Consider the following 57,671-nt stretch of genomic DNA (forward strand, 5'->3'; position numbering starts at 1 on the left):
CGAGGTCTCGGACAAAATCGTTTTCATGAATCAGGGGCGGATCGAAGAGCAGGGGCCACCCAAGGAACTGTTCGAACGCCCGCAATCACCGCGTCTGGCTGAATTTCTCAAGAACACGCGGTTCTGATTTTTTCAAAAGAAGTCTTTAACGTTTCAATCAGGAGAAACACTCATGAGCATTACTCGTTACGGCACTGGCAGTACTGCCGCTGGCGGTCAGCCTCGTCCTTTCGCCCGTGCCGTTGAAGCCGATGGCTGGCTGCACGTTTCCGGGCAGGTGCCGGCGATGGATGGTGAAATCATTGTCGGTGGCATCGTCGAGCAGACCCACCAGACCATGAAGAACCTGATCGCGATTCTCGAAGAGGCCGGTTATGGCCTGGAAGATGTGGTGCGTGCGGGTGTGTGGCTGGAGGACCCAAGGGATTTCACCAGTTTCAACAAGGTATTCTCCGAATACTTCAAACCCGAGCACGCCCCGGCCCGGGCCTGTGTGCAGGCGAACATGATGGTCGATTGCAAGGTCGAGATCGACTGCATCGCGTACAAGAAAAAGGCCTGAGATTTGCGGTGAGCTGAGGAGCGCCTTCACCCTAACCCTCTCCCGGAGGGCGAGGGGACTGATTTGTATCGATGCGGGTTGTGATGTCAGTCAGATATTCAAGCATCGATACGGTCAGGCTCCCTCTACCCCTTGGGGCGGTCCGACGTTTCGGGAGGGCGGGGGGTGAGGGGTGGTCCTGACTGACACCACCATCCCGGCCAGTTACTATCCCGGCGACTTTGTATGAGAACCACTGACATGACCGAAGACACCATCAAGCGCCGGGCTCGCGGTCTGGACCGGGCGTTCGATATCCTCGATTTCCTCAAGGAAGTCGGCAAGCCCCTGCGCCCGAACGAAATCGCCAGCGGCATCGGCAGCCCGAAATCCACGGTCTACGAGTTGGTTGCCTCCCTGCTGGAACGACGGATTCTGGAGGCCGTGGGCAAGGACGGTCACGTCTACCTCGGCCGTCAGCTGTATTTCCTCGGGCAGGCGCATTTACGCCATTTCGACCTGACCCGCGAGGCCGATCATGCCTTGCAGGAGATCGTCAGCCAGACCCGCGAAACCGCGCAGATGTGCCTGCTCAACGGGCGAAAATACACCGTGGCCTTGATGAAAGAGGGTGAGCGGCATTTCCGCATTTCCTCGGACATCGGCGAGAACGCGCCGATTCCCTGGACCGCTTCCGGGCGCCTGCTGCTGGCGCACTTGAGCGACCAGGAAATCGTCGACCTGATTGATCACGACGACTTCATCCTGCCCAACGGTGAACGCCTGCCGCTTGAACAGTTTCTCGGTGAAATCCGTCAGGCCGCTATCGACGGCTTCTTCTCTTTCGATAGCGTTGCCGACACCTTTACCCATTGCTTCGCCGCCCCGGTGAAAGACCCGAACGGCGTGGCCATTGCGACCCTGTGCATCGTCGCCCCACGGGCCGATGCCAAGAACAATTACAACGACTACCGCCGGGTGCTGATCGACAGTGCCAACAGCCTGGCCCGTCGCATCAACGAATAACCGCGGCTGCCCGCGGCCGCGAATGTGAGGAGTTCGACCATGTTTTCTGCCAAAAATACTGCCACCGTGGAAAAGGGCTTTGCCCACACAGGCGCCAATCTGGTGCGCGACGTCAGCCTGCCTGCGCTGGTGCTGCACCGCGAAGCGCTGGAACACAATATTCGCTGGATGCAGACCTTTGTCAGCAACAGCGGTGCCGAGCTCGCCCCCCACGGCAAAACCAGCATGACCCCGGCACTGTTTCGCCGCCAACTGGACGCCGGTGCCTGGGGCATCACCCTGGCCAGCGCCACGCAAACCCGCGCGGCTTACGCCCATGGCGTGCATCGGGTACTGATGGCCAACCAATTGGTCGGTACGCCAAACATGGCGCTGATCGCCGATCTGCTGGCCGATCCGGCCTTCGAATTCCATTGCATGGTCGATCACCCGGACAACGTCGCAGACCTTGGGGCGTATTTCGCCTCGCGTGGAGTGCGCTTGAACGTGATGATCGAGTACGGCGTGGTCGGCGGTCGTTGCGGTTGCCGCACGGAAGACGAAGTGGTCGCGCTGGCCAAAGCCATTGCTGCACAACCAGCCCTGGCGCTGACCGGGATCGAAGGTTACGAAGGGGTGATTCACGGCGATCACGCGGTGAGCGGCATCCGTGCGTTCGCTGATTCGTTGGTACGCCTGGCCGTGCAATTGCAGGACAGCGGCGCGTTCGCCATTCCCAAGCCGATCATCACGGCGTCGGGTTCGGCCTGGTATGACCTGATCGCTGAATCCTTCGAAGCGCAGAACGCCGGCGGGCGTTTCCTCAGCGTGCTGCGTCCCGGCAGCTACGTGGCCCACGATCACGGCATCTACAAAGAAGCACAATGTTGCGTGCTCGACCGCCGCAGCGACCTGCACGAAGGCCTGCGCCCGGCGCTGGAAGTCTGGGCTCACGTGCAGTCGTTGCCGGAACCAGGCTTTGCGGTGATCGCCCTGGGTAAACGCGACGTGGCCTACGATGCCGGGTTGCCGGTGCCACTGTTGCGTTACAAGGCGGGCGTGGTGCCGGCGACGGGCGACGACGTCAGCGCCTGCAAGGTGACGGCAGTGATGGACCAGCATGCGTTCATGACCGTGGCGCCGGGGGTTGAGTTACGGGTGGGGGACATTATTTCCTTCGGCACTTCGCACCCGTGCCTGACGTTCGACAAGTGGCGTATCGGGTGCTTGGTGGATGAGCAGCTGAATGTCATCGAGACCATGGAAACCTGTTTCTAAGGCTTGATTCGCGTCCGGCCGTTTTGCGACCGCTTCGCGCTCGAACGCAGGCTTCGCCAGCGGCTACATAAAGCGGGTTCGCCACGCACGTGTAGCAGTTGCCGCAGGCTACGTCCGGCTGCGCAGCAGTCGTGAGCGGGTCAACATGAGAATTCAACAATGAACACCATCAGCACCCTCGGCCCCAACACCCCGCGCATCGCCCTGATCGGCGAATGCATGATCGAGTTGCAGCAACGCGCCGACGGCAGCCTGCAACAGAGTTTCGGTGGCGATACCTTGAACACGGCGGTCTACCTGTCCCGGGAGTTGGGCGAGGGCGGCACGGTGGATTACGTCACTGCGCTGGGCGACGACAGTTTCAGCGATGCCATGTGCCAGAGTTGGGCCGACGAAAACATCGGGCTCGGAATGGTCCAGCGCTTGCCCGGCCGATTGCCCGGTTTGTATTGCATCCAGACTGACGCTGCCGGCGAGCGGCGTTTTCTTTACTGGCGCAATGAAGCGGCAGTCCGTGATTGTTTCACCACCCCGGCCGCCGCGCCGATCCTGGTGGCACTGCCGGATTACGATGTGCTGTATTTCAGTGGCATCACCTTGGCGGTACTGGGTGTGCAAGGTCGGGAGAAGTTACTGGAAACCCTGATCGAAGCCCGGCAGCGGGATGCGCGGATCGTGTTCGACAACAATTACCGGCCACGTTTGTGGGCGTCGATCGAAGACGCACGGGCGGCCTATCGCAGCGTTCTGCCCTATGTCGACCTCGCGTTGCTGACCGTCGATGACGAACAGGCACTGTTTGATTTTTCCGATTGCGAGGCGGTATTTGCTGCTTACGAACAGATTGGCACGCCTGAAGTGGTACTCAAGCGCGGCGCCGAGGCGTGTCTGATTCGTTGTGATGGAGAGTCGTTTGAAGTGCCGGCGCAGGTGGTCGAGCGGGTCGTGGACACCACGGCGGCGGGGGATTCATTTAGCGCGGCGTATTTGGCCAGTCGCCTGAAAGGAGGCAGCCCGGTCGAGGCTGCTGAAGCGGGGCATCGGTTGGCGAGTCGGGTGATTCAAGTGCCGGGGGCGCTGATCCCTAAAGATTAAAATGCAGATTTTGTGGCGAGGGAGCTTGCTCCCGCTTGAGTGCGCAGCGCTCACAAAAACTTGGGGCCGCTCCGCAGCCCAGCGGGAGCAAGCTCCCTCGCCACAGAGGCCCAAAGGCCCAAAGGCCAATCGATTAGTCCCGGTAAAACACCTGCACCAGGTGATAGCCGAACTTGCTCTTGATCGGTCCGTGCACAACCCTCAACGGTTTTTTGAAGATCACGGCATCGATCACCCCGACCATCTGCCCGGGCCGCACTTCACCCAGATCGCCGCCGCGCTTGCCGGACGGGCAGGTGGAATACTTCTTGGCCAGCACATCGAAGGCTTCGCCCTTGGCGATGCGTTGTTTGAGCTGCTCGGCTTCTTCCGAGGTTTTCACCAGAATATGGCGGGCTTGAGCTTTCATTGGGGCAGGTACCTTACAACGGTGGTGACAGCATGGCGCGCGATTATGCCTCAACTCACTCCGGTTGGCCGATCATCGCGCGAATCTTGTTGGCCAACAGGTCCATGGAAAAGGGCTTGGCCACCATGTCCATGCCTTCCTCCAGGAAACCCTGGCGCTCGGCGGCTTTTTCCGCGTAACCGGTCATGAACAGCACTTTGAGTTCGGGGCGATGCTGGCGCGCAATCTCCGCCAGTTGCCGACCGTTCATTCCCGGCAGCCCTACATCGGTGACCAGCAAATCGACCCGCAGGTCGGATTCCAGCAGGGGCAGGGCGGTCTTCGCGTCTTCGGCTTCATGGGCGTGATAACCCAGCTCGTTGAGCAGGTCAAGCACCAGCATGCGCACCGCCGGATCGTCCTCCACCAACACCACGGTTTCACCGGCAATCGCGGCCGGCGCTTCGCTGGTGACCGGCATCAGCACGTTTTCGGGTTCTGCGGCGTGCAGCCGCGGCAAGTACAGGCGAACGCTGGTGCCCTGGCCCGGCAAGCTGAACAGGCTGACATGCCCGCCCGACTGTTGAGCAAAACCATAGATCATCGACAGCCCAAGACCGGTGCCCTGGCCGATGGGTTTGGTGGTGAAGAACGGGTCGAAGGCCTTGGCCAGCACCGACGGTGTCATGCCGGTGCCGTTGTCGCTGACGGCAATCATCAGGTAATCCCCGGCCTTGACCGGTTCCAGGGTGTTGATGTCACTGCTGTCGAGGTAAACGTTGGCCGTTTCGATCCGCAACTCGCCGCCATCGGGCATGGCGTCCCGGGCATTGATCACCAGATTGAGCAGGGCATTTTCCAGCTGGCTGACGTCGGTGCTGACCGGCCAGACATCATCGGCCAATTGCAGTTTGAGCTCGATGTGGTCGCCCTTGGTCCGGCTGAGCAGATCTTCCAGGGAATGGATCAGATCATTGGCGTTCAGCGGTTTGCGGTCCAGTGACTGCCGCCGGGAAAACGCCAGCAGGCGATGGGTCAGGGCGGCGGCGCGGTTGGCCGAGGACACGGCCGCCTCGCTGAAACGGCCCACCTCGGCGGCGCGCCCGTCGGCGATGTAGCGCTGCATCAAGTCGAGGCTGCCGATGATCCCGGTGAGCATATTGTTGAAGTCATGGGCGATGCCACCGGTGAGCTGGCCGAGCGCTTCCATTTTCTGCGCATGCCGCAACGCCTCTTCGGCGCGCTCGCGTTCGAACATCTCGTTCTGCAGTCGCTGGTTGGCCTCAGCCAATTGTTGGGTGCGGGCGGCGACTCGTTCCTCGAGCGTTTCATTGAGATTGCGCAGGGCCTCTTCGGTCTGTTTGCGCTCGGTTTCGTCGATCACAAAGATGTAGAAACCATTCACCGCACCATCCGAACCGTGGCGCGGCAAGTAATTCATCAGGGCATGGCGGATGCTGCCATCACGGTGCGGGGTGCTGATGCTGAAACAACAAGGCTTGCCGGACAGTGCCTGGGCGATGTGTTCGGCACGCAAGGCATAGGCTTCTTCACCCAGTACTTCACGGATGGTTTTGCCAAAGAGCTCCTGAGGCGTCAGCCCGTACCAGTCGAGGTAGGCCGCATTGTTCAGGCGAAAGCGTTCTTCGCTGTCCACGTAGCTGATCAGGATGGGCATGGCGTTGATGATCAGTTGCAGCTCGGTCTGGCTTTGCCGCAAGGCTTGTTCTGTGTGTTTACGTTCGGTCAGGTCCAGGGCGGCGCCGAGGAAGCGGATCGGCCGGCCATGGTGGTCCTTGTAGCAACGACCCCGGGCAAACACCCAGCGCACCTGACCGTCGGCCTGCAACAGGCGATATTCCTCGGCATACTCGGTGCCATGGGTGATGGAGTACTTGATGCTGCGGGCGACCATGGCGCGGTCTTCCGGGTGCACGCCCTGAAGGTAGGCGCTGATGGGCAACTGGCTGGCGAGCAGCGGATCGATGCCGTGTAATTGGGCGAAGTGGGTGTCGGCAATGAAGCGGTCTTCGTTTATGTCCCAGTCCCAGGTACCGACGGCGTCGGTGGCCGCGAGGGCCAGTTGCAGACGCTCCTCGGTTTCGTGCTGGGCCTTGAGGCTGGCAGCCGAACGCTGTTCGAGTTCGAGGGCGATGCGTCGGCGTTCGTTGGTTTCGATGGCAGTGACCAGAATCCCGGCGACCTGGGCGCTTTCATCGCGGATGGGGCTGTAGGTCAGGTCCAGCCAGAAGTCGGAATCATGGCCATCACGCTGCAAGGTGAAGCGCTGTTCGCTGTAGGTCCGCACCTGTCCTTGTAGGACTGCGCTGTAAATGGGGTCGGTAAAGTCTTTTAACTCTGGCCAGATCAGGTGTGTCGGCTGTCCGAATGCGTGTGGATGCTTGCTGCCGGCCAGCAGGGCAAAGCCGTCGTTGTAGATCTGCGTGAGCTGCGGCCCCCACAGCAACAGCATGGGCATCGGCGAATGAATCACAATATCCACGGCGGTTCGCAGGCTTTGCGGCCAGGTACTGGCAGCGCCCAGCGGGCTGCGTCTCCAGTCCAGTCGGGCAATCAAGGCCTGGGCATCGCTGCCGGTCGGTGATGCGTTCATCAAAATGTCCTGCATTTAAGTCGGTGTAGCGGCGTCAACTATCCTTGTACCGCAGTAGACGCTGTATGACCCTTTTTGGGTCATTTTTATTCATTGAATGCTTCGCGGGTGCTTTTTGCCATGGAAATCGATGCACTGTTAAGGCTCCTGGCCAGCCAGAATGGCTCCGATCTTTATCTGTCTACCGGTGCGCCACCCAGCGCACGGTTCGAGGGTGTGCTCAAACCCTTGGCCGATCAGCCGTTCAAACCGGGAGAAGTCGCGGCCATTGCCGCGTCCATCATGGACGCCGAACAGCGTCTGGAGTTCGACCGGGAGCTGGAAATGAACCTGGCGATCTCTTTGACCGGTGTCGGGCGCTTTCGGGTCAACATCTTCAAACAACGCAACGATGTGTCAATCGTGGCACGCAATATCAAACTCGACATTCCGCGTTTCGAAGACCTCAAGCTGCCATCGGTGCTGCTCGAAACGGTGATGCTCAAACAAGGACTGATGCTGTTCGTCGGCGCCACCGACTCGGGCAAATCAACCTCGCTGGCGGCATTGATCGACTATCGCAATCGCCACAGCAGTGGCCACATCATCACCATCGAAGACCCGGTCGAGTACATCCATCGGCACAAGAAATCGATCATCAACCAGCGCGAGGTCGGCGTCGATACCCGCAGTTTTCATGCTGCACTGAAGAACACCCTGCGCCAGGCGCCGGATGTGGTGCTGATCGGCGAAATCCGTGACCGCGAAACCATGGAGCATGCACTGGCATTTGCCGATACCGGTCATCTGGTGATTTCCACCCTGCATGCCCACAACGCCCATCAGGCGCTGGACCGGATCATCAATTTCTTTCCCGAGGAGCGCCGCACGCAGCTGCTTCACGACCTGGGCAACAACCTCAAGGCGTTCGTGTCCCAGCGGTTGGTACACACCCGGGACGGTCAGCGACGGGCGGCGGTGGAAGTGATGATCGGCACGCCGACCATCGGCGACCTGATCCGGCGCAATGAGTTTTCAGAATTGAAAGGGATCATGGAGAAGTCTTCAGAGGCGGGGATGCAGACCTTCGATGGGGCGCTGTTCGAGCTGTTTGTCGAGGGTGCGATCGATGAAGCAGAGGCGTTGAAACATGCGGATTCATTGAACAACCTGCGCCTGCGGCTGAAAATGCACGCCGAAGCCACGCCCGGCCCCCATACACCACCGGGTGAATGGGGGCTGATGGACTGACCCCATAGGAGCTGTCTTCGGCAGCACCTATAACAAGTTAGTTGTCGCAGGTGTTGTCGGTGAAAAGAATTAAAGCATGCTGATTGTTGACTAATAATCTGAAGTTACATCTGGAACTTTAGGGGTGCCACTTTTGTAAGTTGCTTGACATTCGGAGCGCGTGATTTGATGGGCCGGTTTTTGGCTGGCTAGTTGTACTGTGGTTGGTCTGTTGGAAATGTTACTTAATAGATTTGCTCTGGATTGTTCGGTTTGAGTAAGTAAGATCGGCCAGGACTGAATAAGTCAGTCAGCTAATTTATTAAGGTTGGGCTATGTATTTTGAATTAAGTGATAAGTTCTATAAACCTCTGGGTGGTTTCGGCAGAGAAGAGGCATTGCGTCAAGACGCGGATGCCGCTGAGCGGAAATTGATTTTGGGTGAACTGAAAGCTTGTCTGGCAGATTATGAACAAAAATTGATTTTGGACAAACTGAACGGTTGTCTGACAGATTGCAGTAGCGACAAAACAATAGATTGGTTTGATTACGAGATGGAGTTAAAGCAGGGCTCGTCGTTGTATGAGATCTATGTGCCGGGAAGCGTTCTGTTCAACGAATTGCTCAATACGGTTGCAATAAGAAGCGCACTCACCCAGGAAAACATGGGTGACGCCGAACTTATTCGTGTTACCCATTCTGGCAAGCTGGAAGTGTATGACGGCCATGGTTGGAGAGACCTCGTCGCGCTGGGATATTTTGACCACCGTAAGGCTGTTCGAGCTTCAATGGAGATCTTGGCGGACATCGCCAAAGAGGCCGGAGGTTGCCTGTGGGCGGACAACATTGTGATTGTCGATCAGTGGCTTCAATTTTATGGCTTCCATGTGCCAAAGACCGTTGCGCAGCTCACAAACCTGATCGGTTACTTCGAGTTTGATTGTCCTGAAGTCGATCATTTTGGCAATTATTGGGGGCAGATCATCACCGATGATCAATCGTTGATCGTATTGTCTGCCGAGCAACTTAACGATATTCGTCAGGCCACTGCAAAACTTATAACTGCGGACAAAAAGCTGCTGGACACACTGTACCGCGAAACGGGTGGCACTGTTGCAACGCACGATAACGCCGCCGAATGTATCGTTCGGTTGGCCAAGTATCCGGCGGCCCAAGCCTGCGCCATGAAACTCCTGAAGGAACTGGACTGGTTCGGTGCAACATCCGGGCAAGACGTCTCTGCACAGGGTCTTGGGCAACTATTGATAACCGCTATTTTGCTGGAGGTGTATCCGCACATTGGTAACGCTCAAGCCAGAAAGAGTATCGGCGGGTTCGATTTGTATGCACCGACCCATGTCGAACGATCTTCGTCGGTCGTGCGCAAGGATCTGGAAACCTTTCTACACAGCAAAGGCTGGGTGAATCCTGTCGTGGCGCCATTGGCATCGCACCTGCTGCTGGCGGAAATCGCGCCAGAATTTCTGGTCAAGGGTGTCCCGTCGTCGCTGATGATGGGTTCGGTTGGCTGGGTGTCCTTCTGCGTTGGAGTTGCCCTGGTGGAAGCGGTCACCAAGGGCGCTTCGCGGGTTTTGACGTATACGCAGATTATGGCGTATGCCGAACTGGAGCCCGTCAGTGATCCGCTGGCACGCCTGCGGGATTTGGCAATGCTCGATCCAATCGTTGACTGGGCCTTGATGAATGACGTGGTGACGACAACGGAACTTAAGCAAGCGGAAAAGGAAACGACTGAGCGGGCAATGACAAAGTTCGAGGAGTACGTGGACCGCACGCACCTTGCCCGCGCCTATACCAGCGCCATTCCAAGCAGAAAAGACATCGCACGGGCGGCGATCAGGGGTGTCGAGCCAACGTGTGCCCTGGAAGATAAAACGCTCTATCAGCAACCCGGCCTACCTGGCTCACATACCGCCATGTCTATGGTCGACCTGCATATGTCCGGTGACCTGGTGGGTGGCGAGTGGGATCTGCTTGGGGTGTTCCCCGACGAACACGCTTACGGTGCGCCCGATTTGCTTTCAAGTATTACTAATCAAAAACATGAAGGTTACTATGATCCATCCATCGTCAGCATTCACAAAAGCTATCCGAGGCTGCAGCGGCTGGAGCCTAATGATCATAAGTATCACCGCCAACTGCGGGGTTACCTCGGCAGTTTGAACAATGCGGTGGTCAGAAATGTGAAGATGGCCCTTTCACACATGCCTCCCTTCGATCTGGAAACTTTTCTGAAAGGCAAGATCACCTTCTTTACCCTTCGCGGCCCGGCGATAGAGACCTCTTCCAGCCGTTTTGGGGGGCCGTTTACAATTAAAAAAAACTACGAAACCCAACAAGGCAAAGATGCTGTTACGGGGCGTTTTGGTATTGTCATGTGCGCGGCTCATGGAAACACTGTTACGTGCTATGAACTGTTTACCTTGCGTGGTGAACTACGTAGAAACAACACGCTTGGTGCGCTGATCGCCAACACCGGAAAACTGCAGGGCGTCGCCAGAGTGGATTTTAAAGGTGATCTGACAGCGCAACAGATACCGATGGATCCAGAACGATTGCCGATTATCCTCAGTGAATACACTGATGGTCTTGTAGAGGCCAGTTCAGCCAGCAGCAGCGTGGCGATAATTGACAAGTTGGGTGAACTTGCCGCGCCGGCTACGCCATCGGAGCGCAAGCAGAGCGTTTATCAGAATTTTGAAAATCCGCAGCTTGTTAGAATTGCCAAGTTCATCGTCAATCATCGTCCGATGATGACGTTTGACGAACTTGAAGCAGTAGCCACTGTGCCAACAGTGCTTGAAACCCAGCGCAAAAAAGGCGAAGAAACTGCGACGTATATTGTCGATCTGGTCGTTCCCTTTAAAAAGTGCATCGAGGATCTATCTTCCGGGGAGCACAATCGGATGGTCGATGGGATGTATGGCTGCGTTATGGATGTCATCGCAGTGGGTGGGGGGCTTGTGGGGGCTGGCGCCAAAGCACTCAGCATCTCGGCGAAGGCTATCTCCATGGCTTCCAAAGCCGTCCGCCTGACCAAGCTCGCTTTCGTCACATCTGTTTCCCTCTTCAACCCCGTGGATGGCGTGCCTACGGCATTGTTCGGAGTCGGGAAACTCGTCCATAAGGGGGCGCTACGCTTTAACAGGCAGGCTCAAGAGATGCTCGGACTGGCGCAGTCCCAGTTGCACAAACTCAATGGCCGTCATAAAACCTACGACCTGGTTCGCGCAGCCAATAGCGCCGATATCACCGGACAGGGTACCTGGCGACCCCATGGTGTAACCGGTAACGCGCTAACGGTGGTGGCCGGGCGGAAGGCCCACCAATGGTATGCCCTTGATCGACTGGGCAAACCCTGGGGGCCAAAACTGAAAAACTTCACCTTTCAGGCCCCTATCCGGTTGCCGCGATTCAATAAGACATTGCCCGTCAGCTATACCCGACGGTTCATTGAGCAAAGCTTGCCGCTGGCGCGTACAAAAATCGACAACGCGATCAACGTCTTGACCCGTCTTGACTTGACGAAGCAACGCAACGCAATCATCAAAGTAATGCTGGGAAGCAACTCGAGCGACGCATTCGAACGGTTGTTGAACTATCTGAGATTGGTCAGGGCAGACTTTGCAGGTCTTTCCATCAGTAATATTTTTCTCGATCCGCTCAAGAACACTAACAATATTGCTGCTTTCAACATGGACGATTACAAGCAATGGAAAGCTGCAAAAGACCAGGCCGACACGAAATTCATCGAAATCTATACGCCCAATATCAACAAGCACTTCATCGGTCTGGGCTTCAACCATGACGTCGTGGCAGACGACTTGATTCATGAGGTGTTCCACGGTGCTGCACAAACTGATGATGTCAGCTATGCCCGCGATGCAGGACGCAACGGTGAAAGAGGGCAATTGCTGGATGTGGCTGCACTGCTGAACCTGGCGTCGGGACATCTGCCGGTTTCAGATGAGGGCCGTGCCTGTCACGCCAGTTCCAAGGCCTTTGAAAATGCTGACTCACTGGCGGTGACCACCTCGCTGCTGAGCCAGCTGTTTACGGACAAGGGTAGTTATGAACTCAATATGTCCATCCTGCGCGGCGCGCTTGAAGCAAACCCCGGTAGCGCGATTGACGAGCCGGTTCTGATCACTCTAAACAACGCTATTGCGCCGAATCCTGACAGTGGAAGGCGCCCGCCTGGTTCGCACATGGATTAACACACACCCGCATGATTGTTTAAGTTCCGAGTTCCGGCCGATCCCGAAACTGCTCAAGCGCTTCGGGATTGGCCAAGGCATCGGTGTTTTTTACCTTCTCACCATGCACCACGTTGCGCACCGCCAGTTCCACGATTTTGCCGCTGATGGTGCGCGGTATATCGGTCACCGCGACAATCTTCGCCGGCACATGCCGCGGTGTGGTGTTGGCGCGGATCACCTGGCGAATCTGCTGCTGCAGTGCTTCGTCGAGTTTGACGCCCTCGCGCAATCGCACGAACAGCACCACCCGCACGTCATCCTGCCATTGCTGACCAATAGCCACGCTGTCCAACACTTGCGGGACTTTCTCCACCTGACGGTAGATTTCGGCGGTGCCGATGCGCACGCCGCCGGGATTGAGCACGGCGTCGGAGCGTCCGTGGATCATCATCGCGCCATGGGGCAATTGTTCCGCGTAATCACCTTGGGCCCACACTCCGGGGAACTGACTGAAATACGAGGCGCGAAGCTTTTCCTGCTGGGGGTCATTCCAGAATCCGATGGGGATTGCCGGGAAGTGCCGGGTGCACACCAGCTCACCTTTTTCGCCGATCACCGGCTGGCCGTTGTCGTTCCAGACTTCCACCGCCATGCCCAGGCTTTTGCCTTGTATCTCGCCACGGCGCACAGGTTGCAGCGGATTGCTGTTCACAAAACACGAAACGATGTCGGTGCCGCCAGACATCGAGGCCAGGCACAGGTCAGCTTTGACGTCGCGGTAAACGTAGTCGTAACTCTGCGGCGACAACGCGGAACCGGTGCAGAGCACGGTTTTGAGGCTACTCAGGTCATGGCTTTCGCGAGGTTTGATGCCGCTGCTTTCCAGGGTCGCGAGGTACTTGGGGCTGGTGCCGAAGACAGTGATGCATTCGTCGTCGATCAGATCGATCAGGCGCTCGGGGGCGGGATGAAACGGCGACCCGTCGTACAGCACCACCGCGCTGTCCACGGCCAGCGCCGAGACCAGCCAATTCCACATCATCCAGCCGCAGGTGGTGTAGTAGAACAACCGGTCGCCGGGGCCGAGGTCGCAATGCAGGCCATGTTCCTTGACGTGTTGCAGCAACACGCCGCCGGTACTGTGAATGATGCACTTCGGCACGCCAGTGGTGCCGCTGGAATAGAGGATGTACAGCGGATGCGCAAAGGGCACGGGGACGAAATCCGGCTCGCCGCCAGCGTCGTAGAAGTCATCCCAGAGCGTCACGTTGGCCCGGGTGTGGAAGTGTTCGATGTGCGCCTGCGGTCGGGCGTAAGGCACGACAATCAACTGCTGCAAGGACGGCAAGCGTTCAAGAATTTCATTGACCTTGGCGGTCTGGTCGATGTCCTTGCCGGCATAGCGGTAACCGGCGCAGGTGATCAGCACTTTGGGCTCGATCTGGCCGAAGCGATCGATGACGCCCTGGGTGCCGAAGTCCGGTGAGGAGCAGGACCAGATCGCTCCCAGACTGGTGGTGCCGAGCATCGCCACGAGGGTTTGCCAGGTATTGGGCATGCACGCCGCGACGCGGTCACCGAGGCTAACACCGGCGGCTTTCAGGCTGTTTTGGAAACCGGCGACATGCTCGGCCAGTTCGGCCCAGGTCAGGTGTTCACGCTGGCCGTTCTCGCCGATGGCAATGACCGCCACGGCATCGTCGCGACGGCGCATCAGGTGTTCGGCGAAGTTCAGGGTGGCGCCGGGAAACCATTGGGCGCTGGGCATTTGCGCGCCCTCGACCAGCACAGCGTCCGGTTGATCGTGGAAACGGATGTCGAAGAAATCGACGATGGCCTGCCAGAACGCTTCACGCTGATCGATGGACCATTGATGCAGGGCAGGGTAGTCGTCGACATGGAGGTTGTGTTGCTGATTGATGAAGCGCCGAAAGGCCTCCATGCGGGTTTTGCCGATGCGCTTGGCGCTGGGTTGCCAGAGGATGTCGGACATGGCTTGCCTCTTCTTTCTTATGTATACGCACACTGGCTTTTGTGGCGAGGGAGCTTGCTCCCTCGCCACAGGGATTGGTGGCGGGTTATTGCGCCAACCACCCACCATCGATATTCCACGCCGCGCCACGCACCTGGCTACCGGCCTCACTGCACAAAAACAGCACCAGTTCGCCCAATTGTGGCGGCGTCACAAACTCCAGGGAAGGCTGTTTCTCGGCCAGCAAATCATGCTGCGCCTGTTGCGGGTCGACCCCTTTGGCGATGCGATCATCAATCTGCTTCTGCACCAGTGGCGTCAACACCCAACCCGGGCAGATGGCGTTGCAGGTGACGTTGGTGGTCGCCGTTTCCAGGCCCACCACCTTGGTCAAACCGATGACCCCATGCTTGGCCGCGACGTAAGCCGCTTTGCCCACCGAGCCGACCTGGCCATGCACCGAAGCGATGTTGATGATCCGTCCCCAGCCCTTGGCGCGCATGCCTGGCAAACTCAAACGGGTGCTGTGGAATACCGACGACAGGTTGATCGCAATGATCGAGTCCCAGCGCTCTGCCGGGAAGTCTTCCACCGGCGCCACATGCTGAATACCGGCGTTGTTGACCAGGATGTCCACGCCGCCGAATTCACGCTCGGCGTAGGCGATCATGTCGGCGATCTGCTCAGGGTTGCTTACGTCAGCCGGGTGATGGCCGACCTTTCCACCGAATTGCTCAACCTCGGCAATCACCTTGGACGCATCACCGAAACCGTTGAGGATCAGGTTGGCGCCAGCCTTGGCCAGGCTGAGGGCGATGCCCAGGCCGATGCCGCTGGTGGAACCGGTGACCAGTGCAGTCTTGCCCGAAAGAGTCGTCATGAATACCTCACACAATGCCAGTGGCGTAGAAAGTACCGATCACCACAAAAACCGCCAGGGTCTTGATCAGCGTAATACAGAAAATGTCTTTGTAGGCTTCGCGGTGGGTCAGGCCGGTCACCGCCAGCAAGGTAATCACCGCGCCGTTGTGCGGCAGGGTGTCCATGCCGCCACTGGCCATTGCGGCCACCCGGTGCAGCACTTCCAGCGGAATGTTTGCCGCATGGGCCGCTGCGATGAAGTCATTGGCCATGGCCGCCAGCGCGATACTCATACCGCCCGACGCAGAACCGGTGATGCCGGCCAGCAAGGTTACGGTAATCGCTTCGTTGACCAGCGGATTGGGGATGCTCTTGAGCCAGTCGGCCAGCACCAGGAAGCCCGGCAAGGAGGCGATCACCGCACCAAAGCCGTACTCCGACGCGGTGTTCATCGCCGCCAGCAACGAACCGCTGACCGCACTTCGACTGCCTTCGGCCAACTTGCCGCGAATCGCCTGGAAGCCGAACACCAACACCATGATGATGCCGACCAGCAAGGCTGCCTGAACGGCCCAGATCGCGGTGAGCTTGGCGATGTCGGTGGTCACCGGCGCGGCCATGCCCGGCAGCGCGAGGCTGTGGGTCTTGCCGTACCACTGCGGAATCCACTGGGTGAACAACAGGTTCATGATGCCGACGGCCAACAGCGGCGACACGGCGATCCACGGGTTGGGCAGTTTGATGTCGGCAGCGGTTTCCGGCTCGTTGCGCAGTTCGGTGCCATAACCCTCACCGGCGCGCTGAGCCTTGTTGCGTTGGCGCTGCAGAAACAGCATGCCGGCGCAGACCACGAAGATCGCGCCGATCAGGCCCAGCCAAGGTGCGGCCCAGGCGGTGGTGTTGAAGAAGGTGCTGGGGATGATGTTCTGGATTTGCGGGGTGCCGGGCAGGGCGTCCATGGTGAACGAGAAGGCGCCGAGGGCGATGGTCGCCGGGATGAGTCGCTTGGGAATATTGCTCTGGCGGAACATTTCAGCGGCAAACGGGTAGACCGCGAACACCACCACGAACAGCGACACGCCGCCGTAAGTCAGCAGGGCGCAGACCAGTACGATCACCAGCATTGCCTGGCGGGTGCCGAGCAGGCGAATCGCCGCGGCGACGATGGAGCGCGAAAAGCCCGACAGCTCGATCAGCTTGCCGAACACTGCACCGAGCAGGAATACCGGAAAATACAGTTTGATGAAGCCGACCATTTTCTCCATGAACACCCCAGTGAAAGCGGGGGCGACGGCGGAAGGGTCGGTGAGCAGAACGGCGCCGAGGGCGGCGATCGGGGCAAAGAGGATAACGCTGTAGCCACGGTAGGCCGCGAGCATTAGCAGCGTGAGAGCTGCCAAGGCAATGATCACACTCATGGTGTGTCTCCTGGATTGTTATTTTTTTAGGGTGGATCTTGGTGGGAGAGGGCTATAGCGAGTTTCGTGCCAGACAGGCAAGCCGTTGAAATATAAGGAAATATGTAGATTGTTTGAGTGAGGTTTTGGTTGTTTGTCTCTATTTGGAGACTTGTGTCGGCAATGCCGGACTCATCGCGAGCAGGCTCGCTCCTACAGGTTGACCGAGTTGCGTGCACGAATGCGGTTAAATGTGGGGGCGAGCCTGCTCGCGAAGGTCTGTCTATCGATGGAGATTTGTGTCTCTTTATAGAGACTCCGCAATCCCCAATGCCACCATCTTCTTGTACAACGTCGACCGCCCCAGCCCCAATCGCGCTGCCGCTTCAATCACCTTCCCTCCGCATTGCGCGAGGGTGCTTTCAATCAACTGCCGATCAAACCGCTCACGAGCCTCACTAAACGTCTCATGCGCAACCGACTCAATCGTTACCGGCGCCGCACGCTCTACCGGTGTGAACGTCCCAATCGCCGCGCGGATATCCGTGGCATTCAGCATCAGGTCATCGCTGAGCAATGCCGCGCGCTCCAGCACATTGCGCAGCTCGCGAATATTCCCCGGCCAGGCATGTTGACCCAGCAGGTCCAGGGCTTCGCGGTTCAATTCGTGCTGACTGCGCAGCTCCTCCAGAATCGCTTCACTGAGGGCGGGCAGGTCATCGAGTCGATCACGCAGCGGCGGGACCTGGATCGGCAGCACGTTGAGGCGGTAATACAGGTCGGCGCGAAATTCACCGCGTTTGATTGCGGCTTCCAGATCCGTGGAGGTCGCGGCAATCACCCGCACATCGCTCTGGATCACTTCGTTGGAGCCCACCGGTTCGAATTCTTTCTCCTGCAGTACCCGCAGCAATTTGCTCTGCAGTGGCAACGGCATGTCGCCGATTTCATCGAGAAACAGGGTGCCGCCCTGGGCAATCTGTAACTTGCCGGCGCGGCCCTTGCGATCAGCACCGGTAAACGCGCCAGGCGCGGTGCCGAAGAATTCCGCTTCCAGCAACGATTCGGGAATCGCCGCGCTGTTGATGCTGACAAAGGCTTTGTGCGCGCGCGGCGAAGCGCCGTGGATCGCCTGGGCCAGCAGCTCTTTGCCGGTGCCGGTTTCACCAAGTAGCAATACCGGAGACTCGGCGCTCGCGCTGCGCCGGGCGCGGCGTTTGACTTCGAGGCTGGCGGCGCTGGTGCCGATGAAGTGCGCGAAGTTGTACTTGGTCTGCCGCGCTCGCAACAGCGAGCGGGTGGACGCCAGTTCTTCCTGCATGCTCATGTAGCGCTTGAGCATCGGCGAGAGGCTGCGCAATTCGTCAAACAGTGCAAACCCGATGGCACCGATCACCACGCCGGCGTCGTCATGAATCGGCAGGCGCATCACCACCAGCGGTTCTTTGGGGGTGTCCTGCATGTCGAGCAAAATCGGCCGACCGGTGCGCACCACCTCACGCAACAGACTGCCGGGGATCACGCTTTCGCAGGCCTTGCCGATCGCCACTTCCGCCGACTCCAGGCCAAAGCGTCGGGCATAGCGCTCGTTCATCCAGACGATGTTCGCGTCGCGGTCGACAATCACCGTGCCTTCGCTGGACTGCTCGATGATCTCGAACAACGAACGGATCGCCAGCAAGCGAACGCGCTGATAGTCCTTGAGGCTTTCGGTGGTGTTCATCGGACGGCCCCAGGATGCGCCGCCGCCAACAGCTCTTTGGTATAGGGATGCTGCGGTGAATCGAATACTTCGTGGCTGGCACCGCTTTCTACTACTTTGCCGTCCTTGATCACGATCATGTCGTGAGCCAAGGCACGGACCACCGCCAGGTCGTGGCTGATGAACAGGTAGGTCAGGCCATGTTTTTCCTGAAGTTGGCGGAGCAGGGCGACCACTTGTTTTTGCACGGTGCGATCCAGCGCAGAGGTCGGTTCGTCCAGCAGGATCAGCGCCGGTTTCAGCACCAGCGCCCGGGCGATGGCGATGCGTTGGCGTTGGCCGCCGGAAAACTCGTGCGGGTAGCGATGACGGCTTTGCGGGTCGAGGCCGACTTCTTCCAGCGCCCGAATCACTTCGGCCTTGCATTCGTCAGCCGTCAACTGGCTATGCACTTCAAGGCCTTCACTGATGATCTGCGCCACGGACATCCGCGGGCTGAGGCTGCCAAACGGGTCCTGGAACACCACCTGCATTTTCTTGCGCCACGGCCGCAGCTGTTTTTGCGACAGGCCGTCCAGCGCTGCACCCTGAAAGCGAATGCCGCCTTCGGAATCGAGCAAGCGCAGGATTGCTTGACCCAGCGTCGACTTGCCGGAGCCGGATTCGCCCACAATACCCAGCGTCTTGCCGCGCTGAATGTTCAGACTGATGCCGTCCACGGCCTTCAGGTAGGTCTTGCGCTGAAACAGCCCGCCACCGAGGGCAAACTGAACGCGCAGATTATCCACTTCCAGCACGTTCTCGCGCTCGTCCCGGGGCAGTGCTTCACCATCCGGTTCGGCGTTCAGCAAGACGCAGCTGTAAGGATGTTTCGGTTCGGTAAACAGTGTTTCGCAAGGTGCCTGCTCGACGATTTCCCCGGCCTTCATCACGCAGACTCGCTGGGCAATGCTGCGCACCAGATTGAGGTCGTGGCTGATCAGCAGCAGCGACATGCCGAGACGCTGTTGCAGGGATTTGAGCAGCAGCAAGATCTTGCGCTGCACCGTCACGTCCAGCGCTGTGGTCGGCTCGTCGGCGATCAGCAACTCTGGTTCGCAGGCCAAGGCCATGGCGATCATCACCCGTTGCCGCTGGCCGCCGGACAATTGATGGGGATAGGCCTTGAGCCGCTCTTTGGGTTTCTGAATGCCGACCAGATGCAGCAACTCGAGAATCCGCTCTTGCGCGGCTTTACCGGCCAGGCCCTTGTGCAGCAACAGGGTTTCGCCGATCTGCTTTTCGATGCTGTGCAGCGGGTTGAGCGAGGTCATGGGCTCCTGGAAGATCATCGCGATGCGGTTACCCCGCAGTTCTCGCAACACCTTGGCCGGAGCGCCGACCAGCTCCCGGCCACGGTAGCAAATACTGCCCGTGGTTTCGGTGCCGGTCTCGGGCAGCAGTTGCAGGATCGAGTGAGCGGTCACCGACTTGCCGCAGCCCGACTCGCCCACCAGCGCCAGGCATTCGCCGGGGCGGATGTCCAGGCACAGATTGCGCACCACGGTCTGGCCACTGAAGGCCACGCGCAGGTCACGAATCTCGATCAGGTTGTTACTCATATCAGCCGTCCGCATCACGATCGGGGATCAAAGGCGTCACGTAACGCCTCGCCAATAAACACCAGTAAAGAAAGAATCAGCGCCAGGGTGAAAAACGCCGTCAGCCCCAGCCACGGCGCTTGCAGGTTCTGCTTGCCCTGACCGATCAACTCGCCCAGCGATGCACTGCCGGCGGGCATGCCGAAACCGAGGAAATCCAGCGCTGTGAGGGTGGAAATCGCTCCGGTCAGAATGAACGGCAGATAACTCAGCGTCGCATTCATTGCGTTGGGCAGGATGTGCCGGACGATAACCTTGCGGTCGGTCAGGCCCAGCGCCCGCGCGGCTTTGACGTATTCCAGGTTGCGTCCGCGCAGGAACTCGGCGCGCACCACGTCCACCAGGGCCAGCCAGGAAAACAGCGCCATGATCCCCAGCAGCCACCAGAAATTGGGCTCGACGAAACCCGACAGGATGATCAGCAGGTACAGCACCGGCAGCCCCGACCAAACCTCCAGCAACCGTTGACCGATCAGGTCGACCCAGCCGCCGTAATAGCCTTGCAGGGCGCCGGCGGCGATGCCGATCAGTGCGCTGACAAACGTCAGCATCAAGGCAAACAGGATCGACACCCGCGCACCGAAAATCACTCGGGCCGCCACGTCCCGCGCCTGATCGTCGGTGCCCAGCCAGTTGACCTTCGTCGGAGGGCTGGGCGCGGGTTGGTTGAGGTCGTAGTTCGGCGTGTCGTCGCTGAAGGGGATTGGCGGGAACAGCATCCAGCCACCGTCCTTGTGAATCAGCTTCTGCACATAATCGCTGCGGTAGTCCGCCTGGAACGGCAGCTGCCCGCCAAATTCCTGCTCGGTATGACGCTTCAGGGCCGGGAAGTAGAGGGAGCCCTGATAGCTGACGATCAGCGGTTTGTCGTTGGCGATCAGCTCGCCACCGAGGGTCAGCAGGAACAGGCCGACAAACAGCCACAGCGACCACCAGCCGCGACGGTTTTTCTTGAAACGCTCAAAACGACGACGACCTAACGGCGAGAGCTTGAACATCAGGCGTTCCTCGCGGCGAAGTCGATACGCGGGTCCACGAGGGTGTAGCAGAGGTCGCCGACGATTTTTATCAAGAGACCGAACAGCGTGAAGATGAACAGCGAACCGAATACCACCGGATAGTCCCGTGAAACCGCGGCCTCGTAACTCATGCGACCCAGGCCGTCGAGGGAGAAGATCACTTCGATCAGCAAGGAACCGGCGAAAAATACGCTGATGAACGCCTGGGGAATCCCTGAGACCACCAGCAGCATGGCGTTGCGAAACACGTGACCGTAGAGCACTCGGCGTTCGCTCAGGCCCTTGGCGCGGGCGGTAACCACGTATTGGCGCGTGATTTCATTGAGGAAGGAGTTCTTGGTCAGAATGGTCAGCGTGGCGAACCCGCCAATCACCAGCGCCGTCACCGGCAATACCAGGTGCCAGAAGTAATCGGCGATTTTGCCCACGGTCGACAGCGATTCGAAGTTGTCCGAGACCAGCCCGCGCACCGGGAACCAGTTCAACGAGGTGCCGCCGGCGAAGACCACGATCAGGAACATCGCGAACAGGAACGCCGGCATGGCGTAGCCGATGACGATCGCGGTGCTGCTCCAGATATCGAAGTGGCTGCCGTGGTGCACGGCCTTGCGGATGCCCAAGGGAATCGACACCAGGTAGGTGATCAGCGTCGCCCAGAGCCCAAGGGAGATGGTCACCGGCATTTTTTCCAGGATCAGGTCGGTGACGGTCGCACCACGGAAAAAGCTCTTGCCGAAGTCCAGGCGCGCGTAACTGGTGAGCATCAGCCACAGGCGTTCGTGCGCCGGCTTATCGAAGCCGTACTGCTTTTCGATGTCCTTGATCAGTTGCGGGTCGAGGCCGCGACTGGATCGGGAGGTGCCGGACATGCGTTCGCTGGAACCGCCGCCGACACTCGCGCCGCCAATGCCTTGCAAGTGCGCGATGGCCTGTTCCACCGGGCCGCCCGGCGCGGCCTGGACGATGATGAAGTTGACCAGAAGAATGATCACCAACGTCGGAATGATCAGCAGCAAACGCCGCAGTATGTAAGCCCACATCAGTGCGGCCCTCCAGGTCTGCCACGGCTGATTTGCTCAGCGGTCATCTGTTGGTTGGTCAGCGGCGTGGTGCTGATTTCCCACCAGCTCTCGATGGCTTCGTCATTGCTCGCTTGCTCGTTGGGCCTGCCGAAACGATTCCACCATACGGTGGAGCTGCCCGGCGGGTAGTAGTTGGGAATCCAGTAGTAGTTCCATTGCAGCACCCGGTCCAGGGCGTGGGCGTAGTGCAGCATTTCGGGTTGGGTGGTGGCGCGAATCAGCCCGGCGATCAGTGTGTCGACCGCCGGATTTTTCAACACCATGTAGTTATTGGCGCCAGGGTCGTTGGCCGAGACCGAGCCGAAGTAATTGAGCAGTTCACCCCCGGGCGACGTCGTGACCGGGTAGCCGGTGACGATCATGTCGTAGTCGCGGCTCATCAGGCGATTCACGTATTGGGACGAGTCGATGCGACGGATGTTCATGTCGATGCCGATCTGTTTCAGGGTGCGCTTATAAGGCAGCAGCAATCGGTCCATGCCGTTCTGGCTGACCAGGAAAGTGAAACTCAATGACTTGCCTTCGGCATTGACCAGCTGATCGCCATCGGGTTTCCAGCCGGCCTGTTTGAGCAAATCGAGTGCCTGCAACTGTTTGTCGCGTATCACGCCACTGCCATCGGTTTTCGGTGCCTGGAAAACCTGGGTGAAAACCTCGTCGGGGATCTGCCCGCGCAGCGGTTCGAGAATCGCCAGTTCGCCGGCGTCCGGCAGTTGTCGAGCGGCGAGGTCGGTGTTGGAAAAGTAGCTCTGCTGGCGGATGTACATGTCGCGCATCATCTGCCGGTTGCTCCACTCGAAATCCCAGAGCATGGCCAGCGCCTGACGCACTCGGCGGTCCTGGAACAGCGGGTTTTGCAGGTTGAACACAAAGCCCTGAGCCGTTTGGGGCGCTTGTGTTGCCAGGTGCGCCTTTTGTAGGCGCCCGTCGCTCAGGGCCGGGCTGTCATAGCCGATGGAGTAAGCGGTGGCGGAGAATTCGCGGTTGTAGTCGTAGGCACCGCCGCGCAGCACCTGGCGGGCGACGTCGGTATCGCCGAAGTACTCGATGCTGAAAAGATCGAAGTTGTAGAGGCCGCGACTGACCGGTAGATCCTTGCCCCACCAGTCGGCATTGCGCGTGAAGGTGATGCTGCGGCCGGAGTCGACTTTGCTCACCCTGTAGGGGCCACTGCCCAAAGGTGGTTCGTAACCGCCGCCATTGGCGAAGTCGCGAGTCTTCCACCAATGCTCGGGAAACACCGGCAAGGTCGCGATATCGAGGGGCAGGGTACGGTTTTCATTGCTCTTCAAGTCGAACCGAACTGTCAGGGGTGATTCCACTTCGACGCCTTTGACGTCGGCAAATTGGGTGCGATAACGCAGGCTGCCCTGGGTCATCAACAGGTCGAAGGTGTAGCGTACGTCTTGGGCCGTGATCGGTTTGCCGTCGGCGAAGCGGGCTTTGGGGTTCAGGTAGAAGCGCAGGAACAACCCGTCATCCGAGCGCTCCATCTTCTCAGCCACCAGACCGTACACGGTGTAAGGCTCATCCAGTGAACGCTGCGCGAGGGGCGAGTAAAGCAGGCCGTCGACCTGTGTGACGCCAATGCCTTTATCGATATAGGGCAACATATGGTCGAAATGACCGATTTCGACGGCCGAACGGCGCATCGTGCCACCCTTGGGGGCTTGCGGGTTTGTGTAGGCAAAATGACTAAAGCCGGCAGGATACTTCGCCGGTTCACCGTACACGGTCAACGCATGTTGCGGTGCTGCAGTCACACCAGTGACACTCAACAACAGGGCCACGGCCGTGAACAATAAAGTAGGGAACGCCAGTCGCATTGTCAGCCTTAGAGCCGGGTGGTCAGTAACCGCAATTTGTACGCTAGCGGCGCTTCCCTCGCCACTCGTATCACGTAACCGAAACACAACGGCCCACCAAAAGGCGGGCCGTTGTGTAGAAAACTTGAGGCTTGATCAGTCCTGACGGCTGGTCACTTCCAGCAGGTGGTAACCGAACTGGGTCTTGACCGGGCCTTGCACCACGTTGATCGGTGCGCTGAAGACCACGGTGTCGAATTCCTTGACCATCTGGCCTGGACCAAACGAACCCAGATCACCGCCCTGGCGGCTGGACGGGCAAGTGGAGTTGGCTTTGGCGACTTCGGCGAAATCGGCGCCGCCTTCGATCTGGGCTTTCAGTTCGTTGCACTTGGCTTCCGAGGCAACCAGGATGTGACGGGCAGTGGCTTTAGGCATGGGAAAATGCTCCTTTCAATGTTCAGTAAAGTGCTGAGCCTACCGGATTCAGTGGCCTATTTCTCCTCAAAGTTCCGTCCAGACCCTGGAGGCCGGTATGGCATTCCTTTATAGACCGGCATTTCTCAGACGCTCCGCATGCTGCACATACAGGGCAATCGGGTCGACGCCCTTGCGCAACGGACCGGCGGTCTGGCTGAGGCTGTCCAGATGATCCAGCGGATAGTCGGACCGGATGACTTTACCCAAATGGGAGCTGTAGCGGCCAACCAGTCCGTCGTTCTGCTCGGGCTCGGTGGTGAAGTATCGGGAAAAGGCGCGGAGAAACCCGTGCAGTGGACTCAGTGCATCAAGCCCTTTGTCCAGGATGTCGCCCTGCAAGGTGCCGCTCCAGGAGTAATAATGTACGCCGTCGACCCGTTCGCGACCCTTGCCACCCCAGGTTTTCGGCAAACCCTGGGGGTATTTGTCGTTGAACGCGCCTACGCCTTCGGTGGTCAGGGCGTTCAGAGCGGCGATGGCGTTCTGCGGCAGGTGACGGTGGCCGCTGAGCAACGATAGAAAGTCTGCAAACAACGTTGCGACCGTCGCGGCGACATGTTCCGGCAGGCGGCCGGGCGTCAGCGCCTTGCGCAGGAAGTCGGCCAGTTCCGAGCCGTGATTCGGTCCGCTGACGGACGTCACCGAAGCGATGGCCTCCGGCGCTGTCGCTGCCGCATAACGTGCGGCGAGTGCGCCTTGGCTGTGGCCGATCAAGTTGACTTTGTTTGCACCGGTTCCTTCCAGTACCCGTTCGACCTGCGCCAGAAGTTGGTCGCCGCGGGCTTCATTGCTATGGGTAGCCGACAGGTGCGGGATAAACACTCTTGCGCCTGCACTCCTGAGGGCCTGCTTGACGTCATGAAAGAGTTCGACCTTGCCGATGCGATCGAAGCCGAAGAGCCCGTGGACCAACAGGATCGGATACTGAGTGGTTGCATTCCGTAGCATGTTCTTTCCTTTTTCGCAGTCGTTCAGAGGTGTGTTGATGGGCTCACTCTAAAGCACACCCACTGTTCGGCGTTGTATGAAAAAGCCGCTGTAACCTGCTGAAAACGGAATAGAAAATGTACGAAAGTTCGAAAGTACATGAGGTCTTGGTCGGAATATTTGGACATCTTTTTATCTGTAACAGCGCGTTTTACTGCGATGGCCTACTTCGGGAACACCGTTTGCCTGTTCATCGTGTCTCGATTCCGACGTCCAGTCCTCGATGGGAGGACTGGAAGAGGGTATGGCTCACGCCGATTGTTGATCGCTGCTCTGCGCTCTGAGCCGATCGGCTGCCTGGCGCAACAACAATTCCGTCCCGTTCCAGCCAAGGCAGCCATCCGTGACGGACACGCCGTAACGCATTGACGGGCCCAGCGGTTGGCAGCCTTCGAACAGGTGACTTTCGATCATCATGCCGATCAGTGAACGATCACCTTGCAGGCGCTGTTCAAGCACATCGTTGAACACCGCTGGCTGACGCAATGGGTCTTTGCCGCTGTTGGCATGGCTGCAGTCGACCATGATCCGGGTCGGGATCTTCAGTTTGGTCAAATCGCTGTTCACCTGGGCGACGCTGTCGCGGTCGTAGTTTGGCCCGCGGTGTCCGCCACGCAGCACCAGGTGGGTGTCGGGATTGCCCGGCGTTTGAATGATTGCCGGATGCCCCTGGCTGTCGACGCCGAAATGGCGATGCGGATGGGCGGCCGAGCGCATGGCGTCGCTGGCCACACCGACACCGCCATCGGTGCCATTCTTGAAGCCTACCGGCATGCCCAGGCCGCTGGCCATTTCACGGTGGATCTGCGACTCGGTGGTGCGAGCGCCAATAGCGACCCAGCTCAGCAGATCGTCGAAGTAGCCGGCGGCCATCGGTTGCAACAGTTCGGTGGCAATCGGCAGTCCCAGGCGGAGCATTTCGCGCATCAGCTCGCGGGACAGGGTCAAGCCGCCGGCCATGTCGTCGCTGCCATCAAGCTGCGGGTCGTAGGCCAGGCCTTTCCAGCCGATGGTGGTGCGGGGTTTTTCGACGTAGGCGCGCATCACCAGCAGCATTTCATCGCTGACGTCGGCAGCGAGGCGGGCGAGGTTGCCGGCGTATTCGAGGGCGGACTGAGGGTCGTGAATCGAGCAAGGGCCGACAATGACCAGCAGACGGGAGTCTTCACCGTTGAGGATCGCGCGAACCGCTTGGCGGTGGGCGGCGACTTGCTGGGTCAGGGCGTTGCTGAGTGGCAGTTGCTGTTTGAGTTGCAATGAGCTGGGCAGACGCAGGGTCAGCGCTTCATTGGCAGGGCTCAAGGTGGACAGCGGCAGAGCAGAGACGGACGAGTTCATATTCGGGCTTCCTGGGCTGGCGGCGGGTTCGTTCCCGCGCACTCGGCCCTACTGGGGTGTTCGACAATTGGCCGGATTGGCTGCGTGTGTGTGCTTGCCACCTGTGGGTGACCGATCGGAGGCGGCAGGCTGTCCCGAGCGGAGGCTGCTAAATCGCCAGGCGGTAAAACTGTCGTAACGGTAATAAGTGGCGTAGTTCATTGTTGAATCCTCTGGTTGTCTGGTGTGTCGCTAAAAATGTGCGGGGCTGAAAAAACAAAACCCCCGGTCGGGAAGCCGACCGGGGGTTGAGAAATCTCTGGTGGCGACCCGTTTAAAGTGGGCGCCGTGTGGGTATCAGGCGCGCCAGTGGCTAAACCAATACCCAAAATAAAAGCTGACCGGAGCACAAACGTCATTCACCCGGGCAGCGGCCACCGAGCGCAGGGCGCTGACGGTACGAAGCTGTGAGAGGGCGTTGAACATGATTTGTCTCCGATGATTGCGCCGAGCTTACTCGAGGCCGGTACACGGATTCAATCAGAAAATGCTATCGATCACCGACGGCATTTTCTATCGCTTGAGTGCGTCGCCGGTTGTGACACACTTTGTGCTCCGCTTATATACAACGTCACAAGGACGAACCATGACGCCCCTGATCATCGCCGCTGCTCAATCGATCTCCATCGCCGGTGACCTTGCCGCAAACATTGTGTGGCATCAGCGCTTTATGCAACTTGCCGCGGAGCAGGGCGTGCAATTGCTGGTGTTCCCGGAGTTGTCGCTGACCGGGTACGAGCGTGGACTGGCGGCTGAATTGGCCATTGCGCCAGACGCCGAGGTTCTGCAGCCGCTGCGGGATTTGGCGCGGGAAGTCGGGGTGACGACTGTCGTCGGGATGCCGATTCGGTTGTCGGAAGATTCGCCCGTATTGATTGGGGCGTTGGTGTTGGGCGCTGATGGATCGCTAGGGATCTATAGCAAACAGCATCTGCATCCAGGCGAGGAGGTGGCATTTGCACCGGGAACCGGCGGCTCGACCCTGACCCTAGGTGCCGATACGGTCGCGTTGGCGGTGTGCGCGGATTTCTCTCACGCCAGTCATGCTGCCGCGGCGGCGCAGCAAGGCGCCGATCTCTATGCGGCGGGCGTGCTGATCACGGAAAACGGCTACGCCCCGGATACCGCGTTGTTGCAAGGCTACGCCCGCACTCATGCGATGGCGGTCCTGATGGCCAACCATGGCGGTGCAACGGGTGGCTGGGAATCGGCAGGACGAAGTGCGATCTGGGCGTCGGACGGCTCACTGATTGCGTCTGCATCCGGAACCGGTAACCTGATGGTCGTTGCTCGACGCAACGCTGACGGCTGGAAAGGGCAATTAGTGGAGGTTGCATTGGGGTGATGGTCTTTGAATTACGTCCGGCGACATCCCGGGACCTCGACTTCGCTCGTGAACTGACCCGCAACAACATGCTCCGCTATTACATTCAGCACGATCTGCTGTGGCAGGACGAAGGGTTCGATGTTGGCTGGGCAGGGCGCGAGAATTGGCTGATTGTAAGTGGCAGTACCGTGTTGGGCTTTTTCAGTCTGAGTCGTGACGCCCAAGCCCTGTACATCCGCGAACTGCACGTCCTCGAAGCGTTTCGAGGGCAGGGCGCCGGTTCCTGGGCGATTGATCAGGTATTCGCCATGGCGTGCAAGGAACGGCGTCCGGCATTGCGTTTGACGGTTTTTGAAAATAATCCCGCGCAAGCGTTGTATTCGAGAAAGGGCCTGAAGGTGGTCGGCACGGACGCGTGTTTCCTGAGAATGCAGCGTGATGTCAATGCCTCGCCCGGCTGAAACACGTATACGACAAGCCTTTCAAGATGAATTGAAACTTTTTATATGACGCTTGCCGCTAGGTCTGCCAGTTGCTTTTTGCTAAGGTGTCGGCAACCCAATAAGACCATTTCGCGAGGTGTCTGCTTGATTAGGGTGCTAGTAGTCGATGATCATGATCTCGTTCGTACAGGCATTACACGAATGCTGGCTGACATCGATGGCCTGCAAGTAGTCGGCCAGGCTGAGTCAGGCGAAGAATCCCTGCTCAAGGCGCGTGAGTTGAAACCCGATGTGGTACTGATGGACGTCAAGATGCCCGGCATCGGCGGTCTTGAAGCCACGCGCAAATTATTGCGCAGTCATCCGGATATCAAAGTCGTCGCGGTCACCGTGTGCGAAGAAGACCCGTTTCCGACCCGGTTGTTGCAGGCCGGGGCCGCGGGCTATCTGACCAAGGGCGCCGGGCTGCCGGAAATGGTCCAGGCTATCCGCCTGGTGTTTGCCGGGCAGCGCTACATCAGCCCGCAGATTGCACAGCAACTGGCGATCAAATCCTTCCAGCCGACCAACGATTCGCCTTTCGACGCCTTGTCGGAGCGTGAAATCCAGATCGCGCTGATGATTGTTGGCTGTCAGAAGGTCCAGATCATTTCCGACAAACTGTGTCTGTCGCCAAAAACCGTGAACACTTACCGTTACCGCATTTTCGAAAAGCTTTCGATCAGCAGCGACGTCGAGTTGACACTGTTGGCGGTTCGTCACGGCATGGTCGATGCCAGCCTCTGAAAATGACTGAAGTCTTCGATCCAAGCGCCTTTCTGTCGACGGTCAGTGGGCGCCCCGGTGTGTATCGCATGTTCGACAGCGAGGCACGCCTGCTCTATGTCGGCAAGGCCAAGAACCTCAAGAATCGCCTGTCGAGTTACTTCCGCAAATCCGGTCTTGCGCCCAAGACCGCGGCGCTGGTCGCGCGTATCGCTCAGGTCGAAACGACGATTACGGCCAATGAAACCGAAGCCTTGTTGCTTGAGCAGACGCTGATCAAGGAATGGCGTCCGCCCTACAACATCCTGCTGCGCGACGATAAATCCTACCCCTACGTCTTTCTCTCGGACGGTCAGTTTCCACGCTTGAGCATCCATCGCGGTGCAAAAAAGGCCAAGGGCAAGTATTTCGGCCCTTATCCCAGCGCCGGTGCGATTCGTGAAAGCCTGAGCCTGCTGCAGAAGACGTTTTTCGTTCGTCAGTGTGAAGACAGCTATTACAAGAACCGCACGCGTCCTTGCCTGCAATACCAGATCAAACGCTGCAAGGCGCCTTGTGTCGGGCTGGTGGAGCCTGAGGTGTATGCCGAAGACGTACGGCACTCGGTGATGTTCCTTGAGGGGCGCAGCAATGCGCTGACGGACGAGTTGTCCGCAGGAATGGAAGAGGCGGCGATCAACCTCGAATTCGAACGTGCGGCCGAGTTGCGGGATCAGATTTCATTACTGCGCCGGGTCCAGGACCAGCAAAGCATGGAAGGCGGGACGGGCGATGTCGATGTGATCGCCGCGTTTGTCAATCCGGGTGGTGCCTGCGTTCATTTGATCAGTGTGCGTGGCGGGCGGGTGCTGGGGAGCAAGAACTTCTTCCCGCAGGTAGGTATTGAAGAAGACGTTTCCGAAGTCATGGCGGCGTTTCTCGGCCAGTACTTCGTCAGCAGTCCCGAGCGCGACTTGCCGAGCGAACTGATCGTCAACGTGGTTCACGAAGACTTCCCGACCCTGATCGCGGCCATCGATGAGCTGCGCGGTCGCGAATTGACCATCAGTCATAGGGTTCGTGGTACGCGAGCGCGCTGGCAACAGTTGGCGGTCACCAATGCCGAGCAGGCGCTGGGAGCGCGACTGGCCAACCGTCAACACGTTGCTGCACGTTTCGATGCCCTGGCGGAAGTGTTGAACCTGGATGAGCCCCCGCAGCGCCTGGAGTGTTACGACATCAGTCACTCCAGTGGCGAAGCGACGGTGGCATCCTGCGTGGTGTTTGGCCCCGAAGGTCCGATCAAGTCCGACTACCGTCGCTACAACATTGAAGGCGTCACCCCGGGTGATGACTACGCTGCGATGCACCAGGCCCTGACCCGACGCTTCAGCAAGCTGAAGGACGGGGAGGGCAAGCTACCGGACATTTTGCTGGTGGACGGTGGCAAGGGGCAGTTGTCCATGGCCCGCGACGTGCTCAATGAACTGGCCGTGCCTGATCTGATTCTGCTGGGCGTGGCCAAGGGCGCCACGCGCAAGGCCGGTTTCGAAACCCTGTACCTGAACGATGCTGCCCACGAATTCACCTTGCGCGGCGATTCCCCCGCGTTGCATTTGATCCAGCAGATACGCGACGAAGCTCACCGTTTCGCGATTACCGGGCACCGCGCCCGTCGTGGAAAAACTCGCCGCACGTCTACACTGGAGGGCGTCGCCGGTGTCGGACCGACCCGTCGCCGCGATTTGTTGAAACATTTTGGTGGATTGCAGGAGCTGTCTCGTGCCAGCATCGAAGAGATCGCCAAAGCACCCGGGATCAGTAAAAAGCTCGCAGAGTTGATTTATGCCAATCTGCACAGCGAGTAGAATGCCCCCTCACCTCGTAGCCAGTTGTGCCGATGAATATCCCTAATCTGATTACCGTACTACGCGTCCTGCTCATTCCGATCTTCATTTTACTGTTCTACCTGCCGTATCAATGGAGCTACCTGGCGTCCGCCTCGGTGTTCGCATTTGCCGCCGCCACAGACTGGCTGGATGGGTATCTGGCCCGCCGACTGGAACAAAGCACGCCGTTCGGGGCTTTCCTCGATCCCGTGGCTGACAAACTGATGGTCGCCGTTGCGCTGGTACTGCTGGTGCAAGAACATGGCAACCTGTGGCTCACGCTGCCGGCCGCCGTGATCATCGGTCGCGAGATTGTCGTCTCGGCACTTCGCGAATGGATGGCTGAACTCGGCGCCCGCGCTCACGTCGCGGTGTCGAACCTGGGCAAATGGAAGACCGCCGCGCAAATGCTGGCGCTGGTGATCCTGCTGGCCAATCCATCGGATTTCACGTTCTGGGTATTGCTGGGTTACGCCTTGCTGCTGATATCTGCGGGCCTGACGTTGTGGTCCATGGTCCAGTATTTGCGGGCTGCCTGGCCGCATCTGAAGACCGACGTGGAAAAGAAATAAACTTTTTTGAATCAAGGGGTTGACGGGGCATCTGGATTCTATAGAATGCGCCTCACCAAGACGCGGGAATAGCTCAGTTGGTAGAGCACGACCTTGCCAAGGTCGGGGTCGCGAGTTCGAGTCTCGTTTCCCGCTCCAAATATTACGCTGCAGATTTCCACTGAATTCTGCAAGCGATTGAAATCAGGACCTTCGGGTCCTTTTTTCGTTCCGGCGAGAAAAACTGAAATCCAGCACTGTCCGGTGCGTTTAAGTTCAGGATTAAGTCCAGGATCCTGAGGTAAAGATCGGCGATGACGGGCAGCGGCTCTCTATGTGTCGAGCAACTTGCTGATTGTCGGTGCATCAATCCACTGCATAAGAAAGTCCCCAAAGTCCCCAAAGTGCCAGCAAGGGCTTGTCGGTTGACCTCATGGAATGGACTGCCGATGGTGGGTTGAACACCACACCGCCCGGCCCGGGATTCCACCAGCCGACATCGTCTCGGTACCAGTTACCTTCCGATAAAACGACATAAAACTCTGCTGGGGGGTGTTTGTGGTACGGATAGCAAAGTTCAGGCTCCATGACCGCTAACCCCACTGTCATAGTCGAACATTCAAGCAGTGCGCCCTTGCCGAGAATCAGCGCATGTCGGTGCTTTTCTTCGAAAGCAGCATCGTCCCCTTCTGAAGCGGATCGCTTTATCCAGCGACTACTGGGCAGCAGGGCCTCAAGAGCCGATAGGAGAATCTTGAAGTCCCGTTCTGTTCGGGGTGCATCAGCCAATGCCCGCGTTACCGTGGGTTCCAGGCAAGCGGGCAGGGGGGCGCCCGAGAACGGAGGCAAGCCGATGTCCAGGCGCGCATTGCTCAACGAGCGAACACAGATTTCTGTATCCACGCCATCAACGCCACTCACTTGAGAATGCCGGGCCAGGATTCGCACAAGTGCCTCCCGCATCACCACTCCCTGTATCAGGCGTTCTTGTTCCGACATCTGTGGTAACGACTGCATCACCTTTTACCTCTGAAAAGATCCGGTTAATTGCGAAGTAATCGAGCTGTCGCACTGACAAAAACCAGCAGAACACTTACGCAGCCAAGAGCGAATGACAAGGTACTCAGATGGGCGACCGCCCCGATAAATACGGGACCTATCAGAATCCCCGCGTAGCCCATCGAGATGACAGCGGGGATGGCTACCGCCTGTGGCATACGTTGCTGGCGGCCTACAGCCGTAAAGAGCACCGGGACAATGTTTGAGCATCCAGCACCGACCAGAGCGTAGCCGATCAGGGACGCGGCCCAGCCGTCGATTCCAAGCGACACGATCATGCCAGCGGCTGCGCAGAGTCCGCCAAGCGCAACGACGCGCACGCCGCCTAGTTTGCTGACGATGGCATCTCCTGTCAGGCGGCCCACCGTCATCGCTGCGGCGAAGGATGCGTAGCCCAAGCCGGCGATGCTCGGCTCTAACCCTCGGCTCGAGACCAGGAAAACCGCGCTCCAGTCGAGGATTGCGCCTTCAGTGAGGAAGACGATGAAACAGAGCGCCCCTAAAAACAGCACGATACCCCTGGGCACCGCGAACAGGGGTCCGCCCCGTTCAGTGCCATAAATCAGAAAAGCAGGCGCTGCCTTGTAAAGCGCTCCCAAAACGGTGGCAACGATACAGAGCGCGGCAATCAACGGATGCAGGCCCAAGGTCAGCAGAGCGGTCATCGCGCCGGCGCCCAATATGCCTCCGACGCTGTAAAGGCCATGGAAGCCGGATTGAAGTGCCTGCCCGCTGTTTTTCTCGACGATGACGGACTGGATGTTCATGGCGCAATCAAGCATGCCCATGCTGGCACCGAAGATAATGACAGCGATCACCAGGCCCGGTAGCCACACTACGGTGCTCAACAGCGGAAGAACGGCACACAAGACAATCGTCGCCCAGATGACGACCGGGCGGCATCCATAGTGTGCAGTGAGATAACCAGCGAAAGGCATGGCCACAATAGATCCACCGCCCAGGCCAAGCAGCAGCAACCCAAGGCCACCATCGTCCAGGCCAGTGCGGGCTTTAACCAATGGGACCAGAGGCGCCCATGCGGACATGAGTAAACCCGCGATAAGGAAGGCGATGCGAGTAGACATCCGCTCGCTGTAGTTAGCCGTGGGTACCAACACCGGCGATGGAGCATTCATAATTCTCGGTAATCCTTATCGATGATGCTAGCCATCGTTTGTTCGGCTTAGACAGTACGGGTTTCTTGTGTGTTTTTGGCGGGCCTGGGTTTCGGAAAACCTAGCGCCTGCGCTCATACGTTGCTCTATAACTACTCGGCGCTACGCCAAAGAAGTCACGAAAGCGCATATGAAAATTGGCGAAACTACAGAAGCCGGTCGCAATCGCGATATCGGTGATCGGCCGATTGCTCTGCAGAATAAGCTGGCGTGCTCGAGTCAAGCGCAGCTCAAGGTAGTAACGGGTGGGCGTGGCGCCCACGAAACGACAGAAGCGACGCTCCAATTGTCGTCGGGAAATGTTCACACATTCAGCCAGTTCATCGATCGATAGCGGCTCTTCGATGTTCTTTTGCATCAGTTCTAAAGCGAGTTTCAGGGTTTGGGGCAAGGTGGGGTCAGAGTCAACAATGACAGTCGATATCCCAGAGACTTCAGAGGTTTGATCGCAACTGAGTATTTCCTCGACAGCATGGGTCAGCGACACGCCTTGTTTGGCGGTGATGAGCTCCAGCATCATGCGTAACGAGCTGCTGGCGCCGGCGCACGTGATACGGTTTCGATCGATTACGTGCGTTCGACAAGAGACCAGCACTTTGGGAAAAACATCCTCCATCATCGCTCGCCCGTCTGGATGGAAGGCACACTCGACACCGTCCATTAGCTGAGCTTCTGCCAGGAAAAATGCCCCGTTCCACAAGCCTCCCATGGTCGCGCCAAGAGAGGCGACGTTACGCAGCTTGCGCCGTAATAGCGGGTCGCTAATCAGCTTCACTCGCAAACCACCGGCGACGATGAGCACGTCGATACGATCCGGAAGTTGTGATAGCTCCAGGTCTGCCGAAATCGCAATTCCCAGATCGCTCATGACCAGACGGCTCTTGATGCCGACAGTCAACACCTCAAACGCCGGTGTCTCGCTAATCAGGTTGGCGGTCACCAGCGCATCGATAGCGCCGGTGAACGACATCATCGAGAAATTGTTCAAAAGCACGAAAGCTACACGAGTCACCGCCTGCGGCTTTATTGGTTTCTCTGCCGTATAGGAGTACCCCATGTTCTTGTCTTTGAGCACGCTCTCGAATACGAATGACATAAATCCTCTTTGACACCTGAGCGAATAGCTAAGAAACCGTAGCGGATCTACGCAGCGGTTTTTGGAGCAGACAGCAACAAATCAAAGAATGATTGGCAGTCATCACTACCGGGCAATGCTTCAACGCTGTTTTTTATGGCATTGCTGAGCGTGGCTCCCAAACTGTCATCAGCCAGTAAATGGTATTTAGCGGTGAGTTCGTCACTCGACATAGGGTTGCCGGGGTCGCCCTTGGCCGTCGCTGTCGGGCTTGTAAGACGCGTGCCGTCTTTCAGGGTAACGGTGACGCGGGACAGAATTTCCTCCGGGAACCTGGCGGACAGGTCAGGCGCCTCGTGAAGGGTAATTTTCTCGCTGATGCTCAAGATGTCTGGCGCATGAATGGCATCCCCGGTGACCTCTTTAGGGCCCAGCTTCCCGCGAACGATCAAGGCAGCCAGCGGGAACGCCAGCGCATACTGGGCCTCGTCCGCATTCTTCGGAAAATGCCCCTGCAAGCACACAGACTCGTGGAACGTTTCCACATCAATGGTCTCGATCAACTCAGCAGTGATGGCTGGATGTGCTCGCATTAAATCGGTCATGGCTGTGAGCGCCGGTTGCGCCCAGCGACATACCGGCCACGGTTTAAAATATTGCTCGTCGATCTCCCAGCGGGTTCCGATGTCCTGCCAGAAAGTGGAAATCTCCAAAGGTTCAACGGTGGCGGCTGGAGCGCCAGTGACACCGAGCTGTGCCATCAGTAGTGCGTTGAGTCCGGCATACGCCCCGGCGCCGTGGGCATCACGCAACATCGTCGGAAAGCTCACCAGGCGCATCATCGGACACCTCGGGCCAAAGTATTCCGCGATTCCCAGTGCATGACGGAACGTCGTTTCATCAAGCTTCAGCAGGCGGGCACCGGCGCAAACGACCCCGATCCCGGAAAAGGCGCCTGAGGCATGATATTCAGGGGCAGTGGCCATCAATGCCTGACCGGCCCGCAAGGCGGTCTCGTAACCGATGCACAGTGCGCTGAGAAACTCTTCACCGCTGATGTCTTTGCCCTGACTGCGATACGCGTCAACCAATGCGACAATGGCCGGGACAACGGTTGCACCCGCATGCCCCTTGGAGGTGAAGTGACCTTCGTGTGCATCCAGGCTATCAACGCAGAAACCGCCTGCGTACGCGGCACCCAAAGGATGCACGGCCCTGCCATCGAACCAAAGGCGGCTGGACAGCTTGTTGGCAGAGTAGTGAGTGTCAGCGTAGGTTTTGAGCATCACGCTGGTTTGATTGTCGCGAGCACCGGCGGCCACACCAATGATGTCGAGCAGGCAAGTTTTAACCAACTCGCGTATATGCAGGGGCGCGTCCTGGTAACTGAAATTCTGGACGAATGAATACAACTGCATTTCATGATTCCTGAATGATGAACGCCGAAACGGATAAAAAGTTGCCCGGGGAAGGGCAACCTTTTATGCAGATTTAAATGAAGGGATTAATTTTTTGCGGTGGCGGTATTAGCGGCGGCTCGTGCGTCTACCAGCCAGCTGTCGTATTTCGCGTGATGGGCCGCGATCCATTCTTTGGCGTGACGAGTAATGTCAGCTGCACTTTTTTCACCATTGTGCATTTTGAGATTTTGCGCGCTTTCATCGTCAGTAGAGATCTGCATTTCAGACAGGAACTTCACGGCAGCCGGATTTTTCTCGGCGAATTCTTTGTTGATGACCGCTCTGACAGTGTCTACCGCGAAACCAAGGTTTTTGCCATTGAAGGTAGTGTTGACATCGTTCTTACCGCCTGGAAGATCCGTACGTGGCACGGTTAACCAAACAACATCTTTACCTTCGACCAGAACACCGGAGATCCACTGAGGTACCCAGGTGTAATAGAGAATTGGCTTGCCTTCTTTGTAACGAGCAATGGTGTCGGCCATCAGGGCAAAATAGGAGCCCTGGTTATTTGTGACAGTCTTATCCAGGCCATAGGCTTTCATATGGTGGGCAATGATCAGCTCACAGCCCCAGCCGGGGTTGCAACCAGTCATGTCCGCTTTACCGTCGCCGTTACTATCGAACAGCTTGGCAATCTCTGGCTTTTTCAAATCATCGAGAGAGGTGATGTGATACTGGTCAGCGGTTTTCTTATCGATCATGTAGCCCTGCAGTACGCCCGGCATAATATTGCCGGTTTTCACCATCGCTTCATCACCGCCGGCCTTCGCGTAGAACGATTTGTGCAGTTCCTCCCACAGATGAACCGAGAAATCAGCGTCACCATTGGCAAGTGCAATCATCATGGTGGAGTACTCGGTTTCCTTAGGCGTCTGAACGTCGTAGCCCAATTCCTTGAGCCCAGCCATTGCGATCTCTCCGCGAAATCGCTCTTCGGCAATTGACGGGAAAATCGGGGTGATTGATACACCTTTTCCGGGCTCCTGCGTCGTGGCGGCTGATGCGAAAACAGGGGAGACCGCTAGTACTAAAAGCGCCACAGAGTGAATGAATTTCTGTTTTATTCCGAAGGTTGTGAAGTTCATTATCGTTTGCCTTGGCTGGATTAAAGAAGTTGGCATTTCTTTTGGTTCACGACGCGCCGCTTAGCGGAGTTAGCTTTCTTTGGGACTGACTTCTATTTTCATGACAGTGTTTTTTCTTTTCAGGCGATAAATGACGCCCGCCGGTCCTGTCTGGTACCAGTGTTCACCTTTGGTTGCCCTGTTACTGCGTTCGCCCATTGCCTGGGTCAGTCGGTCGAGGAAAATCGCCAGCAATACCAGACCCAATCCACCGACGGTTGCCAAGCCCATATCGAGGCGGCCAATCCCTCGAAGTACCATCATCCCCAGTCCACCAACCGATATCATTGAAGCGATCACCACCATGGACAGTGACAACATCAATGCCTGATTCAGACCCGCCATGATCGTCGGTGCAGCTAATGGAAGTTGAACCCGCCTCAGCATCTGGCGTGGGGTGCATCCGAAAGCCCGTGCAGCTTCAACCTTGTCTTCCGGTACCTGGCGAATGCCCAGATTGGTGAGCCTGACCAGTGGTGCGACCGAAAAGATGATCGTGACCAGTACTCCCGGTACGTTACCGATGCCAAATAGCATCACCACGGGCACCAGATAAACAAATGCAGGCAGTGTTTGCATTGCATCGAGTACCGGGCGAAGAAGCATCTCCAGTCGGTCACTTCGGGCACACAGGACGCCCAGCGGAATGCCAATAACTGCACAGAAAAACAGTGAAGTGAGCACCAGGGCGAGGGTGATCATGGCGTCATTCCATACCCCGATCACTCCTAAGAGGGTGAGGGTGACGAAACAAAGTATGCCTATCTTTTTCCCTCCTATCTGCCAGCCGAAGAGCGTTGCAATAATAATGAATATTGACGGAGGAATAGCCAACAATCCGAACTGAATACCATTAAGTACTTGGTCGATTGGCCATCTTATCGATCGGAAAACCTCGCGGAAATTATGAACCAGAAAGTTCAGGGCAACTTCTACCCATTGGCCCAAAGGGACGTTGATAGATTGAAAGGGGTCTAGGAAATTGAATTCGTTCATGTCATCACCTGAATGTCCGAGCCTGGCAAGCCAGCAAATAGAGCCTGTTAGTGTCGGCTCATTGTTTGAAGCAGTAGGCTCTTGGAGATCGTGCCTTTGAACACACCCTGGCGATCGAGCACGGCAACTGGATTAACGGCATCAGCAACGATGTGAAAGACGTCCTGCAGCAGTACATCGTCGCGAAGCGTAGGAGTGGAGTGATCCATGGCGTACGGATGCTCTGCGCAAATTTTGGCGACATCACCCGCCTTGAGGATCTTCGAGGCATCAAAGCCTTTGAAGAAAGCTCTGACGTAATCATTCGCGGGGTTGCAAAGCAGCTCTTGCGGGGTACCGATCTGAACGACCTGACCACCCTCCATGATCGCGATGCGATGGCCGATGCGAATCGCCTCGTCAATGTCATGGGAGATGAAGATGATGGTGCGATGCTGTTCTGCCTGGAGGCGGATCAGTTCGCCCTGCATTTCGTGGCGAATCAACGGGTCGAGTGCCGAGAAGGCTTCGTCCATCAGCAGGATGGCGGGATCATTGGCCAGCGCTCGGGCCAGGCCTACCCGCTGTTGCATGCCGCCGGACAGTTGGTGCGGATAGCTGTAGGCGTGGCCATCGAGCCCCACCTGTTTAAGTGCCTCAAGTGCACGTTTATGCCGTTCACTTTCCTCGACACCAGAGATTTCCAGGCCGAAAGCAACGTTGTCGATCACACTCATGTGGGGCATCAGAGCAAACGACTGAAACACCATGCTCATGTCTTTGCGACGAACGCTGAGGAGATCAGCATCCGACAGACCGGTGATTTCATTACCGTTGAGATGGATCGTTCCGGAAGTTGGCTCGATCAGTCGATTGAACAACCGCACCATCGTCGACTTCCCGGAACCGGAAAGTCCCATGATGACGAAAATCTCTCCACGTTTTACGGAGAAACTGGCATCAAAAACGCCAACGACTTGACCGGTTTTGCTGAAAATTTCACTTTTATCAGCACCGCGAGCCAGCATCTCCATCGCGAGCTTTGGCTGAGTACCAAAGACTTTGTAAATGTTTTTTACCGAGAGTATCTCGTCACCAAGACTCATAACCCCTCCTGCTGCAATTACGACGTAAGATCAAGAACTTATGTGTACGTATCTTGATCAGTTAAGACGGTGCTTGTGAGGGCAGTCAAACTGTGAGAAAGGTTGGGAATTAGTCATTGTGACCATCCTCTTTATTATGTGATGTTTATTATTTTTGTTTTATCGGCTCTGAATTAAGCAGTTCCTTGAGAACCAAGTTATTACCTAATAGAGTCAGCGTCTAACAACATTTATTCCAGCCAATCAATAACGTGATGTTATCAATCATTTAATTATGTCAGTTTGCGACTGCGGCGGTGCTAGTTGCGAACACGAATGCCGCTGGCACTGTCTTAGACCCTGTGTTTCAGCTACGCTCCAGCGTAGGCTCTGGGCGGAACCCTCTCGCCGATTTCGTCCCTAACGGCCCTCCAAAGGGCCCCGAACCGGATATTCAATACTCTAGGTTATGGTTAAGCACATCGATCCAGACATGACGCTGCTGAAAATGCCGTCTCTGAAAGCAGTGAAGTCATTCGTAGCCGCCGCCAAATATCAGAGCTTTACGCGTGCGGCTGAAGCGCTGTGCGTTACTCAAGCGGCAATCAGCCGTCAGATTCGGGAGCTTGAGGCGTACCTTGGGGTGGATCTTTTCAAGAGGGTGGGTCGAGCGGTCGAGTTGACGGAAGCCGGATCAATTTTTTTTGATGCTGCACAGTTATCTTTCGTTAACATTTCCCAAGCGGCGGAGCGCATTCGAACCAACAACGCTGGCAAGCGCACGTTGACGCTTTGCTGTTCTCCCGCGTTCTCAGCCCTTTGGCTCGCAGCGAAGCTGCCGGGTTTTTTTACCAAGAATGCAGACATCGACCTCAATCTGGTAACCACTCAAAACTTTTTGTCGATGGAACCCGGTGTCACTCCAGACATCTTCATCACCAAAATGGCCAGGATTCAGGATGGATATCGTAGCTATCCCTTGTTCCATGACGTCATCTACCCGGTGTGCACACCTCGTTACAAAGAGGAGCACCCTGAGCTGTCCAGCCTTGAAGGAATACGTGACGGAGTTTTGCTAAACCTCAGTCCCTATGGCAGATCCCAGGTAGCGGAGCATGTTGACTGGGGCGTTTGGCTGGCTTATCACGATGTTGATATCGAGAAACGGCCCCACGACAGCCCTCACGTTTTCAACGCAAATGACTACAACCTGGTAATCAGCATGGTGTTGACCCATCAGGGCGTGGCGCTGGGATGGAATCACCTGGTTGCAAACCTGATCGAAAATGGCACGCTGATTCGTCCAATCGAAGAAGAAGTGGTTCTCCACGAAAGTCAGCACTATCTGACATTCCGTGAAGACCGGATCAATGATGACGCGTGTTGTCGGCTACGCGACTGGATTCTGGCCCAGTTTTCCAGAGCCGTTTAGAAGAAAGGAACGCGGCAGTGATTGAGCAATCACTCGAGGTGCGGGGAGCTCCATCGCCAACACGTATTGCTCAAAGCAGAACTGAAGCGAATGCCGGTGGTGATCATTCGTGGCTCTCACCACCGGCAGTGTTGCACTTAGCCGACAGATCTTAACGGGATCGTGTCATTGAGCTGTTCAAGCATCGTTTTGCAGTACCAATCATCAAACTGACATACACCAATTTCGCTGGCCACCGACAATGGGCCTGGCTCGTAAGCCGGAGAACTGACGCCGACCTGTGCCCCTTCAACCAAGGTGCGATCCTGGTCATTGGTTGCAAGCCAAACCTTGGTCAGGCGATCGATGTCGTAGTCGACACCTTCCTGCGCGTCCTTCTTGACGATCCATTTTGTAGTGACCAACGTCTCGCCAGGACCGATCGGCAGAACGCGGAAGCTCAGCGCGTGATCGCCCAGAAAGTGGTTCCAGGTTGATGGGTAATTGAAATAAAGCAGCGCACCGATGTTGGCTTCACCGGTTGTGTCCAACCGGCCAGCGACCGCAGGCTTGCCATCCATTGTGTAGCTGACTGCCCCGGAAAACAGGGGGATGCGCGTCATTCGGAAACGACCCTCCTCATCCATGACCAATCGACTAGGCAGACCTGCCGCCTCGCAGCGATCCCAGTGCTCTTTGAGTTCGAGATCTTCATCGCCGCCGGCGCCGCCCACTGATGGGTTGTCCACGAATGAGTGCATCAATTCCGGGTGAGTACAATCGCAGTGGTAGCACTCACGGTTGTTCTCGAAAACCAGTTTCCAGTTGCCTTTCTCGATGATGTTCGACTCAAACGCGACTTTGCAGTCGTCCAGGTTATGAGGCGCAACGAAAGGAGTGACGGATTTTCTGAACGACGAAAAGTCTGGGGCGACATCTGCAACGCACACATAGATGTACGTTTCGACCACCTCACAATGCACGGACTTCAACCCATGCTGAGACTTGTCGAAATCGTCCCCCATGTTCCCGGCGAACAGCAGTCTGCCGTCCAGCTCGAATGTCCATTTGTGGTAAGGGCACACCAGTTTGGCAACTTTGCCGCTTGCTTCCGGGCACACCTTGGAACCGCGATGGCGGCAGGCGTTGTGGAAGGCACGAATCTGCTTGTCTGCGCCGCGCACGATAGCGACAGGGTAATCGCCGATTTGCAGCGATAGATACTGCCCCGACTTCTCCAGCTCAAATGTGTGCCCTGCGAAGATCCAGCTTTTGTGCCAGATCTGTTCCAGATCCTGCCTGTAAACGTCTGGATCGCTATAGAGGGCACCTGGCAGCGCGTGGTCAGGCTTGCGCTGCGCGATAAGATTTGAAACTGCCGATTTAGTGCTCACGGTCAACACACTCCAAAATACCAAGGGGACGACACGTTCAGCCTGCTCAGCGAGGTGAGGCCAAACGGTCTTGAGTTCGCAGTACCGTCTGTGGATGCAAGCCCATCAAACCGTGCTGCTTCTATCCGCGAACCGGTACGTTTTGCGACGTCCAGAAAGCGCCTTACGAAAAATGTGCCTTCTTGGATGGGGGTGCCATCCGTGCACTCATTTCGTCCGAGTCCTTACTAATGCAGACATTCCTGTAATGCCGATGTTTGCATCAATAGCAATTTTCTACAGTTTCTATTCGAGCCCGGGCAAATAAATTCAAACTAATGAAACGAAGGTGCGAGGAATTCTATTATCCAATTCGTCGGTAGAATATCGCTGTTGTAAGGCTACGTCGGTAATCATGCACCAACAAGAAACTTTTACTCTTATCAATGCATAAACAAATGTTATCGATTGACGTCGCGGCCTTGGCAGGGAAATTTCAAGCCTTTGATAGTTAAGGTAATTTTATTTTTCATGACGAGCAAAGATGCACCCTGGAAATGCATGCGCTGGAAATACACTCTATTGACCGTCTTCTTGGCCCATGCCAGTCTGGATTCAACGGTTAACCGTACTAGTCGTGTGTTAAGCATTGGGAACTGTCCCGTGAAACATGGAAATTTTATCGCGCCTCATGGCATCCAAACTGACGCGCTCGTTTATCTTCCACCTAATTCGTATTCGGAGCATTTATCTTGAAATTTGAAGGTATTTATACGCCAGCAGTAACTCCTTATAACTCGGACGGGGAGATTGACTGGAATGTGTACTCGCAAGTTTTGGAGTCGCTGATTGAGGCGAAGGTGCACGGCATTATTATCGGCGGGTCGACCGGCGAGTATTATGCGCAGACGAGCGAAGAACGCACCGAGTTGGCGGCCTACGCCAAAGATGTGATCGGCACTCGGGTGCAACTGATCGTCAGTACTGGGGCGATTCGTACCGAAGATGCGGTTCAGTACGCCAAGGATGCGAAATCGATCAAAGCGGACGCCATTCTTGTCACGTCCCCGCCTTACGCGTTGCCAACCTCACAGGAAAACGCGATTCACGCGCTCACTATCGATCGCGCCGCGGACTTGCCGATCATGCTTTACAACTATCCGGGGCGCATGTGCGTTTCGATGGATGAAGAGTATTTCACGCGTGTCAGCCAATCGAAAAACGTCGTTGCCATCAAGGAAAGTTCTGGCGACATGGGTCAGGTGCATATGCTGGCTCGGCAGTTCCCCAACATCGCCTTGTCCTGCGGATGGGACGACCAGGCCCTCGAGTTTTTTGCCTGGGGCGCTCGCAGTTGGGTGTGCGCAGGTTCCAACTTCCTGCCCAAGGAACACGTTGCGCTTTATGAAGCCTGCGTGATCGAAAAGAACTTCGACAAAGGCCGTCAAATCATGTCGGCAATGATGCCGCTGATGAATGCCCTGGACGGTGGCAAATTCGTGCAGTCGATCAAGTACGGCTGCGAAATTGCCGGATTGAACGTCGGTAACGTGCGCCTGCCATTGCAGCCACTTGAAGCGTCCGAAAAGCAGAGTTTCGCGTCGGTCATTACTGAACTCAAACGTAACGTAGCCAACATTTCTTCGGGAGCCAGCCATGGGTGATCTTCTGAGCAAGGCCGACTATGCCGCTCTGGCCAAAGACATTTCATTGCCATCCAAAGCGTTCATCAATGGCGCGTATACACCTGCGATCTCTGGCAAAACCTTTGCCACGAATAATCCGGCGACGGGGGAGTTTCTGACTGACGTCGCTGCCTGTTCGTCCGAAGATGTCGACTTTGCGGTGAGCAATGCTAAGGAAGCCTTTGAGGATGGACGCTGGAGATCTATTTCTCCTCGGGAGCGCAAAGCTGTTCTGTTGAAGTTTGCAAACCTGCTTGAAAGCCATCAATACGAACTGGCCGTCCTCGAAAGTCTCGATAGCGGCAAACCAGTCAGTGAATGTCAGTTGGTCGACATCCCGGACACCATCCACACGATCCGCTGGCACGCTGAACTGATTGACAAGATTTATGACAACACCGCTCCGGTGGGCAGTGACGCGCTGACCATGGTGGTCCGGGAGCCGATCGGCGTGGTGGGCTGCGTATTGCCGTGGAACTTTCCACTGCTGATGCTGGCCTGGAAAATCGGTCCTGCGCTCGCTGCGGGCTGCTCGGTCATCGTCAAACCTGCTGAACAAACCTCGCTGACCACGTTGCGTGTCGCTCAGCTGGCGTTTGAAGCCGGTATACCCGCTGGTGTCCTCAACATTGTGACCGGCACGGGCAAAGAGGTGGGTGAGCCCATTGGCTTGCATAACGATGTCGACATGGTGAGCTTCACCGGCTCCACCGCGACCGGCCGCCGCTTCCTGCATTACGCCGCCGATTCGAACCTGAAGCGCATCGTCCTTGAATGCGGCGGAAAGAATCCGGCCGTGGTGATGGACGATGCCCAGGACCTGGATCTCGTCGCTCAGCATGTCGTCAATGGCGCGTTCTGGAACATGGGCGAAAACTGCTCCGCGACTTCACGTCTGATCGTCCATGCGTCTGTCAAAGACGAGCTGCTGGAGCGCATGGGCGCCTACATCCGCGAATGGAAAATGGGTGATCCACTCGATCCTCAGAACCGCGTAGGGTCGTTGGTCAGCCCAGAGCATTTCGCAAAAGTGAAGTCGTACCTTGAGCACGCCACCGCCGGGAAGCTCGCAGTCGTGTATGGCGGCGCAACCAAAGACGGTGCCTTCGTAGAACCGACGGTGATAGACGGCGTGGATCGGAATAGCCGGTTGTTCCAGGAAGAGATCTTCGGCCCGATTCTTTCAGTCACCACGTTCAACACGATCTCCGAAGCCATTGCCCTGGCCAATGACACGGTGTACGGCCTGGCGGCTTCGGTTTATACCGGCAGCCTGCGCCGTGCGATCAAGTTGTCGCGGGAAATTCGCGCCGGCATCGTCACCGTGAACTGCTTTGGTGAGGGCGACGCATCGACGCCATTCGGCGGCTACAAAGAGTCGGGCTTCGGGGGGCGGGACAAATCGATTTTTGCTCATGACCAGTACACCGAAATCAAAACGATCTGGATCGATGTGTCTGATCGGTCGGATGAAGAGACCGGAAAATGAGCACCCATACCATCAAGCGCCTGCCGGTAGACACCGGGGTTTCAGGTTGGGAGGCGATTTCCGCACGCACTGCGCCTGTCCGCATGCTTGATGGAAACGTGACGGCGGATTGGCTGATTATCGGTGCCGGTTTTGCCGGCTTGTCCGCCGCTCGCAGACTTTCACAGTTACACCCGGGTGACAGCATTGTTGTGGTCGATGCTCATGAAGTCGCCAAGGGGCCGGCGGGCAGAAACTCTGGTTTCATGATCGATGTGCCGCACAGTCTGTCGTCCGGGGAATACTCCGTGGCGAGTGAGTCTGCAACGGCGATGGAGATCACGCAAAATCGCTTTGCGATCGATTTCGCTGCGCAGGCGGCACGCGAGTACGGCATGTCTGCCGACACCTTCGACCCTTCAGGAAAGATCAACGCGGCCGCCACTGAGCGGGGATTGAAGCTGAACGTCAATTACGCCAAATCCCTTGAGCGCATTGGCGAGAAGTTCGAGATGTTTGATGCCGCGCAAATGCGCGAAATCACCGGGTCCGCCTACTACCACGGGGGGATCTACACGCCCGGCGCAGTGATGATTCAACCCGCGCAATACATTAGAGACCTGGCAGCAGGGCTCGACGGGAAAATCACGCTGTTCGAGCGCTCTCCGATTATTGAGTTGACCAAGCAGGGAAGCGGTTGGAGCGCTCGATCTCATAACGGTACGGTGTACGCACCCAAGGTCATCCTGGGGGTTAACGGGCACATTGAAGACTTTGGCCATTATCAAGGACGCCTGCTGCACGTCTTCACTTACGCGTCCATGACGGCGGCGTACAGTGATGATGAATTCAGGAAAGAGGTGCCGGGCAAAGCCAAGTGGGCCTTGCTGCCGGCGGATCCAATGGGAGCGACCGTTCGCAAGATCTCTTCAGACGGTCTCTCGCGAATTATCATTCGGACAAAGTTCACCTATGACCCGAGTATCCAGGTCACTCCAGAGCGGGTAGCTGCGGTGGCTAAGGAGCAGCGACAGTCCCTGGATGCGCGCTTTCCCGAATTGAAATCCACGGCGCTGGAATTCAGTTGGGCCGGCCGCCTGTGCTTAAGTCGTAACAGCGCCGCTGCATTTGGCGAGATTGAAGAAAACCTGTACTCGGCTTGCTGCGAAAATGGACTGGGTACTGTGAAAAGCACCCTGGCAGGTGTGATGGTTGCGGAGTTGGCATCGGGTACGCGTTCGGAGTTTCTCGATAGCTTCAGTCACGCGCCAGGCCCCAGCAAGCTACCCCCCAAGATAATAACGAAACTGGGCGTCAGTTCGGTTATTCGCTGGCATGAGTTTTGGGCCGGGCGAGAAGGTTAACAAATTTAAGTTGTCGGCTTTTCCAATAAAGGCCGTTTAACAAGTCACTAATAAGAACGGAATAATCCATGAGAAATATCTGGAAGGCATCCTGCAAAGGGGAAGGGCATGACCGAAGTGCAATTGAAGAGCGACCGAACAAAAAATACTGCGCCCGCTGTTGCCGCTAATCCTGGGGTCGCGAAGCCCCAACTCGGGATCTTTCTATGCCTGCTTTCAATGCTTATCTTTGCGAGCCAAGACGGAATAACCAAGGTGCTTGTCAAAGACTTCCCGGTTGCCCAACTGGTCATGATGCGCTATTGGGTGTTTGTCGTTTTTGCCCTCGGATATGCAGCCTACCAAGGCAGGGCAAAAGCGTCGTTTCGCAGTAAGCACCCTTGGCTGCAAATCATTCGAGCGTTGCTGGCCGTGGGTGAGACCCTACTGTTTGCAGTGGGGCTACGATATTTGGGCCTGGCCGAAATGCATGCGCTCTATGCCGTATTTCCGCTGATGACACTGGCATTGGCGGGGTCGGTGCTTGGGGAGTTCATAGGTCTGCGGCGCTGGGTTGCTGCGGCGATAGGGTTCACCGGCACACTGATCATTCTCCGGCCAGGCGCGGGCGTTTTTGAACTTGCGGCGCTGATCCCCCTGCTGGCTGCTTTGGCGTTCGCGGTGTTCAACGTACTGACGCGCCGTATTAGCCAGCACGACTCCTTTGCTACGAACATGCTCTACATGGCAAGTGTGGGTGCCCTGACGGTCACATTTGCGGGGCTGCCTGCATGGGTTTCTCCGACTCCAGTCCAGGGCCTCTTGATGGGGATCCTGGCATTGACGGGAGTAGTCGCACAGATTCTCTTCATTCAAGCACTGAAATACGCGACCGCTTCTTCCCTGCAGCCGTTCAACTATGCGCTTCTGGTGTTCGCCACGTTGATTGGTGTGATCGTTTTTGCCGAGCGCCCGGACACCTGGGTGGTTGTCGGTGCGGCGCTGGTGATTATTGGGGGGTTGTACGCGATTAAGGCAAAGGCGTGAACGTACCTGAGTGTATGAAGTAATCAATGTGTGGTTGGTTTTCAGGGCGAGACACGGCGATAAAAAAGGGCAGCTCAACGCTGCCCTTTTCCCAACCTACTCCTTATGCCGCGCTAAACAGCTTGTGCGGATCCATGACGAATTTCTTCGGTACCCCGGCATCGAACTCGTGGTAACCGCGCGGCGCGTCGTCCAGGCTGATCACCTGCACGCCGACGACCTCGGCAATGTTGATCCGGTCCCACATGATCGCCTGCATCAGCTGACGGTTGTACTTCATCGTCGGGGTCTGGCCGGTATGGAAGCTGTGGGACTTGGCCCAGCCGAGGCCGAAACGGATGTTCAGACTGCCATGCTTAGCGGCTTTGTTGACTGCGCCGGGGTCTTCGGTGACATACAGACCGGGGATCCCGATATTGCCGGCGACCCGCACCACGCCCATCAGCGCGTTGAGCACATCGGCCGGAGCCTCGTGCTGCGCGCCGTCATGGCCGTGGCCACGGGCTTCGAAGCCGACCGCATCGACCGCACAATCGACTTCCGGCTCACCGAGCAGGTCGGCGATTTGCTCGTGCAGTGGAGTGTCCTTGGTCAGGTCGGCGATCTCGAAGCCCTGGGCCTTGGCATGCGCCAGACGCAGCGGATTGACGTCGCCGACGATCACTACCGCCGCACCCAGCAGACGGGCGGAGGCGGCGGCAGCCAGTCCGACCGGGCCGGCGCCGGCGATATACACGGTGCTGCCAGGGCCGACACCGGCAGTCACCGCGCCGTGGTAGCCGGTCGGCAGGATATCGGAGAGGCAGGTCAGGTCGCGGATTTTCTCCATTGCCTTGTCGCGGTCAGGCAGCTTCAGCAGGTTGAAGTCGGCATACGGCACCAGCACGTATTCGGCCTGGCCGCCAACCCAGTCGCCCATGTCCACATAGCCATAGGCACCGCCGGGGCGCGCCGGGTTGACCGTCAGGCAGACGCCGGTGTGCTGCTCCTTGCAACTGCGACAACGGCCGCAGGCGACGTTGAACGGCACCGAGACCAGGTCACCGATCTGCACGTTCTCCACGTCACGACCCTTCTCGATCACCTCGCCGGTGATCTCATGGCCAAGCACCAGCCCGACCTGGGCCGTGGTCCGGCCACGCACCATATGCTGGTCGGAGCCGCAGATATTGGTCGAGACCACGCGCAGAATCACGCCATGGTCAATGCGCTTGCCGCGCGGGTCTTGCATTTTCGGATAGGGGATGGTCTGCACCTCGACCTTGCCTGCGCCGAGATACACGACACCACGATTACCAGACATGATTGCACCTCGCTTTTGTTGTTGTGAGAACACGGCCCTTGTACTGCGAAGGGTCGCGTGGCCTTACAGTGCGGCGGTATATGTCTTGCGTTTGCGCGTGAATGCAGATGGGTTGGAAGTCACCTTCCAACGACGCGTGATTAGCCGTCATCGTATCGATCCTACGCCTGGTATCAGCACCCGGCGAGAGCATTTAGCACCCAATCACCACCAGTTTCAGGACTCTCAACTGTGCATACGCGAACTCTCGCGGCATCGTCAGTTCCGACCGAGCTGGGCGAATTCGATCAAAACGGCAGTGGCAGTTTCGCCGTGCGCCCCCCATCCACCACAAGCACTTGCCCGGTGATAAAGGCCGATGATTCGGAGGCCAGGAAAACGACTGTCCCGCCAACATCCGCCGGCAATCCGGTACGCCCGACCGGGTGAAGGCGCAGGAGTGCCTGGCGCGCCGCACGCGGATCAGCTTGAGCGGCGAGGTACGCATCACTCAACTCGGAATTGATCCACCCTGGAGCAATGGCATTGCAGCGGATCCCGTCCCGGCCGAGATCGATTGCCAAGGCTCGGGTCAGCCCATGGATGCCCGCCTTGGAGGCACAGTACGCGGCATGTTCAGGGTTGGCGCCTATCCCTTCGATCGACCCGATGTTGATGATGCTGCCACCGCCTCGCATACGCATCTGTGGCACCAACGCCTTGCACAAGAACGCTGGCGCCCGCAGATTGACTGCCATCATGCGATCCCAGTCCTGCTCGGTCATATCATCAATGGATTTCTCGAACATGAACCCGGCGTTGTTAACCAATACATCGATTCCGCCAAGCTGCTCCTGGGCGAACTGGGCAATCAAATTGGGTGACTCCATCGAGGCGAGGTCAGCCTCGACGAAATAGACTTGAGGGTGATTTTGCAAGTCGGCGTCCAGTGCCTGGCGCTGAGCAATCAACACGGAAGCTCCCGCCTCAAGCAATTGTTCGGTGATGCCTCGGCCAATCCCTCTGCCGCCCCCGGTCACCACTACATTCTTACCATTGAGCATCGCTACCTCTCCTTAGCCGGATACCGGCTTGGCGCCTGTGACTTCTACCGTTTCACCGGCGATGTACCTGGCCTCGCCGGACGCCAGAAATGCGATGACATCCGCAATGTCTTCAGGCTCGGCGATACGGCCTAATGGCACGCTCTTGTTCAGTTCTTGCACGGCTTTGTCTGGATCCAGGCCGCGACGCTCAAAGCCGCTGCGTATCATCGGGGTATTGATTTCGTGCGGGCACACGGCGTTGACGCGGATACCCAAAGGGGCACAATCGCGGCCCAGATTTTTGGTTAACGCCGCGACAGCCCCTTTGCTTGTGCAATACGCCACATGAGCGGGGCCTGGATAAATGCCCCAGACAGATGATGTGTTGACGATTGCGGCACCCGGGCGATTTTTCATGTGCGGTATCGCGGCACGGCAGATGAAGAACACCGCATTCAGGTTTACGCCCATGGCGTCGAACCACATATCGTCAGTGGTTTCCTCAATCGTGCCGCGGGGAATGATGCCCGCATTGTTCAATACGATGTCGATCCCCGAAAAAATATCGACGGCCGTTTGGACAATCGCTTCGCAATATTCTTTTCGGCGTAAATCGCCTGCCACGTAGTGCACTTCGGCGCCCAGGTCACGGACTTTGGCGGAAATTGATTTGCAACCGGCTTCATCAAGATCAGACAAGACAAGCTTTGCGCCTTCTCGGGCGAACAATAGTGCTAACGCCTGTCCGACACCGCCGGCAGCGCCGGTAATGACCACCACTTTATTATTGAATTTCATAGGGCAACCTACCTGAAGTTTTTGGCGCAGCCATTATTTGGTTTCAATGGATCGCAGCGTCCAACAACTTTTTTACTGGGCCAAAGATGACGTGGCGTTATCCAAAAAATCGCGCGCGCAACAAACATGCTCTTGGTATAGCGAACATATGTCTAAAAAATGTACGCCCATGTACATGCCGTGTACGCCACAGATCCTGCGGTGTACAGTGACGAGGAATTTTCAAAGAAAGGTCAACCCGAATGTCACAGACAGGAAGGGCGAAAACCAAAGCGCAGGACGCAGGCTGGCGAGGCTCCGTCGATGGTTGGCTGGATGCCGCCTACGACGCTCTTAAAGAGTCGGGTGTGGATGCTGTGCGGGTGATGCCGCTGGCCAAGCGCCTGAATTTGTCTCGTACCAGCTTCTACTGGTTCTATGAAGATCGGGAACAGTTGCTCGCGGCACTCCTGGCTCGATGGCGGGACAAGAACACCGGCGGTATGGTCAGCCAATGTGAGAGTTACGCCGAAAGTATTTCTGAAGCGATTCTCAACGTCTTCGAGTGCTGGCTGAACCCTGAGTTGTTTGACTCGCAGTTCGAATTTGCCGTGCGCAGTTGGGCGCTGCAATCGGACGAGGTCAAAGCTGAAATCGCTTTAGCCGATGAAGCGCGGATGAATGCCCTGGCCGCGATGTTCCGACGGTTTGGTTACGACGTCGAGGGGGCTGACGTTCGGGCCAGGACGATCTACCTCACACAGATCGGCTACATCTCGATGAAAACCGATGAAGATATTGTCGTGCGATTTCGACGGATTCCTCAGTACGTGAGCGTGTTTACCGGCAAAGTACCGAAGAGGCGCGAGCTGGACCGCTTTTATGGAAAGTTCGGCTACGCAGAAAAAGAGCCGGGCGTTTTCGTCCCCTTGGTCGATACATTCGAGGAGTCTCCTGCCGATGGAGAATAGAACCCTGGGCATCATTGGGGGCACCGGCTGGCTCGGGCGCGCAATCGCACAGGCGCTGCTCGATAGCGGGTTCATCGAGCCTGACCGCTTGTTGATCTCGAACCGCTCCGGCGTCAGTACTTTTGAGCCAGGCGTGAGGCTGCTGGCCGACAACCAGCAGTTGGTGGACCTCAGCGATATTGTCGTGCTGTCCATCCGGCCGGAGCAGTTTCGCGAACTGCTGATCAATGCCCGCGGCAAGCTAGTGATTTCTCTGATGGCCGGAGTTCCGGCGGCAGCCATCAGCGCGGCCACCGGTGCGGATGTAATAGTGCGGGCCATGCCGAATGCGGCCGTGGAAATCAGGCAGTCGTTCACGCCTTGGTACTTCGCCGGAAACCTTGTTGAACGCGACCGCCAGTGGGTGCAGCGACTCTTCGAGTGCGTAGGTTCGGCGGACGAAGTGCCTGATGAAGACTGTATTGATTACCTCAGCGCGTTGTCCGGGACTGGGCCGGCCTTCCCGGCGATGTTGCAAATGGCACTGACTAATCAGGCGGTGGCTGCGGGAATTCCCCTTGCCATCGCGCAGCGCGCTGCACAAGGCGTAGTGGTGGGGGGAGGCCAGATGCTTGCCAGCCGCGATCCGCGGCAAATGATTGAGTCGTTGATGGCTTACCGTGGCGTGACGGCGGCAGCGCTGCAGTCGATGGCCGATCAGAACATCGAGTCCATTGTGGGGCAGGCAGTAAAGGCAGGCGCTGAGGTTGCGCGGCGGGGAATGTAGCCAGGGCAGGGGATATACAGTGAAGGCCCGCTGAAGGGCCTTCACCGTAAAAGGCGTCATCGGTTGCGATTATTCGGCCTTGAAGCAGTAGACAGCCAGTTTGTTGCCATCAAGGTCCCGAGCGTAAGCGGCATAGGCATTTTCAGCCCAGCTACGCGAACCCGGTTGGCCTTCACAGATGCCACCCGCCGCGAGTGCGGTTTCGTGGAATGCATGTACCGCAGCGCGATTAGGCGCTTCGAAGCTCACAGTCACGCCATTGCCAACGTTGGCCGGATTGCCGTTGGCGGGTTTGAGCACGAAGAACGACGGTTTATCCACGCCCCAGATGGAGCCGGATTCATCAAGGTCGGCAACACGGTTGAGGCCAATTTCTTTGAGAACGCCATCATAGAAGGTCCGTGCTTTGGCAAGGTCATTGGTACCGACAGTGACATGGGTAAAAACAGACATTTTGATTTCCTTTGGGTTGTGATGCGGGTGTGAGCGCTGGCCGATTTCACGGCAGTGCCTTGGTCAGAAATGAATGACGGTGCGAATGCTTTGCCCGGCATGCATCAATTCGAAAGCCTTGTTGATGTCTGAAAGGCCAAGGTTATGAGTGATGAAGGTTTCCAGCGGAATTTCGCCGGTGCTCGCTTTCTCGACGTAGCTGGGAAGCTCCGTGCGGCCCTTGACTCCACCAAACGCGCTGCCCCGCCAGACGCGCCCGGTTACCAGTTGGAAAGGGCGGGTACTGATTTCCTGGCCCGCACCGGCAACACCGATAATGATCGATTCACCCCAGCCCTTGTGGCAGCACTCCAGAGCAGCTCGCATCAATTTGACGTTGCCGACACATTCAAACGAATAGTCCACGCCACCGTCGGTGAGCTCGACAATCACGTCCTGGATGGGCTTGTCATAGTCCATGGGATTTATGAAGTCGGTCGCGCCGAGCGATAGGGCGACGTCCCGCTTGGCCGGGTTGATATCAATGGCGATGACTCGCCCGGCGTTGGCCATTTTCGCGCCGATGATGGCCGCCAGCCCGATCCCGCCGAGCCCGAATATCGCAACGCTTGCCCCGGCCTCGACCTTGGCAGTATTGAGTACGGCACCTATGCCTGTGGTCACGCCACAGCCCAGCAGGCAAACCTGTTCTAGCGGCGCATCTTTGGGGATTTTGGCCAGGGAGATCTCAGGCAGTACTGTGTACTCGGAGAAGGTCGAGCAGCCCATGTAATGGAACACCGGCTGACCCTGAAAGGAGAAGCGCGATGTTCCGTCAGGCATCAGGCCCTTGCCCTGCGTCGCTCTGACTGCCTGGCACAGGTTGGTCTTGCCCGACAGACAGAATTTGCATTGCCGACACTCGGCCGTGTACAGCGGAATCACATGATCGCCGACCGACAATGACGTCACGCCTTCGCCGATCGACTCGACAATCCCGCCACCCTCATGACCCAGCACGGCAGGAAAGATCCCCTCGGGATCGTCGCCCGACAGAGTAAAAGCATCTGTGTGGCAGACTCCAGTTGCCACGATTCGTACCCGTACTTCGCCAGCCTTGGGCGGTGCGACATCGATGTCCACCAGCTGTAACGGCTGTCCTGGGCCGAAAGCGACTGCCGCCTTCGATTTGATGGTCACTGCTGACATGGTTTCCCTCTTGTTCATGGCGAGCCTCCGTTCCAACAGGAATGGAGGTTCGGATTCAGATTTCTTTCACCAGGCGCAAAGCGTCGTAGATGGCCGCGTGGGTGTTGCGAGCAGACACGGCGTCGCCGATCCGGAACAGCTGGAAGCGTCCTTCGGGATTGGTGACGATGTTCTGTGCCGTGCCGGCGATCAGGTCATGCTGTTCTACCGCGCCGCCATTGGTGGAGAGAGGACGCAGGTCGAAGTACAAGTCATCCAGGGGAAGGGTGCCGTGGTTGACGACTACCTGATCGACCACGCGCTGCTTGTGGACCTGTCCGTAATCGCTGCCGAAGGTTGCAACGAGCCCGCCATCACGTTTTTCTACTGTATCGACCCGGTAGGTGACGGTGAAGGTGACGTCCAGGTCCTGCAGGCTGCGCATGTAGGGCACCAGGTTCATGGCCATGACTTCAGGTGCAAACGAGCGGTCAGGGGTCACGATTTCTACTTTCGCGCCGCTATTGGCGATGACTTCGGCTGCCTGTAGAGCAGCATGATCCCCCGCATCGTCAAAGATCAGCACGTTGCGACCGGGCTTGATGTCACCGGATATGATGTCCCAGGTTGAAACCACGAGTTCGTTGCCCTTGCGGAGCACCTCGGTATCCGGCAGGCCGCCGGTCGCAACGATGACCACGTCAGGCTCGAAGGCTTGCACGGTGTCGGCTTCGGCCCAGGTATTGAAGTGAAACTTCACCCCCAGCCGTTCGCATTGCGCCATGCGCCAATCAATGATGCTGATCATCTCGCGACGACGTTCGCTCAGCGCAGTCAGACGAATCTGCCCGCCGGGTTGGTCAGCCGCCTCAAGCACCGTCACGTCATGGCCGCGCTCACCGGCAACCCGCGCCGCTTCCAGCCCGGCAGGGCCGGTGCCGACCACCAGCACCTTGCGCTTGACGGCGGCTTTGGGAATGTCGTGAGGCATGGTGGTTTCCCGCCCCGTCGCTGCGTTGTGGATGCAGTAGGCCGCGCCACCCTGGTAGATGCGATCCAGACAATAGTTGGCGCCCACGCACGGGCGAATGTCTTCTTCGCGCTTCTCGATGATTTTGCGCACGATGTGCGGATCGGTCATGTGCGCGCGGGTCATGCCCACCATGTCCACTTTGCCCGAGGCGATCGCGTAGCGCGCCGTGGCCACGTCGGGAATCTTCGCCGCGTGGAAGGTCGGGAAGCCTGTTGCCGAACGGATCTCGCCAGCGAAGTCGAGGTGGGGTGAGTTGCGCATACCCTGAATCGGGATGACATCGGTCAGGCCGGCGTCCGTATCGATGTGGCCGCGTACCACGTTCAGGAAGTCGACCAGTCCACTGTCCTTGAGCATGTGGGATATCTGCATACCCTCGCTGGCATTGAAGCCACCGGGCAGTTCTTCATCACCGGTGTAGCGAACCCCGAGCAGAAAATCTTCGCCGACCCGTTGGCGGATGCCACGCAAGATGTCGAAGGTAAAGCGCATGCGGTTTTCCAGCGAGCCACCGTAAGGGCCGTCGAGGTCATTGGTCAACGGCGACCAAAACTGGTCCATCAAATGCCCGTAAGCCTGAAGCTCCAGACCATCGAGCCCTGCCGCCTTCATGCGTTCCGCCGCGTCTACATAGTCCTTGATGATCCGCTCGATGTCCCATTCCTCCATTTTCTTCGGGAAGGAGCGGTGTGAAGCCTCGCGACGGTGTGACGGCGACACCACCGGCAACCAGTCGGCCTTGTCCCAGCGGGTGCGACGGCCCAGGTGAGTCAACTGGATCATCACTGCCGCGCCATGTTCGTGGCATTCATCGGTCAGGTCCTTCAACCATCCGACCACTTCGTCCTTGTAGGCCAACACATTGTTGAACACCGGCGGGCTGTCTCGGGAGACGGCAGCGGAACCGGCGGTCATGGTCAGGGCGACACCGGCCTTTGCGCGCTCCACGTGGTAGGCGCGGTAGAGATCCTTGGGCATGCCGTCCACAGGGTAGGCCGGTTCATGGGAGGTGGTCATGATCCGGTTTCTGAGGGTCAGATTCTTGATTTTATAGGGTTGCAGCAAGGGATCGCTGGACATCGTGGTGCGCTCCAAAGTGGGCTTCATCAGGCTTGGTGACTTGAAATTAGGATAAATGTACACCTGTGTCAATGGTTGGTGACACAGGTGTACATTTTGCTTGCGCAACAAAAAATCCAGGATTAACATCCGTCAAAACAAGGACTGAACTGGCTCATCCACGCCTGTCATCCATTGCATCGATTGATGAGTGCCCGAGGAAATTATGAAAGTGCTCGTAGCGGTAAAACGCGCCATCGACCCGAACGTGAAAGTTCGTGTTAAAGGTGATGGTTCAGGCGTCGACCTGAATGGCGTAAAAATGGCCTTGAACCCTTTCTGCGAGATCGCAGTGGAAGAAGCTATTCGCCTTAAGGAAAAAGGCGTGGTTTGCGAGGTGGTGGTCGTTTCAGTTGGCACTTCTGCTGCGCAAGAACAATTACGCACGGCATTAGCGCTTGGCGCGGATCGAGCACTCCTGGTCGAAACGAGCGCGATGCTCGAGCCGCTCAACGTGGCCAAATACCTAAGCAAAGTGATCGATAACGAAAAGCCGCAATTGATCCTTTTTGGTAAACAGGCTATCGACCAGGAGAACAACCAGACCGGGCAGATGGTTGCGCAATTAATAGGTAGTGGTCAGGCCACCTTTGCCTCGGCCATCCGCTATGCCGATGGCCGATGGGTTGTTGAACGTGAAGTCGATGGTGGCAGCCAGGTTGTGGCCCTTACGGCACCCGCAGTTGTTACCTGTGATCTGCGCCTTAATGAACCGCGCTATGCCTCGTTGCCGAACATCATGAAAGCCAAGAAAAAACCTCTTGAGGTGATTGCCGCTGATGACTTGGGCGCGAACGTGAGGGAGCACACCCGGCTGCTCAAGGTGACGCCACCTCCTGTGCGAAAAGCAGGTATCAACGTCAGTTCGGTATCTGAGTTGGTGGAAAAACTGAGAAACGTGGCGGGGTTAATTTGATGCGCACATTGGTTATAGCCGAGCACACAGGGAGTCAACTCACGGCAGGTACGTTGAGTGCAATTACTGCTGCTATCGATCTGGGCTTCGAAACGGATTTGCTTGTGATGGGCGGGCCAGAGTTGTCAGCCGTTGCGGAACACGCCGCGCTTACCAAGGGCCTGCATCGAGTGCTGCTCGCGCAGGATGAGATGTTCGAGAAGACTCTGGCCGAAAATGTACAACCACTGAT

The 57,671-nt window shown here is 57.4% G+C and carries 49 protein-coding genes and 1 tRNA gene (2 of these 50 running past the window's edge); 22 read left to right on the forward strand and 28 right to left on the reverse strand.

Annotated elements, in window-relative coordinates; all coding sequences use genetic code 11:
- From QF010_RS00465 to QF010_RS00485, 5 genes are all read left to right on the forward strand, one after another.
- Positions 1-127, forward strand: the 3' portion of a protein-coding gene (locus tag QF010_RS00465; protein ID WP_033061662.1) for an amino acid ABC transporter ATP-binding protein. 680 nt of this gene lie to the left of the window's left edge; 127 of the gene's 807 nt are visible here — the last part of the coding sequence; the start codon falls outside the window, past its left edge; it ends in the stop codon at positions 125-127.
- Positions 128-172: 45 nt separating this feature from the next.
- On the forward strand, positions 173-562 hold the full coding sequence (locus tag QF010_RS00470; RefSeq protein ID WP_033061663.1) for a RidA family protein: 390 nt from the start codon (positions 173-175) through the stop codon (positions 560-562).
- A gap of 240 nt (positions 563-802) precedes the next feature.
- Positions 803-1,567, forward strand: a complete 765-nt coding sequence (locus tag QF010_RS00475; RefSeq protein WP_033061664.1) for an IclR family transcriptional regulator — start codon at positions 803-805, stop codon at positions 1,565-1,567.
- A gap of 39 nt (positions 1,568-1,606) precedes the next feature.
- Positions 1,607-2,824 carry an amino acid deaminase gene (locus QF010_RS00480; RefSeq protein ID WP_429509402.1) on the forward strand — a complete coding sequence of 406 codons (1,218 nt, stop codon included), beginning with the start codon at positions 1,607-1,609 and terminating at the stop codon, positions 2,822-2,824.
- Positions 2,825-2,983: 159 nt separating this feature from the next.
- Positions 2,984-3,919: a sugar kinase gene (locus tag QF010_RS00485; RefSeq protein WP_429532321.1), complete on the forward strand. Its 936-nt coding sequence runs from the start codon at positions 2,984-2,986 to the stop codon at positions 3,917-3,919.
- Positions 3,920-4,052: 133 nt separating this feature from the next.
- Here QF010_RS00485 and QF010_RS00490 read toward each other — a convergent pair whose 3' ends face one another.
- Together QF010_RS00490 and QF010_RS00495 are read right to left on the reverse strand one after the other, a co-directional pair.
- On the reverse strand, positions 4,053-4,328 hold the full coding sequence (locus QF010_RS00490; RefSeq protein WP_007898282.1) for a peptidylprolyl isomerase: 276 nt from the start codon (positions 4,326-4,328) through the stop codon (positions 4,053-4,055).
- Positions 4,329-4,383: 55 nt separating this feature from the next.
- Positions 4,384-6,921 (reverse strand): hybrid sensor histidine kinase/response regulator, encoded by a 2,538-nt coding sequence (locus QF010_RS00495; protein WP_429532322.1) that lies wholly within the window; start codon positions 6,919-6,921, stop codon positions 4,384-4,386.
- Between the two features lie 120 nt (positions 6,922-7,041).
- Between QF010_RS00495 and QF010_RS00500 the strand changes: the two genes are divergently transcribed.
- Together QF010_RS00500 and QF010_RS00505 are read left to right on the forward strand one after the other, a co-directional pair.
- Complete coding sequence (locus QF010_RS00500) at positions 7,042-8,151, forward strand: PilT/PilU family type 4a pilus ATPase (RefSeq protein ID WP_429509405.1); 1,110 nt, start codon at positions 7,042-7,044, stop codon at positions 8,149-8,151.
- Positions 8,152-8,465: 314 nt separating this feature from the next.
- Complete coding sequence (locus QF010_RS00505; protein ID WP_429532323.1) at positions 8,466-12,368, forward strand: hypothetical protein; 3,903 nt, start codon at positions 8,466-8,468, stop codon at positions 12,366-12,368.
- A 19-nt stretch (positions 12,369-12,387) separates the two neighbouring features.
- Here the strand turns inward: QF010_RS00505 and QF010_RS00510 are convergent, their stop codons facing one another.
- The 12 genes from QF010_RS00510 to QF010_RS00565 form a co-directional block, all read right to left on the reverse strand.
- On the reverse strand, positions 12,388-14,343 hold the full coding sequence (locus QF010_RS00510) for an acetoacetate--CoA ligase (protein WP_429532324.1): 1,956 nt from the start codon (positions 14,341-14,343) through the stop codon (positions 12,388-12,390).
- Between the two features lie 85 nt (positions 14,344-14,428).
- Positions 14,429-15,202 carry a 3-hydroxybutyrate dehydrogenase gene (hbdH, locus tag QF010_RS00515; RefSeq protein ID WP_429532325.1) on the reverse strand — a complete coding sequence of 258 codons (774 nt, stop codon included), beginning with the start codon at positions 15,200-15,202 and terminating at the stop codon, positions 14,429-14,431.
- 7 nt (positions 15,203-15,209) lie between these two features.
- The gene (locus QF010_RS00520; protein WP_033061670.1) at positions 15,210-16,601 is read right to left on the reverse strand and encodes a GntP family permease; all 1,392 of its coding nucleotides are present in this window, start codon (positions 16,599-16,601) and stop codon (positions 15,210-15,212) included.
- A gap of 286 nt (positions 16,602-16,887) precedes the next feature.
- Positions 16,888-18,303, reverse strand: a complete 1,416-nt coding sequence (locus tag QF010_RS00525; protein ID WP_033061671.1) for a sigma-54 interaction domain-containing protein — start codon at positions 18,301-18,303, stop codon at positions 16,888-16,890.
- A complete protein-coding gene (locus QF010_RS00530; RefSeq protein ID WP_429532326.1) occupies positions 18,300-19,883 on the reverse strand; it encodes an ABC transporter ATP-binding protein in 1,584 nt (527 codons plus the stop codon). The genes QF010_RS00525 and QF010_RS00530 overlap by 4 nt, the downstream gene beginning before the upstream one ends.
- A gap of 14 nt (positions 19,884-19,897) precedes the next feature.
- Positions 19,898-20,920 carry an ABC transporter permease gene (locus QF010_RS00535; RefSeq protein ID WP_429532327.1) on the reverse strand — a complete coding sequence of 341 codons (1,023 nt, stop codon included), beginning with the start codon at positions 20,918-20,920 and terminating at the stop codon, positions 19,898-19,900.
- Positions 20,920-21,981 (reverse strand): microcin C ABC transporter permease YejB, encoded by a 1,062-nt coding sequence (locus QF010_RS00540; RefSeq protein WP_033061674.1) that lies wholly within the window; start codon positions 21,979-21,981, stop codon positions 20,920-20,922. Before QF010_RS00540 ends, QF010_RS00535 begins: the two co-directional genes overlap by 1 nt.
- Positions 21,981-23,849 (reverse strand): extracellular solute-binding protein, encoded by a 1,869-nt coding sequence (locus tag QF010_RS00545; protein ID WP_429532328.1) that lies wholly within the window; start codon positions 23,847-23,849, stop codon positions 21,981-21,983. Before QF010_RS00545 ends, QF010_RS00540 begins: the two co-directional genes overlap by 1 nt.
- A 135-nt stretch (positions 23,850-23,984) precedes the next feature.
- Positions 23,985-24,266, reverse strand: a complete 282-nt coding sequence (locus tag QF010_RS00550; RefSeq protein ID WP_033061676.1) for a peptidylprolyl isomerase — start codon at positions 24,264-24,266, stop codon at positions 23,985-23,987.
- Between the two features lie 108 nt (positions 24,267-24,374).
- The gene (locus QF010_RS00555; protein WP_429532329.1) at positions 24,375-25,256 is read right to left on the reverse strand and encodes a lipase family alpha/beta hydrolase; all 882 of its coding nucleotides are present in this window, start codon (positions 25,254-25,256) and stop codon (positions 24,375-24,377) included.
- Between the two features lie 288 nt (positions 25,257-25,544).
- Positions 25,545-26,633, reverse strand: coding sequence for a 3-deoxy-7-phosphoheptulonate synthase (locus QF010_RS00560; protein ID WP_429532330.1), 1,089 nt, complete (start codon positions 26,631-26,633; stop codon positions 25,545-25,547).
- 336 nt (positions 26,634-26,969) lie between these two features.
- Positions 26,970-27,098 (reverse strand): hypothetical protein, encoded by a 129-nt coding sequence (locus QF010_RS00565; protein WP_024164522.1) that lies wholly within the window; start codon positions 27,096-27,098, stop codon positions 26,970-26,972.
- A 160-nt stretch (positions 27,099-27,258) separates the two neighbouring features.
- Between QF010_RS00565 and QF010_RS00570 the strand changes: the two genes are divergently transcribed.
- The 6 genes from QF010_RS00570 to QF010_RS00595 all read left to right on the forward strand — a co-directional run bounded on the left by QF010_RS00570 (position 27,259) and on the right by QF010_RS00595 (position 31,785).
- Positions 27,259-28,017: a carbon-nitrogen hydrolase family protein gene (locus QF010_RS00570; protein WP_429532331.1), complete on the forward strand. Its 759-nt coding sequence runs from the start codon at positions 27,259-27,261 to the stop codon at positions 28,015-28,017.
- Positions 28,017-28,460 carry a GNAT family N-acetyltransferase gene (locus QF010_RS00575; protein ID WP_033061680.1) on the forward strand — a complete coding sequence of 148 codons (444 nt, stop codon included), beginning with the start codon at positions 28,017-28,019 and terminating at the stop codon, positions 28,458-28,460. The genes QF010_RS00570 and QF010_RS00575 overlap by 1 nt, the downstream gene beginning before the upstream one ends.
- Positions 28,461-28,586: 126 nt before the next feature.
- On the forward strand, positions 28,587-29,228 hold the full coding sequence (gacA, locus tag QF010_RS00580) for a response regulator transcription factor GacA (protein WP_008015884.1): 642 nt from the start codon (positions 28,587-28,589) through the stop codon (positions 29,226-29,228).
- Between the two features lie 2 nt (positions 29,229-29,230).
- On the forward strand, positions 29,231-31,054 hold the full coding sequence (uvrC, locus tag QF010_RS00585) for an excinuclease ABC subunit UvrC (RefSeq protein ID WP_033061681.1): 1,824 nt from the start codon (positions 29,231-29,233) through the stop codon (positions 31,052-31,054).
- Between the two features lie 32 nt (positions 31,055-31,086).
- On the forward strand, positions 31,087-31,647 hold the full coding sequence (gene pgsA / locus QF010_RS00590; RefSeq protein ID WP_008150904.1) for a CDP-diacylglycerol--glycerol-3-phosphate 3-phosphatidyltransferase: 561 nt from the start codon (positions 31,087-31,089) through the stop codon (positions 31,645-31,647).
- A gap of 62 nt (positions 31,648-31,709) precedes the next feature.
- Positions 31,710-31,785: transfer RNA gene (locus QF010_RS00595), tRNA-Gly, on the forward strand.
- Positions 31,786-31,992: 207 nt separating this feature from the next.
- Here the strand turns inward: QF010_RS00595 and QF010_RS00600 are convergent.
- From QF010_RS00600 to QF010_RS00630, 7 genes are all read right to left on the reverse strand, one after another.
- Positions 31,993-32,643 (reverse strand): dimethylsulfonioproprionate lyase family protein, encoded by a 651-nt coding sequence (locus QF010_RS00600; protein WP_429532332.1) that lies wholly within the window; start codon positions 32,641-32,643, stop codon positions 31,993-31,995.
- Between the two features lie 26 nt (positions 32,644-32,669).
- Positions 32,670-33,821, reverse strand: coding sequence for an MFS transporter (locus QF010_RS00605; protein WP_429532333.1), 1,152 nt, complete (start codon positions 33,819-33,821; stop codon positions 32,670-32,672).
- Positions 33,822-33,921: 100 nt separating this feature from the next.
- Entirely contained in the window at positions 33,922-34,956 is a 1,035-nt protein-coding gene (locus QF010_RS00610; RefSeq protein WP_429532334.1) for a GlxA family transcriptional regulator, read from the reverse strand.
- Between the two features lie 47 nt (positions 34,957-35,003).
- Complete coding sequence (locus QF010_RS00615) at positions 35,004-36,353, reverse strand: MmgE/PrpD family protein (protein WP_429509416.1); 1,350 nt, start codon at positions 36,351-36,353, stop codon at positions 35,004-35,006.
- Between the two features lie 86 nt (positions 36,354-36,439).
- On the reverse strand, positions 36,440-37,483 hold the full coding sequence (gene proX, locus QF010_RS00620; RefSeq protein ID WP_429532335.1) for a glycine betaine/L-proline ABC transporter substrate-binding protein ProX: 1,044 nt from the start codon (positions 37,481-37,483) through the stop codon (positions 36,440-36,442).
- Between the two features lie 69 nt (positions 37,484-37,552).
- Positions 37,553-38,557: a glycine betaine/L-proline ABC transporter permease ProW gene (proW, locus tag QF010_RS00625; RefSeq protein ID WP_223527127.1), complete on the reverse strand. Its 1,005-nt coding sequence runs from the start codon at positions 38,555-38,557 to the stop codon at positions 37,553-37,555.
- A gap of 8 nt (positions 38,558-38,565) precedes the next feature.
- Entirely contained in the window at positions 38,566-39,603 is a 1,038-nt protein-coding gene (locus QF010_RS00630) for a quaternary amine ABC transporter ATP-binding protein (RefSeq protein ID WP_429532336.1), read from the reverse strand.
- A gap of 448 nt (positions 39,604-40,051) precedes the next feature.
- Here QF010_RS00630 and QF010_RS00635 point away from each other — a divergent pair, with 448 nt between their 5' ends.
- The gene (locus QF010_RS00635; protein WP_033061689.1) at positions 40,052-41,014 is read left to right on the forward strand and encodes a LysR family transcriptional regulator; all 963 of its coding nucleotides are present in this window, start codon (positions 40,052-40,054) and stop codon (positions 41,012-41,014) included.
- 137 nt (positions 41,015-41,151) lie between these two features.
- On the opposite strand, the gene QF010_RS00640 is transcribed toward QF010_RS00635, so the two are convergent.
- Positions 41,152-42,387, reverse strand: a complete 1,236-nt coding sequence (locus QF010_RS00640) for an aromatic ring-hydroxylating oxygenase subunit alpha (protein WP_033061690.1) — start codon at positions 42,385-42,387, stop codon at positions 41,152-41,154.
- Between the two features lie 731 nt (positions 42,388-43,118).
- On the opposite strand from QF010_RS00640, the gene QF010_RS00645 reads away from it, so the two are divergent.
- The 4 genes from QF010_RS00645 (at position 43,119) to QF010_RS00660 (ending at position 47,909) form a co-directional block, all read left to right on the forward strand.
- On the forward strand, positions 43,119-44,030 hold the full coding sequence (locus tag QF010_RS00645) for a dihydrodipicolinate synthase family protein (protein ID WP_033061691.1): 912 nt from the start codon (positions 43,119-43,121) through the stop codon (positions 44,028-44,030).
- The gene (locus QF010_RS00650) at positions 44,023-45,540 is read left to right on the forward strand and encodes an aldehyde dehydrogenase (protein WP_033061692.1); all 1,518 of its coding nucleotides are present in this window, start codon (positions 44,023-44,025) and stop codon (positions 45,538-45,540) included. The genes QF010_RS00645 and QF010_RS00650 overlap by 8 nt, the downstream gene beginning before the upstream one ends.
- Positions 45,537-46,883 (forward strand): NAD(P)/FAD-dependent oxidoreductase, encoded by a 1,347-nt coding sequence (locus QF010_RS00655; protein ID WP_033061693.1) that lies wholly within the window; start codon positions 45,537-45,539, stop codon positions 46,881-46,883. The genes QF010_RS00650 and QF010_RS00655 overlap by 4 nt, the downstream gene beginning before the upstream one ends.
- 108 nt (positions 46,884-46,991) lie before the next feature.
- Positions 46,992-47,909 (forward strand): DMT family transporter, encoded by a 918-nt coding sequence (locus tag QF010_RS00660; protein ID WP_033061694.1) that lies wholly within the window; start codon positions 46,992-46,994, stop codon positions 47,907-47,909.
- A 103-nt stretch (positions 47,910-48,012) separates the two neighbouring features.
- On the opposite strand, the gene fdhA is transcribed toward QF010_RS00660, so the two are convergent.
- The 3 genes from fdhA to QF010_RS00675 all read right to left on the reverse strand — a co-directional run bounded on the left by fdhA (position 48,013) and on the right by QF010_RS00675 (position 51,035).
- Positions 48,013-49,212, reverse strand: coding sequence for a formaldehyde dehydrogenase, glutathione-independent (gene fdhA / locus QF010_RS00665; RefSeq protein WP_033061695.1), 1,200 nt, complete (start codon positions 49,210-49,212; stop codon positions 48,013-48,015).
- Positions 49,213-49,499: 287 nt separating this feature from the next.
- A complete protein-coding gene (locus tag QF010_RS00670) occupies positions 49,500-50,255 on the reverse strand; it encodes an SDR family NAD(P)-dependent oxidoreductase (protein WP_033061696.1) in 756 nt (251 codons plus the stop codon).
- A 12-nt stretch (positions 50,256-50,267) separates the two neighbouring features.
- Complete coding sequence (locus tag QF010_RS00675; protein ID WP_033061697.1) at positions 50,268-51,035, reverse strand: SDR family NAD(P)-dependent oxidoreductase; 768 nt, start codon at positions 51,033-51,035, stop codon at positions 50,268-50,270.
- Positions 51,036-51,277: 242 nt separating this feature from the next.
- On the opposite strand from QF010_RS00675, the gene QF010_RS00680 reads away from it, so the two are divergent.
- Both QF010_RS00680 and QF010_RS00685 read left to right on the forward strand, forming a co-directional pair.
- Complete coding sequence (locus QF010_RS00680; RefSeq protein WP_033061698.1) at positions 51,278-51,985, forward strand: TetR/AcrR family transcriptional regulator; 708 nt, start codon at positions 51,278-51,280, stop codon at positions 51,983-51,985.
- On the forward strand, positions 51,975-52,751 hold the full coding sequence (locus tag QF010_RS00685; RefSeq protein WP_033061699.1) for a pyrroline-5-carboxylate reductase family protein: 777 nt from the start codon (positions 51,975-51,977) through the stop codon (positions 52,749-52,751). Before QF010_RS00680 ends, QF010_RS00685 begins: the two co-directional genes overlap by 11 nt.
- 69 nt (positions 52,752-52,820) lie before the next feature.
- On the opposite strand, the gene QF010_RS00690 is transcribed toward QF010_RS00685, so the two are convergent.
- The 3 genes from QF010_RS00690 to QF010_RS00700 all read right to left on the reverse strand — a co-directional run bounded on the left by QF010_RS00690 (position 52,821) and on the right by QF010_RS00700 (position 56,484).
- Positions 52,821-53,204 carry a VOC family protein gene (locus tag QF010_RS00690; protein WP_033061700.1) on the reverse strand — a complete coding sequence of 128 codons (384 nt, stop codon included), beginning with the start codon at positions 53,202-53,204 and terminating at the stop codon, positions 52,821-52,823.
- 63 nt (positions 53,205-53,267) lie between these two features.
- A complete protein-coding gene (locus tag QF010_RS00695; protein WP_033061718.1) occupies positions 53,268-54,392 on the reverse strand; it encodes an S-(hydroxymethyl)glutathione dehydrogenase/class III alcohol dehydrogenase in 1,125 nt (374 codons plus the stop codon).
- Between the two features lie 55 nt (positions 54,393-54,447).
- Positions 54,448-56,484: an NADH:flavin oxidoreductase gene (locus QF010_RS00700; RefSeq protein ID WP_033061719.1), complete on the reverse strand. Its 2,037-nt coding sequence runs from the start codon at positions 56,482-56,484 to the stop codon at positions 54,448-54,450.
- A gap of 205 nt (positions 56,485-56,689) precedes the next feature.
- Here QF010_RS00700 and QF010_RS00705 point away from each other — a divergent pair, with 205 nt between their 5' ends.
- Positions 56,690-57,439 (forward strand): electron transfer flavoprotein subunit beta/FixA family protein, encoded by a 750-nt coding sequence (locus QF010_RS00705; RefSeq protein ID WP_033061701.1) that lies wholly within the window; start codon positions 56,690-56,692, stop codon positions 57,437-57,439.
- A protein-coding gene (locus tag QF010_RS00710; RefSeq protein ID WP_429532337.1) for an electron transfer flavoprotein subunit alpha/FixB family protein crosses the window boundary here: on the forward strand, positions 57,439-57,671 show its 5' end (the start). 703 nt of this gene lie beyond the right edge of the window; only the first 233 of its 936 coding nucleotides appear in the window; the start codon lies at positions 57,439-57,441; its stop codon lies beyond the right edge, outside the window. Before QF010_RS00705 ends, QF010_RS00710 begins: the two co-directional genes overlap by 1 nt.

This window comes from Pseudomonas silensiensis (assembly GCF_050434865.1).
GTDB lineage: Bacteria > Pseudomonadota > Gammaproteobacteria > Pseudomonadales > Pseudomonadaceae > Aquipseudomonas > Aquipseudomonas fluorescens_W.

Bases quoted from the DNA above. Each gene is read 5' to 3' on its own strand.
- QF010_RS00470 (WP_033061663.1), top strand. From the start codon at position 173: ATGAGCATTACTCGTTACGGCACTGGCAGTACTGCCGCTGGCGGTCAG.
- QF010_RS00475 (WP_033061664.1), top strand. From the start codon at position 803: ATGACCGAAGACACCATCAAGCGCCGGGCTCGCGGTCTGGACCGGGCG.
- QF010_RS00480 (WP_429509402.1), top strand. From the start codon at position 1,607: ATGTTTTCTGCCAAAAATACTGCCACCGTGGAAAAGGGCTTTGCCCAC.
- QF010_RS00485 (WP_429532321.1), top strand. From the start codon at position 2,984: ATGAACACCATCAGCACCCTCGGCCCCAACACCCCGCGCATCGCCCTG.
- QF010_RS00490 (WP_007898282.1), bottom strand. From the start codon at position 4,328: ATGAAAGCTCAAGCCCGCCATATTCTGGTGAAAACCTCGGAAGAAGCC.
- QF010_RS00495 (WP_429532322.1), bottom strand. From the start codon at position 6,921: ATGAACGCATCACCGACCGGCAGCGATGCCCAGGCCTTGATTGCCCGA.
- QF010_RS00500 (WP_429509405.1), top strand. From the start codon at position 7,042: ATGGAAATCGATGCACTGTTAAGGCTCCTGGCCAGCCAGAATGGCTCC.
- QF010_RS00505 (WP_429532323.1), top strand. From the start codon at position 8,466: ATGTATTTTGAATTAAGTGATAAGTTCTATAAACCTCTGGGTGGTTTC.
- QF010_RS00510 (WP_429532324.1), bottom strand. From the start codon at position 14,343: ATGTCCGACATCCTCTGGCAACCCAGCGCCAAGCGCATCGGCAAAACC.
- hbdH (WP_429532325.1), bottom strand. From the start codon at position 15,202: ATGACGACTCTTTCGGGCAAGACTGCACTGGTCACCGGTTCCACCAGC.
- QF010_RS00520 (WP_033061670.1), bottom strand. From the start codon at position 16,601: ATGAGTGTGATCATTGCCTTGGCAGCTCTCACGCTGCTAATGCTCGCG.
- QF010_RS00525 (WP_033061671.1), bottom strand. From the start codon at position 18,303: ATGAACACCACCGAAAGCCTCAAGGACTATCAGCGCGTTCGCTTGCTG.
- QF010_RS00530 (WP_429532326.1), bottom strand. From the start codon at position 19,883: ATGAGTAACAACCTGATCGAGATTCGTGACCTGCGCGTGGCCTTCAGT.
- QF010_RS00535 (WP_429532327.1), bottom strand. From the start codon at position 20,920: ATGTTCAAGCTCTCGCCGTTAGGTCGTCGTCGTTTTGAGCGTTTCAAG.
- QF010_RS00540 (WP_033061674.1), bottom strand. From the start codon at position 21,981: ATGTGGGCTTACATACTGCGGCGTTTGCTGCTGATCATTCCGACGTTG.
- QF010_RS00545 (WP_429532328.1), bottom strand. From the start codon at position 23,849: ATGCGACTGGCGTTCCCTACTTTATTGTTCACGGCCGTGGCCCTGTTG.
- QF010_RS00550 (WP_033061676.1), bottom strand. From the start codon at position 24,266: ATGCCTAAAGCCACTGCCCGTCACATCCTGGTTGCCTCGGAAGCCAAG.
- QF010_RS00555 (WP_429532329.1), bottom strand. From the start codon at position 25,256: ATGCTACGGAATGCAACCACTCAGTATCCGATCCTGTTGGTCCACGGG.
- QF010_RS00560 (WP_429532330.1), bottom strand. From the start codon at position 26,633: ATGAACTCGTCCGTCTCTGCTCTGCCGCTGTCCACCTTGAGCCCTGCC.
- QF010_RS00565 (WP_024164522.1), bottom strand. From the start codon at position 27,098: ATGTTCAACGCCCTCTCACAGCTTCGTACCGTCAGCGCCCTGCGCTCG.
- QF010_RS00570 (WP_429532331.1), top strand. From the start codon at position 27,259: ATGACGCCCCTGATCATCGCCGCTGCTCAATCGATCTCCATCGCCGGT.
- QF010_RS00575 (WP_033061680.1), top strand. From the start codon at position 28,017: ATGGTCTTTGAATTACGTCCGGCGACATCCCGGGACCTCGACTTCGCT.
- uvrC (WP_033061681.1), top strand. From the start codon at position 29,231: ATGACTGAAGTCTTCGATCCAAGCGCCTTTCTGTCGACGGTCAGTGGG.
- pgsA (WP_008150904.1), top strand. From the start codon at position 31,087: ATGAATATCCCTAATCTGATTACCGTACTACGCGTCCTGCTCATTCCG.
- QF010_RS00600 (WP_429532332.1), bottom strand. From the start codon at position 32,643: ATGCAGTCGTTACCACAGATGTCGGAACAAGAACGCCTGATACAGGGA.
- QF010_RS00605 (WP_429532333.1), bottom strand. From the start codon at position 33,821: ATGAATGCTCCATCGCCGGTGTTGGTACCCACGGCTAACTACAGCGAG.
- QF010_RS00610 (WP_429532334.1), bottom strand. From the start codon at position 34,956: ATGTCATTCGTATTCGAGAGCGTGCTCAAAGACAAGAACATGGGGTAC.
- QF010_RS00615 (WP_429509416.1), bottom strand. From the start codon at position 36,353: ATGCAGTTGTATTCATTCGTCCAGAATTTCAGTTACCAGGACGCGCCC.
- proX (WP_429532335.1), bottom strand. From the start codon at position 37,483: ATGAACTTCACAACCTTCGGAATAAAACAGAAATTCATTCACTCTGTG.
- QF010_RS00630 (WP_429532336.1), bottom strand. From the start codon at position 39,603: ATGAGTCTTGGTGACGAGATACTCTCGGTAAAAAACATTTACAAAGTC.
- QF010_RS00635 (WP_033061689.1), top strand. From the start codon at position 40,052: ATGGTTAAGCACATCGATCCAGACATGACGCTGCTGAAAATGCCGTCT.
- QF010_RS00650 (WP_033061692.1), top strand. From the start codon at position 44,023: ATGGGTGATCTTCTGAGCAAGGCCGACTATGCCGCTCTGGCCAAAGAC.
- QF010_RS00655 (WP_033061693.1), top strand. From the start codon at position 45,537: ATGAGCACCCATACCATCAAGCGCCTGCCGGTAGACACCGGGGTTTCA.
- QF010_RS00660 (WP_033061694.1), top strand. From the start codon at position 46,992: ATGACCGAAGTGCAATTGAAGAGCGACCGAACAAAAAATACTGCGCCC.
- fdhA (WP_033061695.1), bottom strand. From the start codon at position 49,212: ATGTCTGGTAATCGTGGTGTCGTGTATCTCGGCGCAGGCAAGGTCGAG.
- QF010_RS00670 (WP_033061696.1), bottom strand. From the start codon at position 50,255: ATGCTCAATGGTAAGAATGTAGTGGTGACCGGGGGCGGCAGAGGGATT.
- QF010_RS00675 (WP_033061697.1), bottom strand. From the start codon at position 51,035: ATGAAATTCAATAATAAAGTGGTGGTCATTACCGGCGCTGCCGGCGGT.
- QF010_RS00680 (WP_033061698.1), top strand. From the start codon at position 51,278: ATGTCACAGACAGGAAGGGCGAAAACCAAAGCGCAGGACGCAGGCTGG.
- QF010_RS00685 (WP_033061699.1), top strand. From the start codon at position 51,975: ATGGAGAATAGAACCCTGGGCATCATTGGGGGCACCGGCTGGCTCGGG.
- QF010_RS00690 (WP_033061700.1), bottom strand. From the start codon at position 53,204: ATGTCTGTTTTTACCCATGTCACTGTCGGTACCAATGACCTTGCCAAA.
- QF010_RS00695 (WP_033061718.1), bottom strand. From the start codon at position 54,392: ATGTCAGCAGTGACCATCAAATCGAAGGCGGCAGTCGCTTTCGGCCCA.
- QF010_RS00700 (WP_033061719.1), bottom strand. From the start codon at position 56,484: ATGTCCAGCGATCCCTTGCTGCAACCCTATAAAATCAAGAATCTGACC.
- QF010_RS00705 (WP_033061701.1), top strand. From the start codon at position 56,690: ATGAAAGTGCTCGTAGCGGTAAAACGCGCCATCGACCCGAACGTGAAA.